This window comes from Nonomuraea deserti (assembly GCF_004348685.1).
GTDB lineage: Bacteria > Actinomycetota > Actinomycetes > Streptosporangiales > Streptosporangiaceae > Nonomuraea > Nonomuraea deserti.
Map to the genome: position 1 here is coordinate 1 of NZ_SMKO01000033.1, position 55,651 is coordinate 55,651.

57 protein-coding genes and 2 pseudogenes are annotated in these 55,651 nt (G+C 71.1%); 32 read left to right on the forward strand and 27 right to left on the reverse strand.

Annotated elements, in window-relative coordinates:
• Nucleotides 1–155 precede the first annotated feature (155 nt).
• The 5 genes from E1292_RS15265 to E1292_RS15285 all read left to right on the forward strand — a co-directional run bounded on the left by E1292_RS15265 (nt 156) and on the right by E1292_RS15285 (nt 3,971).
• Nucleotides 156–1,103: an NADP-dependent oxidoreductase gene (locus tag E1292_RS15265; RefSeq protein ID WP_132595809.1), complete on the forward strand. Its 948-nt coding sequence runs from the start codon at nt 156–158 to the stop codon at nt 1,101–1,103.
• A gap of 17 nt (nt 1,104–1,120) precedes the next feature.
• Nucleotides 1,121–1,597 carry an ester cyclase gene (locus tag E1292_RS15270; protein WP_132595810.1) on the forward strand — a complete coding sequence of 159 codons (477 nt, stop codon included), beginning with the start codon at nt 1,121–1,123 and terminating at the stop codon, nt 1,595–1,597.
• Complete coding sequence (locus tag E1292_RS15275; protein WP_132595811.1) at nt 1,594–2,286, forward strand: alpha/beta fold hydrolase; 693 nt, start codon at nt 1,594–1,596, stop codon at nt 2,284–2,286. The genes E1292_RS15270 and E1292_RS15275 overlap by 4 nt, the downstream gene beginning before the upstream one ends.
• Before the next feature lie 40 nt (nt 2,287–2,326).
• The gene (locus E1292_RS15280; RefSeq protein ID WP_132595812.1) at nt 2,327–3,259 is read left to right on the forward strand and encodes an LLM class flavin-dependent oxidoreductase; all 933 of its coding nucleotides are present in this window, start codon (nt 2,327–2,329) and stop codon (nt 3,257–3,259) included.
• Nucleotides 3,260–3,332: 73 nt separating this feature from the next.
• Nucleotides 3,333–3,971, forward strand: a complete 639-nt coding sequence (locus E1292_RS15285; protein ID WP_132595813.1) for a TetR/AcrR family transcriptional regulator — start codon at nt 3,333–3,335, stop codon at nt 3,969–3,971.
• Between the two features lie 141 nt (nt 3,972–4,112).
• On the opposite strand, the gene E1292_RS15290 is transcribed toward E1292_RS15285, so the two are convergent.
• Together E1292_RS15290 and E1292_RS15295 are read right to left on the reverse strand one after the other, a co-directional pair.
• Nucleotides 4,113–5,354 carry a multidrug effflux MFS transporter gene (locus tag E1292_RS15290; protein ID WP_132595814.1) on the reverse strand — a complete coding sequence of 414 codons (1,242 nt, stop codon included), beginning with the start codon at nt 5,352–5,354 and terminating at the stop codon, nt 4,113–4,115.
• Between the two features lie 49 nt (nt 5,355–5,403).
• Entirely contained in the window at nt 5,404–6,906 is a 1,503-nt protein-coding gene (locus E1292_RS15295) for an aldehyde dehydrogenase family protein (RefSeq protein ID WP_132595815.1), read from the reverse strand.
• Nucleotides 6,907–7,139: 233 nt separating this feature from the next.
• Between E1292_RS15295 and E1292_RS15300 the strand changes: the two genes are divergently transcribed.
• On the forward strand, nt 7,140–7,781 hold the full coding sequence (locus tag E1292_RS15300) for a TetR/AcrR family transcriptional regulator (protein WP_220446848.1): 642 nt from the start codon (nt 7,140–7,142) through the stop codon (nt 7,779–7,781).
• Nucleotides 7,782–7,965: 184 nt separating this feature from the next.
• Here E1292_RS15300 and E1292_RS15305 read toward each other — a convergent pair whose 3' ends face one another.
• Complete coding sequence (locus tag E1292_RS15305; RefSeq protein WP_132595816.1) at nt 7,966–8,571, reverse strand: TetR/AcrR family transcriptional regulator; 606 nt, start codon at nt 8,569–8,571, stop codon at nt 7,966–7,968.
• Between the two features lie 209 nt (nt 8,572–8,780).
• Nucleotides 8,781–9,608, reverse strand: a complete 828-nt coding sequence (locus tag E1292_RS15310; RefSeq protein ID WP_220446849.1) for an NAD(P)-dependent oxidoreductase — start codon at nt 9,606–9,608, stop codon at nt 8,781–8,783.
• A gap of 142 nt (nt 9,609–9,750) precedes the next feature.
• Between E1292_RS15310 and E1292_RS51085 the strand changes: the two genes are divergently transcribed.
• A complete protein-coding gene (locus E1292_RS51085; RefSeq protein WP_165974547.1) occupies nt 9,751–9,891 on the forward strand; it encodes an NIPSNAP family protein in 141 nt (46 codons plus the stop codon).
• Nucleotides 9,892–10,225: 334 nt separating this feature from the next.
• On the opposite strand, the gene E1292_RS15315 is transcribed toward E1292_RS51085, so the two are convergent.
• Complete coding sequence (locus E1292_RS15315) at nt 10,226–11,101, reverse strand: NAD(P)-dependent oxidoreductase (RefSeq protein WP_132595817.1); 876 nt, start codon at nt 11,099–11,101, stop codon at nt 10,226–10,228.
• Between the two features lie 104 nt (nt 11,102–11,205).
• Between E1292_RS15315 and E1292_RS15320 the strand changes: the two genes are divergently transcribed.
• Complete coding sequence (locus E1292_RS15320; RefSeq protein ID WP_132595818.1) at nt 11,206–11,814, forward strand: TetR/AcrR family transcriptional regulator; 609 nt, start codon at nt 11,206–11,208, stop codon at nt 11,812–11,814.
• Between the two features lie 210 nt (nt 11,815–12,024).
• Here E1292_RS15320 and E1292_RS15325 read toward each other — a convergent pair whose 3' ends face one another.
• The gene (locus E1292_RS15325; RefSeq protein ID WP_220446850.1) at nt 12,025–12,654 is read right to left on the reverse strand and encodes a TetR/AcrR family transcriptional regulator; all 630 of its coding nucleotides are present in this window, start codon (nt 12,652–12,654) and stop codon (nt 12,025–12,027) included.
• Between the two features lie 106 nt (nt 12,655–12,760).
• Between E1292_RS15325 and E1292_RS15330 the strand changes: the two genes are divergently transcribed.
• Nucleotides 12,761–13,501, forward strand: a complete 741-nt coding sequence (locus E1292_RS15330) for a CPBP family glutamic-type intramembrane protease (RefSeq protein ID WP_165974549.1) — start codon at nt 12,761–12,763, stop codon at nt 13,499–13,501.
• A 483-nt stretch (nt 13,502–13,984) separates the two neighbouring features.
• Complete coding sequence (locus tag E1292_RS15335; protein WP_132595820.1) at nt 13,985–14,632, forward strand: hypothetical protein; 648 nt, start codon at nt 13,985–13,987, stop codon at nt 14,630–14,632.
• Nucleotides 14,633–14,861: 229 nt separating this feature from the next.
• Here the strand turns inward: E1292_RS15335 and E1292_RS15345 are convergent, their stop codons facing one another.
• The 4 genes from E1292_RS15345 to E1292_RS15360 are packed head-to-tail and all read right to left on the reverse strand — an operon-like array spanning nt 14,862 to nt 20,500.
• Nucleotides 14,862–17,435 carry a glycoside hydrolase family 78 protein gene (locus tag E1292_RS15345; RefSeq protein WP_132595821.1) on the reverse strand — a complete coding sequence of 858 codons (2,574 nt, stop codon included), beginning with the start codon at nt 17,433–17,435 and terminating at the stop codon, nt 14,862–14,864.
• 1 nt (nt 17,436) lies between these two features.
• On the reverse strand, nt 17,437–18,264 hold the full coding sequence (locus tag E1292_RS15350) for a carbohydrate ABC transporter permease (RefSeq protein WP_132595822.1): 828 nt from the start codon (nt 18,262–18,264) through the stop codon (nt 17,437–17,439).
• Nucleotides 18,261–19,196: a carbohydrate ABC transporter permease gene (locus tag E1292_RS15355; RefSeq protein ID WP_220446851.1), complete on the reverse strand. Its 936-nt coding sequence runs from the start codon at nt 19,194–19,196 to the stop codon at nt 18,261–18,263. The genes E1292_RS15350 and E1292_RS15355 overlap by 4 nt, the downstream gene beginning before the upstream one ends.
• Nucleotides 19,193–20,500, reverse strand: coding sequence for an ABC transporter substrate-binding protein (locus E1292_RS15360; RefSeq protein ID WP_220446852.1), 1,308 nt, complete (start codon nt 20,498–20,500; stop codon nt 19,193–19,195). The genes E1292_RS15355 and E1292_RS15360 overlap by 4 nt, the downstream gene beginning before the upstream one ends.
• Before the next feature lie 211 nt (nt 20,501–20,711).
• On the opposite strand from E1292_RS15360, the gene E1292_RS15365 reads away from it, so the two are divergent.
• Nucleotides 20,712–21,761: a LacI family DNA-binding transcriptional regulator gene (locus E1292_RS15365; RefSeq protein WP_132595823.1), complete on the forward strand. Its 1,050-nt coding sequence runs from the start codon at nt 20,712–20,714 to the stop codon at nt 21,759–21,761.
• Nucleotides 21,762–21,802: 41 nt separating this feature from the next.
• Here the strand turns inward: E1292_RS15365 and E1292_RS15370 are convergent, their stop codons facing one another.
• The 8 genes from E1292_RS15370 to E1292_RS15410 form a co-directional block, all read right to left on the reverse strand.
• The gene (locus E1292_RS15370) at nt 21,803–22,063 is read right to left on the reverse strand and encodes a hypothetical protein (protein ID WP_132595824.1); all 261 of its coding nucleotides are present in this window, start codon (nt 22,061–22,063) and stop codon (nt 21,803–21,805) included.
• 100 nt (nt 22,064–22,163) lie between these two features.
• A complete protein-coding gene (locus E1292_RS15375) occupies nt 22,164–22,412 on the reverse strand; it encodes a hypothetical protein (protein ID WP_132595825.1) in 249 nt (82 codons plus the stop codon).
• Between the two features lie 264 nt (nt 22,413–22,676).
• On the reverse strand, nt 22,677–23,069 hold the full coding sequence (locus E1292_RS15380; RefSeq protein ID WP_132595826.1) for a hypothetical protein: 393 nt from the start codon (nt 23,067–23,069) through the stop codon (nt 22,677–22,679).
• 211 nt (nt 23,070–23,280) lie between these two features.
• Nucleotides 23,281–23,586, reverse strand: coding sequence for a hypothetical protein (locus E1292_RS15385; protein WP_132595827.1), 306 nt, complete (start codon nt 23,584–23,586; stop codon nt 23,281–23,283).
• A gap of 231 nt (nt 23,587–23,817) precedes the next feature.
• Nucleotides 23,818–25,059, reverse strand: coding sequence for an MFS transporter (locus tag E1292_RS15395; protein WP_439331890.1), 1,242 nt, complete (start codon nt 25,057–25,059; stop codon nt 23,818–23,820).
• A 74-nt stretch (nt 25,060–25,133) separates the two neighbouring features.
• Nucleotides 25,134–26,114 (reverse strand): ABC transporter substrate-binding protein, encoded by a 981-nt coding sequence (locus tag E1292_RS15400; protein WP_132595828.1) that lies wholly within the window; start codon nt 26,112–26,114, stop codon nt 25,134–25,136.
• On the reverse strand, nt 26,111–26,908 hold the full coding sequence (locus tag E1292_RS15405; protein ID WP_132595829.1) for an ABC transporter ATP-binding protein: 798 nt from the start codon (nt 26,906–26,908) through the stop codon (nt 26,111–26,113). Before E1292_RS15405 ends, E1292_RS15400 begins: the two co-directional genes overlap by 4 nt.
• Nucleotides 26,908–27,990, reverse strand: a complete 1,083-nt coding sequence (locus E1292_RS15410) for a FecCD family ABC transporter permease (protein WP_439331891.1) — start codon at nt 27,988–27,990, stop codon at nt 26,908–26,910. The genes E1292_RS15405 and E1292_RS15410 overlap by 1 nt, the downstream gene beginning before the upstream one ends.
• 172 nt (nt 27,991–28,162) lie before the next feature.
• Here E1292_RS15410 and E1292_RS15415 point away from each other — a divergent pair, with 172 nt between their 5' ends.
• The 7 genes and pseudogenes from E1292_RS15415 to E1292_RS15445 all read left to right on the forward strand — a co-directional run bounded on the left by E1292_RS15415 (nt 28,163) and on the right by E1292_RS15445 (nt 34,076).
• Nucleotides 28,163–29,188, forward strand: coding sequence for a permease (locus E1292_RS15415; RefSeq protein WP_132595830.1), 1,026 nt, complete (start codon nt 28,163–28,165; stop codon nt 29,186–29,188).
• Nucleotides 29,185–29,874, forward strand: a complete 690-nt coding sequence (locus E1292_RS15420; RefSeq protein ID WP_165974550.1) for a TIGR03943 family putative permease subunit — start codon at nt 29,185–29,187, stop codon at nt 29,872–29,874. Before E1292_RS15415 ends, E1292_RS15420 begins: the two co-directional genes overlap by 4 nt.
• A gap of 15 nt (nt 29,875–29,889) precedes the next feature.
• Nucleotides 29,890–30,702 (forward strand): TIGR03943 family putative permease subunit, encoded by an 813-nt coding sequence (locus E1292_RS15425; protein ID WP_132595832.1) that lies wholly within the window; start codon nt 29,890–29,892, stop codon nt 30,700–30,702.
• A 123-nt stretch (nt 30,703–30,825) separates the two neighbouring features.
• Nucleotides 30,826–31,476 (forward strand): annotated as a pseudogene (locus E1292_RS55760) (ABC transporter substrate-binding protein); the annotation flags it as partial.
• A gap of 115 nt (nt 31,477–31,591) precedes the next feature.
• Nucleotides 31,592–32,353: pseudogene (locus tag E1292_RS54905) on the forward strand (ABC transporter substrate-binding protein); the annotation flags it as partial.
• Nucleotides 32,350–33,279: an ABC transporter permease gene (locus tag E1292_RS15440; protein ID WP_165974548.1), complete on the forward strand. Its 930-nt coding sequence runs from the start codon at nt 32,350–32,352 to the stop codon at nt 33,277–33,279. The pseudogene E1292_RS54905 and the gene E1292_RS15440, both read left to right, overlap by 4 nt.
• Nucleotides 33,276–34,076 carry an ABC transporter permease gene (locus E1292_RS15445; protein WP_132595834.1) on the forward strand — a complete coding sequence of 267 codons (801 nt, stop codon included), beginning with the start codon at nt 33,276–33,278 and terminating at the stop codon, nt 34,074–34,076. The genes E1292_RS15440 and E1292_RS15445 overlap by 4 nt, the downstream gene beginning before the upstream one ends.
• Before the next feature lie 74 nt (nt 34,077–34,150).
• On the opposite strand, the gene E1292_RS54910 is transcribed toward E1292_RS15445, so the two are convergent.
• Nucleotides 34,151–34,279 carry a hypothetical protein gene (locus E1292_RS54910; RefSeq protein ID WP_281284035.1) on the reverse strand — a complete coding sequence of 43 codons (129 nt, stop codon included), beginning with the start codon at nt 34,277–34,279 and terminating at the stop codon, nt 34,151–34,153.
• On the opposite strand from E1292_RS54910, the gene E1292_RS15450 reads away from it, so the two are divergent.
• The 3 genes from E1292_RS15450 to rpsR all read left to right on the forward strand — a co-directional run bounded on the left by E1292_RS15450 (nt 34,268) and on the right by rpsR (nt 36,110).
• The gene (locus tag E1292_RS15450) at nt 34,268–34,795 is read left to right on the forward strand and encodes a class I SAM-dependent methyltransferase (RefSeq protein ID WP_132595835.1); all 528 of its coding nucleotides are present in this window, start codon (nt 34,268–34,270) and stop codon (nt 34,793–34,795) included. The genes E1292_RS54910 and E1292_RS15450 overlap by 12 nt on opposite strands.
• Before the next feature lie 774 nt (nt 34,796–35,569).
• A complete protein-coding gene (locus tag E1292_RS55400; RefSeq protein ID WP_342775658.1) occupies nt 35,570–35,872 on the forward strand; it encodes a CobW C-terminal domain-containing protein in 303 nt (100 codons plus the stop codon).
• A gap of 10 nt (nt 35,873–35,882) precedes the next feature.
• On the forward strand, nt 35,883–36,110 hold the full coding sequence (gene rpsR, locus E1292_RS15460) for a 30S ribosomal protein S18 (RefSeq protein WP_132595836.1): 228 nt from the start codon (nt 35,883–35,885) through the stop codon (nt 36,108–36,110).
• Between the two features lie 48 nt (nt 36,111–36,158).
• On the opposite strand, the gene E1292_RS15465 is transcribed toward rpsR, so the two are convergent.
• Genes E1292_RS15465 through E1292_RS15475 form a run of 3 tightly spaced genes read right to left on the reverse strand, consistent with a single transcriptional unit; the run spans nt 36,159 to nt 38,773 of the window.
• Nucleotides 36,159–36,650 carry a GerMN domain-containing protein gene (locus E1292_RS15465; RefSeq protein ID WP_132595837.1) on the reverse strand — a complete coding sequence of 164 codons (492 nt, stop codon included), beginning with the start codon at nt 36,648–36,650 and terminating at the stop codon, nt 36,159–36,161.
• Complete coding sequence (locus E1292_RS15470; protein WP_132595838.1) at nt 36,647–38,092, reverse strand: ATP-binding protein; 1,446 nt, start codon at nt 38,090–38,092, stop codon at nt 36,647–36,649. Before E1292_RS15470 ends, E1292_RS15465 begins: the two co-directional genes overlap by 4 nt.
• A gap of 6 nt (nt 38,093–38,098) precedes the next feature.
• Entirely contained in the window at nt 38,099–38,773 is a 675-nt protein-coding gene (locus E1292_RS15475) for a response regulator (protein WP_165974555.1), read from the reverse strand.
• 194 nt (nt 38,774–38,967) lie between these two features.
• On the opposite strand from E1292_RS15475, the gene vanY-N reads away from it, so the two are divergent.
• Both vanY-N and E1292_RS15485 read left to right on the forward strand, forming a co-directional pair.
• The gene (gene vanY-N / locus E1292_RS15480) at nt 38,968–39,540 is read left to right on the forward strand and encodes a D,D-peptidase/D,D-carboxypeptidase VanY-N (RefSeq protein WP_132595839.1); all 573 of its coding nucleotides are present in this window, start codon (nt 38,968–38,970) and stop codon (nt 39,538–39,540) included.
• 127 nt (nt 39,541–39,667) lie between these two features.
• Nucleotides 39,668–41,728 (forward strand): ATP-binding protein, encoded by a 2,061-nt coding sequence (locus E1292_RS15485; RefSeq protein ID WP_132595840.1) that lies wholly within the window; start codon nt 39,668–39,670, stop codon nt 41,726–41,728.
• Between the two features lie 22 nt (nt 41,729–41,750).
• Here the strand turns inward: E1292_RS15485 and E1292_RS15490 are convergent, their stop codons facing one another.
• The 4 genes from E1292_RS15490 to E1292_RS15505 form a co-directional block, all read right to left on the reverse strand.
• A complete protein-coding gene (locus tag E1292_RS15490) occupies nt 41,751–42,443 on the reverse strand; it encodes an aspartate/glutamate racemase family protein (RefSeq protein ID WP_132595841.1) in 693 nt (230 codons plus the stop codon).
• A gap of 110 nt (nt 42,444–42,553) precedes the next feature.
• Entirely contained in the window at nt 42,554–43,933 is a 1,380-nt protein-coding gene (locus E1292_RS15495) for a UDP-N-acetylmuramoyl-tripeptide--D-alanyl-D-alanine ligase (protein WP_132595842.1), read from the reverse strand.
• Nucleotides 43,930–44,886 carry a D-alanine--D-alanine ligase family protein gene (locus tag E1292_RS15500; RefSeq protein WP_132595843.1) on the reverse strand — a complete coding sequence of 319 codons (957 nt, stop codon included), beginning with the start codon at nt 44,884–44,886 and terminating at the stop codon, nt 43,930–43,932. The genes E1292_RS15495 and E1292_RS15500 overlap by 4 nt, the downstream gene beginning before the upstream one ends.
• A 246-nt stretch (nt 44,887–45,132) precedes the next feature.
• Nucleotides 45,133–46,302 (reverse strand): MFS transporter, encoded by a 1,170-nt coding sequence (locus E1292_RS15505; protein ID WP_165974552.1) that lies wholly within the window; start codon nt 46,300–46,302, stop codon nt 45,133–45,135.
• 99 nt (nt 46,303–46,401) lie between these two features.
• On the opposite strand from E1292_RS15505, the gene E1292_RS15510 reads away from it, so the two are divergent.
• The 3 genes from E1292_RS15510 to E1292_RS15520 all read left to right on the forward strand — a co-directional run bounded on the left by E1292_RS15510 (nt 46,402) and on the right by E1292_RS15520 (nt 48,477).
• Entirely contained in the window at nt 46,402–47,001 is a 600-nt protein-coding gene (locus E1292_RS15510; protein WP_132595845.1) for an NADPH-dependent FMN reductase, read from the forward strand.
• Nucleotides 47,001–47,645, forward strand: coding sequence for a TetR/AcrR family transcriptional regulator (locus E1292_RS15515; RefSeq protein ID WP_132595846.1), 645 nt, complete (start codon nt 47,001–47,003; stop codon nt 47,643–47,645). The genes E1292_RS15510 and E1292_RS15515 overlap by 1 nt, the downstream gene beginning before the upstream one ends.
• 238 nt (nt 47,646–47,883) lie before the next feature.
• Nucleotides 47,884–48,477 (forward strand): TetR/AcrR family transcriptional regulator, encoded by a 594-nt coding sequence (locus E1292_RS15520; protein WP_220446853.1) that lies wholly within the window; start codon nt 47,884–47,886, stop codon nt 48,475–48,477.
• A 288-nt stretch (nt 48,478–48,765) separates the two neighbouring features.
• Here the strand turns inward: E1292_RS15520 and sigJ are convergent, their stop codons facing one another.
• Nucleotides 48,766–49,701, reverse strand: a complete 936-nt coding sequence (sigJ, locus tag E1292_RS15525; RefSeq protein ID WP_132595847.1) for an RNA polymerase sigma factor SigJ — start codon at nt 49,699–49,701, stop codon at nt 48,766–48,768.
• Nucleotides 49,702–49,856: 155 nt separating this feature from the next.
• On the opposite strand from sigJ, the gene E1292_RS15530 reads away from it, so the two are divergent.
• The 6 genes from E1292_RS15530 to E1292_RS15560 all read left to right on the forward strand — a co-directional run bounded on the left by E1292_RS15530 (nt 49,857) and on the right by E1292_RS15560 (nt 55,638).
• Nucleotides 49,857–50,486 carry an LUD domain-containing protein gene (locus tag E1292_RS15530; protein ID WP_132595848.1) on the forward strand — a complete coding sequence of 210 codons (630 nt, stop codon included), beginning with the start codon at nt 49,857–49,859 and terminating at the stop codon, nt 50,484–50,486.
• A gap of 471 nt (nt 50,487–50,957) precedes the next feature.
• Nucleotides 50,958–52,499, forward strand: coding sequence for a rifampin monooxygenase (gene rox / locus E1292_RS15535; protein ID WP_132595849.1), 1,542 nt, complete (start codon nt 50,958–50,960; stop codon nt 52,497–52,499).
• A 286-nt stretch (nt 52,500–52,785) separates the two neighbouring features.
• Nucleotides 52,786–53,157, forward strand: coding sequence for a Rossmann-fold NAD(P)-binding domain-containing protein (locus E1292_RS15540; protein ID WP_220446854.1), 372 nt, complete (start codon nt 52,786–52,788; stop codon nt 53,155–53,157).
• A complete protein-coding gene (locus tag E1292_RS15545) occupies nt 53,157–53,588 on the forward strand; it encodes a TetR/AcrR family transcriptional regulator (RefSeq protein ID WP_246090131.1) in 432 nt (143 codons plus the stop codon). Before E1292_RS15540 ends, E1292_RS15545 begins: the two co-directional genes overlap by 1 nt.
• Nucleotides 53,589–53,667: 79 nt before the next feature.
• On the forward strand, nt 53,668–54,000 hold the full coding sequence (locus E1292_RS15550; RefSeq protein ID WP_220446857.1) for a hypothetical protein: 333 nt from the start codon (nt 53,668–53,670) through the stop codon (nt 53,998–54,000).
• 585 nt (nt 54,001–54,585) lie between these two features.
• Entirely contained in the window at nt 54,586–55,638 is a 1,053-nt protein-coding gene (locus tag E1292_RS15560; RefSeq protein ID WP_165974553.1) for a protein kinase family protein, read from the forward strand.
• The last annotated feature ends 13 nt before the right edge of the window (nt 55,639–55,651 follow it).

Here is a 55,651-nt window from a genome sequence, read left to right on the forward strand (position 1 = left end):
CCACCCCACCCTCTCAGAGCCCACCCATCGGCCCTCTCATCGTGTCCCCCGAACGGCGGTGTCGGTTCTGCTCAGCAGCGCGGGCCGCGTATGCCTATTTACATACATGCAGTATGTATGTAACCATCTGAGGGATATTTCCAGGAGGAACGCTCATGCAGGCGATACAACAATCGGCGTGGGGCGACAGCGAGACCATGGCGCTGGTCGAGGTGGCGAGACCGGCGCCGGTCTTCGGCGAGGTGCTCGTCAGGGTCGTGGCGGCCGGGGTCAATCCGGTGGACGTCTACACGCGCCGCGGGCAGGCGTACAACCGGGTGCTCGACCTGCCGTTCATCAACGGCTGGGACGTCGCAGGGGAGGTGGTGGGGACCGGCTACGGCACGCCCCGGTTCCAGCCGGGCGACAGGGTTTTCGGAATGCCGTGGTTCCCCCGCGCGGCGGGCGGCTACGCCGAGTACGTCACCGCCCCCGCCCGCCATTTCACCCGAATGCCGGAGGGCCTGGCCTTCACCGAGGCGGCGGCGCTGCCGCTGGCCGGCCTGACGGCGTGGCAGATGCTCGTCGAGGTCGCCGCCCTCGCCCCCGGACAACGGGTCCTGGTCGCGGGCGCGGCCGGAGGCGTGGGGCACCTGGCGGTCCAGATCGCCAAGGCCCGCGGCGCGCACGTGACCGGCACCGCGAGCGCCGCCAAACACGCCTTCGTCCGCGGACTGGGCGCGGACGAGGTGATCGACTACACCACGGCCGAGGTGTCCTCCGTGGTGCGGGACGTGGACGTCGTCATCCAGATGTTCGGCGGCCGGGCGGGGCTCGCGACGCTGGAATGCCTGCGGCCGGGCGGCGTCCTGGTCAGTGGCCAGGCGGCCTGGACTCCGGGGTTGCACGAGCGTGCCGGCGAACTCGGCGTGCGCGCCGTGGACTACCTCGTCGACCCCGACGGCGCCGGGCTCGGCGCACTGGCCGAGCTCGTCGCCGATGGTCGGCTCAAGGTGCATGTCGACGCGGTGTTCCCGCTGGCGCAGGCGGCCGCGGCCCACGACCGCATCGCCGACGGCCACACCACCGGCAAGATCGTGCTCGCCGTCGGCGAGCCCGAGTGAGACAAGGAGACACGGAGATGTCCGAGAAGCACGTCACGCCGACCGAGGTCGTACGGGCCTACGCACGCGCGAAGAGCCGTGCCGACATCCCGGCGGCGATGCGGTTCTGTCACCCGGACGTCGTCTTCGAGACGATCCCCTTCCGGGCCGTCGCGACCGGCTGGGACGAGGTCGCCCGGCAGAACACCGCGTTCCTGCGCACCTTCCCCGACTACGGCGTGGAGTTGGAGTACCTGGTCGAGGCCGGTGAGCTGGCCGTCGGCGCCGGGACGGTCCGGGCCACCATGACGGAGAGCCTGGTGGGGATCGAACCCACGGGCAGGTCCTTCGCACTGCCGTTCGCCTGCCACTGGACCGTGCGGGACGGGCTGATCGCACATGAACGGTTCTTTTTCGACTTCCACCAGATGTGCGAGCAGCTCGGACTGTCCACCGAGGCCGCGGCGGCGAAGTTCACCGCCTGGCGCGAGCGTGCGGAAGAGGCGGCGCGATGACGACCTACGTGCTGGTTCATGGTGCTTGGCACGGCGGCTGGTGCTGGCGCCGCGTGGCCGCGCGGTTGCGGGAGGCCGGGCACGAGGTCCACACCCCGACGCTGACCGGCCTCGGTGAGCGCGCCCACCTGGCGGGGCCCGAGATCGGCCTGCGGACGCACGCGGACGACCTGCTGGGCCTGCTGAGGTACGAGGATCTCCGGGAAGTCGTGCTCGTCGGGCACAGCTACGCCGGTCTCGTCGTGCGCGAGGCCGCCGACCGCATGCCGGGACGCGTCTCCCGCATCACCATGGTCGACGCCTGGGCGGGCCGCGACGGGGAGTCGCTGGACGACCTGGCCCCTGCCTTCTTCCGCGACTGGATCGCATCGGTCACCGTCGACGGCCTGATCCCGCCCGCCCCCGCGGCAACCGTCGGCGTGACCGAACCGGACCAGGTCGCATGGCTGGAACCCAAGCTGACCCCCCATCCGCGGCGAACGTTCTCCGAGCCGGCCCGGTTGTCCGGGGCCGTCGACACGATCCCGTGCCGCGCGGTGCTCTGCACGCCCGGTGGCCCCATGCCGTTCGCCCGGCTCGCCGACGAGCACGGCTGGGCGGCCACGGTCCTGGACGCCGGCCACGACGCCATGGTCACCGCACCGGGCGCCCTGGCGGACGTCCTCCTGCAGGACGCATGCGGCTCCTGACCCGATGCCGAGAACGAAATCCCGTGAAGAAAGGTGCGACGTGCCCGAGGTGAAGATCGGTTACCTGTTGCCGACCCGCGACCGCGCCGCGGGCGGTGACGACGATTTGGCCCGGCTGATCGAGCATGCCCGCCACGCCGACGTCCTCGGGTTCGATTCCGTCTGGACCGGAGACAGCCCTCTCACCCGGCCCCGCGCCGATCCCCTGCTCCTGCTGTCCGCCGTCGCCGTCGCCGCACCGCGGCTCACGCTCGGCACCGCGATGATGCTGCCCACGCTCCGGCATCCGATCCTGGTGGCGCACCAGCTCGCCACGCTGGACCGGCTCGCCGGCGGACGGCTGATCGTGGGGATGGGCGCCGGCTTCCCCACCGCCGGCACCGAGGCGCAGTTCGACGCGATCGGCGTCCCCTTCCGGACCCGCTTCAGCCGCCTCGAGGAGTCGATCGAGGCGATGCGGCGGTTGTGGAGCGGCAAGGACGTGTCGTTCGCCGGCCGGCACTTCGACTTCCGCGGCGTCACCCTCGCGCCCGCCCCGGCCCGTCCGGGAGGGCCGCCGATCTGGCTGGCGGGAAGCGGCGAACCCTCCCTGCGGCGGGTGGCCCGCCTGGGCGACGGCTGGTTGCCCTATCCGCCCGACGTCACTGACTACGCTCGCGAGCGGGCGGCCGTCCACCGGCTGGCGCCCCGTCCGGTCACCGCCGCCCTGTACGCGACGCTCTGCCTTGACGACGATCCCCGGCACGCGCGCACGCTCCTGCGCAAGAGCATCGAGCGCTACTACAACGCCCCGTTGGAGACGGTGGAGAAGATCCAGGCCATGTTCGCCGGCCCTCCGGCGGACGCCGCCGCCTGGCTGAACCGCTACATCGGGGCAGGGGCCCGGCACCTCGTCATCCGCCTGGCGGCCGGCGACCACCACGCGGCCCTGGAGCGGTTCGCCGCGCGTGTCATGCCCCTGCTCGACGTGTGAGGACGATCGGCCCGTCCGGGACGCCGGCGCCGCGTACGGTCTTCTATCCTCGGTTCAGGTCGGGAGGATAAGGGTGACAACGAACACAAGCGCGCGCCGGAGCCAGCAGGAACGCACCAGGGCGACCACGGGCGCTCTGGTCGCGGCGGCTCGCGAGCTCTTCATCGATGAAGGTTTCACCGCCACCTCCCTGGACGCCATCTGCGCCAGGGCCAAGGTGACGCGCGGCGCCTTCTATCACCACTTCAGCAACAAGGAACACATCTTCCGCGAGGTCTACGCCGCCGACCAGAAGGAGCTTGCCGCGACCGTCCGGCAGGCGTTCCAAGCCCGGACAGATCCGTGGGACGGAGTGTTCGCGGGCTGCCGCGCCCTGCTGGAAGCGTCCTTGGAACCCGCCGTCCGCCGGATCACCCTGCTGGAGGCGCCGGGCGCGCTCGGCTGGTCCGCCATGCGCGACATCCAGGCGGGATGCAAGGACCAGATGCGGCGGGGGCTGGCCATCGCGGTCGAGGCCGGGTGCATCTCCGAACGGCCGCTGGATCCCGCCACCTCGCTGCTGTACGGCGGGATCTGCGAAAGCGCCCTGGACATCGCCCGCGCCACGGACCAGCGTGCCGCGCTGGACGACTCGCTGGTGGAGCTCCGCCGGGTGCTCGCCGGCGTCTCCGGCCGTTCGACCGCGGGCTGCGCCCACAAAGAGCCTTCCTGAGCCCGCCGGGCCCACCTGCCGTCTCACCAGGCCCGCCGGCTCATTGGGCAGGTCGGGCGGCCACGCGCTCCGGCCCCGGCCGTACGCCTCCGGGCACCGCTGGCGTCGTCTCCGGGCGGCGGCGGGCGCCCGGGGACGTTGTCAGTCCGCGTCCTGCGGGGCGAGGGTACGGCGGCCTCGGAGGGCGAGGGCCGAGAAGGCGAGGAGGGCGATGGCGATGGAGCCGGTCATGGTGATGGCGGTGGCGGGCCCGTCGTTGCCGAGGACGCCGACGACGGGAGCGAGCAGGGAGCCGAGGCCGAATTGGAGGGCGCCCAGCACGGCGGCGGCGGTGCCGGCGGCTTCGCCGTGCCGGGAGAGGGCGAGTGCGGGGGTGTTGGGCAGGACGAGCGCGACCGCGGCGAGCATGCAGAAGAGCGGTACGACGAAGCCGGCGAGCCCGCCGATGTGGGCCGTCTGCAACACGGTGAGCACGAGGCCGGCGGTGGTCGCGGCGGCGAGTCCGCAGAACACGATGCCTCCGGGGCCGGACCGGCCGAGCAGCACCGGGTTGAGCTGGGTGCCACCGACGAGAGCCAGGGCGCCGAGCCCGAAGGCCAGCCCGAATTCCTGCTGGTCGAGCCCGTACTGCTGCTGAAGGACGAACGCGGAGCCGGAAATGTAGGCGAACACGGCGCCGAAGCCGAGCCCGGCCACCAGCGCCAGGATCACGAACTCGGCGTCGCCGAGGATGGACCTGTACGCGCCCAGAACCTGCCGGACCCCGCCCGAGCGGCGGCGCCGCGGCGGAAGGGTCTCCGGCAGCCCGTACGCCGCCACCACGATCAACACGACACCCAGCAGCGCCAGCGCGCCGAAGACCCACCGCCAGGAGCCGGCGATCAGCACCGCGCTGCCCAGCGAAGGTGCGAGGACCGGTGCGGCTCCCATCACCAGCATCAGCCGGGAGATCACCGTGGCGGCGGCGCGGCCTTCGAACAGGTCGCGAACGACGGCCATCGCGACCACCGTCGCCGCCGCGGCGCCGATGCCCTGCACCGTGCGCAGCACGCCGAGCACGGTGATATCCCAGGCGAACACCGACAACACGGACGTGATGACGTGCAGGCCCGTGCCGATGATCAGCGGGGGACGCCGGCCGACGGCGTCGGAGAACGGACCGATGACGAGCTGGCCGAGGCCGAGCCCGAGCAGCGTACCGGTCAGGGTGAGCTGGACCAGGGGCTCCGTGGTGTGCAGGTCGTCGACGATCGCCGGCAGGGCGGGGAGGTACATGTCGACCGTGAGCGGCCCGAGGGCGACGAGCGCGCCGAGGGCGAGGATCAGTCGTAAACGTTCGGAACGGGCCGGCCGGATGGAGAGTGCGGCGGTGTCCACTGACATGACGCCTTTCGCATAAGAAGGCCTGAACGGGGGTGGTAGGTCTCGTACTTCACAGGGCGATGAGGACCGCCTTGCTCTGCGTGTACGCGTCCAGCACCTCCAGCCCGCCCTCACGGCCGATCCCGGACTGCTTGAAGCCGCCGAAGGGAACCGAGCCGGTGGTCATCTCGCCATAGGTGTTGACCCAGACCGTGCCGGCGTCGATCTCAGCGGCGAGGCGGTGCGCCGTGGCCAGGTCGTTCGTCCACACGGAGGCGGCCAGCCCGTACTCGGTGTCGTTGGCCTTGGCGACGGCGTCGTCCAGGTCGGTGAAGCTCATCAGCGCGCCCACCGGTCCGAAGATCTCCTCCTCGACGACACGCATGCCCGGGGTGACGTCGTCGAGCAGGGTCGGCGCGACGAACCATCCGTGGTCCCCGTACCGGGTGCCGCCGGTGCGGACGGTCGCCCCCTCCTGGGCCGCGATGTCGAAGTACGACATCACCCGGTCGAAGTGCCGCCGGTGGGCGAGCGGCCCCATGAGGGTCGCCGGGTCGAGGGGGTCTCCCGGGGTGAACGCCGCCATGGCCTTCGTCAGGAGTTCGGTGAACTCCTCGCGCACTCCCTCCTGGACGAAGACGCGGGTCGTGGCGACGCAGGCCTGTCCGCTGCCGAGCAGGAAGCCGGCCGCGACCCCGTGCGCGGCCTGCTCGAGGTCGGCGTCGGCGCAGACGATGGCCGGCGACTTGCCGCCGAGTTCGAGGGTCAGGTGCTTGAGGTCCGCGCTGACGACCTCGTGCACGTGCTTGCCGGTGCGGGTCGAGCCGGTGAAGGCGATCTTGGCCACGCCAGGGTGCCGGACCAAGGCCTCGCCGGCCTCGGCGCCGGTGCCCGTGACGACGTTCACCACACCCGGAGGCAGGCCGGTGGACTCGAGCAGCTCGGCGAAGCGCAGGGTGGTGAGGGAGGCCCACTCCGGCGGCTTGAGCACCGCGGTGTTGCCGGTGGCCAGCGCGGGGGCGAGCTTGAGCGCCAGCTGCGGCATGGGGCCGTTCCAGCCCCAGATGGCGCCGACGACGCCGAGGGGCTGCCTGCGCGTGTAGACCATCCGGTTGCCGGGCGTCGGAGCGGTCTGCCCGTACAGCTTGGTCGGCCAGCCCGCGGCATGCCTGAAGATCTTGACGACGTCGGCCATCATGAACCGCGTCATCCTGATCGGCATGCCCATGTTCAGGGATTCGACGGTCGCCATCTCGTCGGCGTGCTGCTCGAAGACGTCGGCGATCTGGATCAGGATCCGGCCGCGCTCGTCGGGGTCGATGTCCGACCACGACGGATCGGCGAACGCCTGCTGCGCGGCGCGCACCGCCGCGTCGACGTCCGCGGGGCCGCCTCTCGGAATGCTCGCCAGCGGTGACTCCGTGGCCGGGTCCACGTTCTGCAGGGTCTGTCCCGACGCCGCGGGCACGCGCCGGCCGCCGATGGACATGAGCCGGTCGCCGGGGCGGGCGAACGCGGGGATGTCGCGCCGGGCCGTCTCCGCCACGGGCGGGGTGCTGCCGTGCTCGGTCATGCCGATTCCTTCCAGCCGGACGCATCTGCCGGCGCTTCGTGTCTGGGGTGGGTCGAAGGCGCACTCCCCGAAACGGAGAGGCTATCCGGTAATGTAACGGATAGCCTCTCCGTTTCCAACCCCCATCCCGCCCCCTTCTTCCGCGCTCATCGGTGCGCGGCAGGCTTGCGGGGGGTGAGCCACTCCTTGATACGGATACCCTCTCCGCATACAGTGTCGGATGACCTGTCCGCTTGGGGAATCCGGTGTCTCAGATGCAGTCCCGATCACCTGCGAAACGCGCCGACGCCGAGCGCAACCGCGGCAAGATCCTCGCGGTCGCCCGCGCCGCGTTCGCCGGCTCCGAGCCGCACATATCGATGGCCGAGATCTCGCGACGCGCAGGAGTCGGCATGGCGACGTTCTATCGCAACTTCGCCAGCCGGCGAGCGCTCCTCGAAACCCTCTGGACCGACGAGATCAACGCCGTCTGCGAGGCCGCCGAGACCGCATCCGGCGAGACGCCCGGGGCGGCGTTCACGGCCTGGCTGCGCCAGTTCTTCGCCTTTTCCACCAGCAAGCACCACATCGCCGCCGAGCTGCTCGCGGACGCGGCGGACGCGGCGGACACGGCAGGCACGGCAGGCACGGCGAACGGCGACCGCATCGATCCCGTGATCGGCCGGAACCGGGCCAGGGTGCGCGCCGCCGGCCAACCGCTGCTCGCCGCCGCGCGACGTACTCATGAAGTCCGCCACGACCTCACGCTCGAGCAGATCCTCGACATGATCGTCGCCATCGCCACGATCAACGGCGATCAGCCTTACCTCGAGCCGATCTTCCAGACCGCCCTCGACGGCCTACGTCCCCCGGCGGCCGATGCGAAGCCTTCGTAGGGCGCAGCACCACACCGCTGGGAGCAGCCTGACCCTTGCCGCGAGGGCCATCCGCTCGCATGCGCCGCTCCGCCGGCCTTCGGCGAGGTCCGCTTCCCGGGTCCACGTCGGAGAGCGAGCACGTCAACGGTCCGCCTGGCGAGTGTCTGCGCCGGCCTCATCTCGGCAGAGAGCCGCACACCCGCTATGCCTGCCAGCTGCGCAGTGCCATGTCGGCGATGTCCTGGAGTTCGTCGTGAGCGAGGCCGCCGGCGGCCTGGACGGCGATGCCGAACGCCACCGTCATAATGTATCGGGCCAGTCGCCCCGCGTCGGCGTCACGCGGGAGGTCTCCCTCGTCGACGGCGCGCTGGAGGCGCTCCTCAAGGCGGAGGGCCGCATCGTTCCGCCAGCCGACGAGCAGATCGTGCGCGGGCCGGCCTCCGTCGCTCGCCGCCAGCGCGCCCTGCACTGCCAGGCATCCAGGATGGCCCTCGGAAAGGGTCGTGGTGCGAACCGCTCCACGGAGGAGCGCCTCGGCCACCCCTCGTGCGGTCGGCTCCTCCAGGGCGCGCCTCGCGTAGGAGGCCGGCCCCTCGGTGTAGCGCTCCAGTGCCCTGCGGAACAGCTGCTCCTTGTTGCCGAAGGCCGCGTACATGCTCGTCTTGGTGATCCCCATGGCACCGGTCAGATCGGAGAGGGTCGCCCCCTCGTATCCCCGCTCCCAGAACACCTGCATGGCGCGCTCCAGCGCCTCGTCGATGTCGAATTCCCGAGGCCGGCCCATGACAGTATTCCGGGAACCACCCATGCCACAATTGTACTCCTCGGTACCGATCGCTACCGAGTTGCCGGTCATGCTGTGTGCGCTCTGCCGGACCGCCCGTGACATGGATGTGCTCCTGCCCTCGACGGCGTCCATCGCGGCGTCGAGGGCGCAGGAGCGGGTCGGGCTGCGTAGCCGCCTCATGGCAGCCAGGACGGCTCGCCCCGCACTGCTCGTGGATGTTCTGGTACGGCTCAGCGGGCGGCGAGGGCGCGCCGCATCCGCCACAGAGAGGCGCGCAGGTGTCCCGCCAGATCCGCGGGCACTCCCGCCTCCCCGGAGGCCGAGAGGATGTTCTCCAGACCGGTCGCCTGCATCGCGGGGTTGTACTCGTCCGGGACGGATTCGCTCACATCGGCACCCGCGACCATGATCGGGAGCATCTGCTCCATCCACGGCTGGAGCACCTCGCGCTTGAACGTGTCCACGTCGCCGCCTTCCGCGTGGACCAAGGCCACGGCGTGGTCCGTCCCGGCGCCCATGCCGTACATGCCGCTCAGCGCGGCCATGTCGTACAGTGCCGCGAACCCCGGGTCCTCGCCCACCCAATGAGGGCGGCCGATGGGAGCAAGCACGGGGGCGACACGGTCGAACAGGTCACGCGCACCGCTGTAGAGGATGAAGGCTCCCCCCGTCCCCACCGTCGGAGGTACGGCCATGATTCCCCCGGCGAGGAGGCTCACCCCGTACCGCTCGAGCCATCCGGCGAGTTCGCGTGCCTGCCGTACAGAGCCACTGGTGAGGTTGACGAGCGTCCTGCCGGCCAGCTTCGGCATGGCCGGCGCGAGCGTCTCGCGGACGCTGGCGTCGTCCAGCAGGCATGCGACCGTCAGGTCACCCGCCCCCACGGCGTCTTCCACGCTCGACGCCTCCCGGGCGCCGCGCGCAACGAGCCCACCCGCCTTCCCGGGAGTACGGTTCCAGAGCGTCACCTCTCGGCCGGCTTCGAGGAGGGCACTCGCGAGCGCGCGGCCCATGGCTCCCAGACCGAGGATGCTGATGCGTTCATGTGACATGTTCATGCAGAACACTGTTCATTCGGAACGGTACGTGCCACAAGAACGCACTTCGAAGTGCGTGGTTACCTGGAGGTTAGCCACCTGGCCCGCGCGCCGCGGCGACTCGCCCGCACGTGCGGCCATGGGAACAGGAGCGGCTTCGGGCGTGCTGAACGGGGAGCAGCGCGAGCGCTATCGCGCGGACTGCGTGGGCGTCATTGAGCTGGCCCGCCGGGCACCCGGCTGCCTCGACTTCGCCATCAGCGGGGACCTGGTGGATGCCGGTCGTATCAACGCGCTGACCTGAACCGAGGGCGGGCGCCGACTCGCCGGCGCCATCACGACCGATGGCCCTCATGTGGTCCCACGTGCTGAGCCCGAGGAGTTGAGGACCGTGGTCGGGCGGGATGGGCGCGGTAGTGGTGGGCGTGGGTGACCCGACCGGGTGGCGGGCTGGTGAGGACTACAGATCACTTCCGACGGGCAGGACAGACTGCAGCAGCCGCTCGTTGATCGTCGGGATCCCAGCCCGACTCCGGCAGGAAGAACCGCAGTCGCCGCGCCCGCGGACCGCGCGTGCCCGTCACCCGCCAGCCTCGGCCAGGCGGAACGGCCCGGCTTCTTTTAGGCTGCCGGTTCTCCTAGGCTGCCGGCTTCTTCATCAGTTCGACGAGGCTGGAGAAGCTGTCAGCCGCGTGTCCGGCCTTCATGCCGCGCCGGAACAGCTCGACCACGGCGGCTGGAAGGGCGGTGTCCACGCCCGCGTCGGCGTTGGTGTGCAGGACATGCTCGACGCTGGCCATGCCCATGGCCAGACGGTCCACGTCGCCGCCGTGCTCCCCGGCGTCGATGCGTTGCGCGTAGAAGGACAGGAAGTTCGGCATCGTCGCCATGGTCTCGGTGGCGTGCGGCAGGACGTCGGCCGCGGTGAGGCCGTTGGCGTCGGCCAGGGCGATGGCCTGCCAGTAGCTGAGCATCGAGGTCCAGAACATGACCATGCCGATCTGGTAGAACAGCGCGGCCAGTCCGGGGTCCTCGCCGCGGTAGTCGGTGCCGGTCAGTGCTTCGAGGGTGGGCCGGTGGGCTTCGAACGCGGACCGGGGGCCGCTGTAGAAGGTGTACGACTTGGGATTGCCGATGCCCGAGGGCGGCACGGTGACGCCACCGGAGAGTTGCACTCCGCCGTGCTCGGCGACCCACCGCGCTCCCGCGCGGGTCTTCTCCGGGGTGTCGGAGCTGAGGTTGACCAGTACGCGGCCGGTCAGGGCGCGGGCCGCGGGTTCCAGCAGGGAATGCACGGCGTCGTAATCGGTGAGGCTCAAGACCACGAGTTCGCTGGCGGCCAGCGCCTCCTCCACGCTGCCTGCTCGTACGGCCCCCTGTTCGACCAGCGCGTCCGCGCGGGACGCGGTGCGGTTCCAGACGGTGACCCGGTAACCCTTGTCAAGGAATGCGCGGGCCATGGCCTGCCCCATCGGCCCCAACCCGATGACGGTCACAGGCTGCTTGCTGCTCACGATGACTACCTCCGGAAGCAGGATTAAAAAGAACGCTCTACTCAGAGCATGTCAGGGACGATAGCACACTCTAAAACGAACGTTCTAACTAGTAAGCTGCGGTCATGGCCCAGACCAGCACCCGCGACCGAATCGTCATCACCGCAGCGCGCCTCCTGCAGCGCCAGGGCTACGTCGGCACCGGTATCAAGCAGATAGCCAGGGAGGCGCAGGCCACGCTCGGCTCCGTCTACCACTTCTTCCCCGAGGGCAAGGAAGCCGTCGCCGTGGCCGCCATCAAGCATGGCGACCAGGAGTTCTCGGCCCTCCTGCGGGCGGCGCTGGACAGCGAGGAGAGCCCGAGCGCCGCGGTGAACGCCTGCGCCCGCCGACTCGCCGAGGCACTACGCGAGTCAGGCTGGGTCGACGGCTGCCCGATCACTGCGGCGGCCCTGGAGACGCTTGGCAGCGATTCCGAGATCCAGCGCGTCTGCGCGGCCGCGCTGCGCGCCTGGGAGCAGCTGGTGTACGACAAACTGCTGCGCTCGGGCCTTGACGCCGAGGACGCGAAGGATCTGGCGAGCACGATCATCAGCACGCTGGAAGGTGCCGAAGTGACGGCCCAGGTCAACCGGAGCGAAGAGCCTTTGCGGGCGGCGGGCCGGCAACTGGCCCGCCTGGTCGGCTCTTACGACAAGGCTTCCAACCTCAGAGATCGTCCCTCATGTACGTGACAGGATCGCCGGCGTCGGTCTGGCTCACCCGAAGGGCTTGGCCGGCGACAGGCCCATCAGGGACTGGCCGGCGGCGAAGTCGGTCGGCAGCGAGACGTGGTCGCGGATCGGCGGCCACTGCCCGTCGATGAGGCGGAAGCCGTCCTTTCCTCCTGACCCGGGATCCGATCCAAGTCGAACGCGTGTCAGGACGAACCGTCCGGCCGGTCGTCAGCGAACGTCCTGAAGCCGGCAGGGCTCGGACAGGGCCAGCTGCCAGAGGCGGATCACTGCGCGCACGTGGCCGGGGGCGTCGCCGTCGGGCGGGAGGTCGAGCAGAACGCCGTGCAGTTGTGCCTCGATGCCCTGCACGGCCAGCAGGGCGTTCAGGTCGGGATTGGGGCCGCCGGCTCGCAGGCGCCGCAGTTCACCCGCCAGCGCGTGGGCGATCCGCCGTTCGGCTTGGCGGAGGCGGGTGACCAGGTCGGGGGTGCGGGGGGCTTGGTCGAACAGCAGCCGGTGCAGGCCGGGCCGGTCGGTGTGCAGGGTGGCCACGCACTCCACCAGGTCCGTGAGCAGGTCGGGCAGGGGCGGGCGATCCTCCGCGGCGCGGGCGAAGACCTGGGCGATCTGTTCAGTGCTCTGGATGAGGTAGTGCTCGGCCAGCGCGACCAGCAGCGCGTCCTTGTTCGGAAAGTACTGATACAGCGATCCGATGGACACCCCGGCGCGTTCGGCGATCTTGTTGGTGGTGGTGTCGGCGTAGCCGTGGCGCTGGAAAAGCTGAGCGGCTGCCTCCAGGATCGCCGCGACCGTCTCGCGGGAGCGCTGCTGGCGGGGCTGTTTACGGGGCGTGAGCACGATCCTCCAATGCGAGTACCGAAAACTGAGAATAGCTCGCAGTATTGAACGGCGGGCTCGTCGCCCCGTTCTCTCCCTGCTTCCCCTCCCGAACGGAGACGTCTTCGTGCTGCCCGACCTTCTGGCCTACGGGGTCCGGATCCTGCCCGGCCTGCTGCTGATCGGCGCCTGCTTCGCGCTGGCGCGTGGCGAGCGTGACCCGCTGCTGCGCATCATGACGCTCGTCTTCGGCTTCGTCCTGATCAGGGATGCGATGACGCCGCTGGGATTCTGGCGGCTCGGCGTCGCGGGAGCGGTTCCGTGGCTGCGCTTCACCGACCAGGTGGGCATCCTGCTGCTGTTCGGCCTCGGCACGCTGGCACTGACGTTGGGGGTGCTGCGCCTGGACGGTGAGCTCAGCTCCTTGGTGCGCTGGGGCCGGTTCATTCCGGTCACCGTCGGATGGGGCATCGGCGGCGGCGTGCTGGCCGCCGGCCCGGTCTTGCTGCTGTCGCCATTGACGCCGATCGCGCAGCGGGGCGGGAACGTCGCCGTCACGTTGCTGCCGGTACTGCTGGCGTTCAGCCTGGTCGGCAACCTCGCCGAGGAGGTCCTGTTCCGCGGATTCCTGCAGGGACGGCTCGAACAGCACACCGGCGCCACCCGCGCGGCGCTGCTGTCGGCGCTGCTGTTCGCCGCCTGCCACGCCTTCCTGGCCTCGACGGTCACCGACGCCGGCTGGCCGCTACTGGCCTTCACCCTGTACGAGGGGCTGATCTGCGCCTTCCTGCGATTGCGCAGCGGCGTCATCGCCGCGGCCCTCGCTCACGGAACCGCGATCTTCCTGCTGGCCAGTGCGCTGGTCTGAGCCACCGAAGACGCCGGGCGTCCCAAGGCAGGCGGGACGTCGCAGTGGATCGCGAGAAGGGGAAGTCGTGGAGTGCGCCGCGCCGGCTGTGTACGCCTTGGGCGGGAGCCCAGCGCCAAAGAGCCGACCGGATGCCGGATGGGGTCGTAGTCGGCGCGCGATGCGCCCTCGATGAGGAAGGGTCCGCCGGCCACACCGCAAAGGAGGAGAGGAGGACTTGCTTTCAGGCTCATCGGTCCTTCTTGTGACGGGTGGAGCCTCATGGCCGGGTGCGGGTGGCGGCCAGTGGCCGGTGAAAGCGCTCGAGCCGCCGTACCGGGCCGAGGAGACGATGCCGCCCCTCGACGGCTGGCCGATGCCGGCTCGGCCTCCGGCAGGATCGCGATCCTCGTGCAGAGTGCGCTGGCCGGAGCCGGACACCGGCAGCCCTTGATTCCCTCTCCCCCGGTGAGAATGTGGAATCCCCGATGAAAGAGGACGACGATGTCCCACACCCACGCTCAAAGCTCTGACGCGCGAACCCAGGCGATCGTACGGGAGCTGGGCACGATCCACGAGCGCGCCGCGAAGGACCATCAGGTGGGGGAACCCGGCCTGTACTCCCGCATCATGGTGATCGTCGACGATGAGATCCCTGCCGAGGGCGACGCGGAACGCTGCTACTTGACCCCGGTCGCGGCACCCCGGTCCGGTCAGGGCTACTACACCCTCACGGCGGCAGACGGCGCCCCATGTCCCGAGGACGTCAGCCCGGACGAGGCCAGGCTCTCACAGCAGGACAGCGAGGTCGCCACTCTGCTCGAAGCCTACGACTGGATCAGCGATCAAGGACTCAGCGTCGCCACCGAAAGCATCCAGGTCATCCTGATCAGCAACATCGGGCCATGCACGGGCTGCAAGGCCCGCCTCCAGATCTTCTACGCCGACCTCGTCGCCAAGGCCTCTGAGATCGGGAAGAAGGTTTCCATCACCGTCGCGAGCGTCTACAACACCGCCGAAGCCTCCCGGGACAGGACACGGGGCGACAAGATCGGCACGACGTACGGTTATCCGGATGCGGTGAAGACGCCATACAGCTTCTCGGGCCAGCAGGGAGCGTACTGGCTCTTCAGGCTGCCTGGGCTCAAGTGACGGTGCCGCCCCCGCCGGCCGCTTCGCCTCCACGACCGCGGTCGCATCGCGCCTGGACTGCGCGCCGGCCTCCTGCTGGTCGACGGCGATCCAACGGCGGACATCGACGCCACACTCGATATCGCCGGCGTGTGGCTGCGGGGCCGCCGGCTGGCCGGAAGGTGACCACCGACTGAGGCATCCCGTGCCCACGTGCCGCTCCGGGAACATGACCGGCCTGTTCGGCATCTCAAAGGGGGTCCGGCAAGGTGCAGTGGAACTCGTGCCGTCCGGGGCCGGCCTCGAAAGCGGGCTCTCCGGGCAGGTCGACGATGGCGGTCGTGTTCTGCGGGACGCGGACGGCGACGGTCAGCCGCTCCCCGTCGCGCCGCCAGTGCACCTCCGCCTCGCCGTAGGGGGTGTGGTGGGCGGCGCGGGCGTGGGTGAGGCCGCCACCGGGACGCGGGCGGACGGAGATGCGGCGGTAGCCGGGTCCGGCCGGGGCGAGACCGGCCACGGTGCGGTGCATCCAGTCCGCGACCGCGCCGAGCGCGTAGTGATTGAAAGAGGTCATCTCCCCCGGGTTGACCGAGCCGTCGGGCAGCATGCTGTCCCAGCGCTCCCAGATCGTGGTGGCGCCCATCGTCACCGGATACAGCCAGGACGGGCGGTTGCGCTGGGTCAGCAGCCGGTAGGCGGTGTCGTAGGCGCCGACCGAGCACAGGGCGTCGCAGATGAGCGGCGTGCCGACGAAGCCGGTGCCGATGCGGTGGTCGTCGCCGGCGACGAGCTCGACGAGGCGGCGTCCGGCGCGTTCGCGCTGTTCGGGGCCATCGAACAGGTCCACGGTCAAGGCGAGGGCGTAGGCGGTCTGGGTGTCGCAGGCCAGCCGGCCGGACGGGGTGACGAACTCGCGGCGGAAGGCCGTCCGCACGTGCCCGGCCAGCTCGGCGTAGCGGGCGGCGTCGGCGTCATGGCCGAGCAGCGCCGCCGCGTCCGCCACGACCTGAGCCGACCAGGCGTGGTAGGCGGTGGCGACGAGCGCCCGGTCGGTACGCGCCTTGCCGGGGTTGTCCGCGGGCGCGGCCGGGTCGAGCCAGTCGCCGAACTGGAAGCCCTCGTCCCACAGGTGGTCCCTGGTGAGGGAGGCGACCTGGTCCACCCACGCGGTCATGCTCGGGTACTGGCGCCGCAGCAGGCCGAGGTCGCCGGTGCGTTCATAGAGCGTCCACGGGACGAGCACGGCGGCGTCACCCCAGGCGGCTGTCGGGGAGACGCCGAACACCAGCGGCACCCACGGCACGTAGTGCGGCACGGTGCCCACCTGGGCCTGCTCGGCGGCCAGGTCGGCCAGCCACGACGACAGCGGCCCCGCGCAGTCGTACAGGAAGGCGGCGGCGGGGGCGAAGACCTGGATGTCGCCGGTCCAGCCGAGCCGCTCGTCGCGCTGCGGGCAGTCGGTGGGCAGGTCGACGTAGTTGCCTCGCATGCTCCAGACCACGTTGTCGTGCAGCCGGTTCAGCAGCGGGTCGGAACACTCGAACGCGCCGACGGGCCGCATATCGGTGTGACAGACCACGGCCACCACGTCAGCCGGGTCGAACGCCCCGGGCCAGCCGTCGATCTGCGCGTAGCGGAAGCCGTGCGTGGTGAAGCGGGGCTCGAAGGTCTCCGGCTCGGCGTCGCCGCGCAGCGTGTAGCGGTCCTCGGCGGCGGCCGCGCGCAGCGGGCGTACGGCGAGGGCGCCGTTCTCCAGGACCTCGGCGTGGCGCAGGGTGACGGTGTGCCCGGCCGGGCCCTGCACGCGGATGCGCAGGCGGCCGACGAGATTCTGGCCGAAGTCCACCAGGGTCTCGCCGTTCGGGCCGGTCAGCACCTCGGTGGGGGACAGCGTCTGGATACGGCGCACGGGCGGGCCCGTGGGCGCGACCAGCAGCGCCGGATCGTGGGAGAGGGCGTCGGCGGGCAGCCAGGAGGAGTCGTCGAAGCCGGGCTCGGACCAGCCCGCGGGATGCCGGCGCGCGTCGTGTTTCTCCCCGTCGTACAGGCCGGCCTCGGTGACCGGGCCGGAGGCGCAGCGCCACTCGTCATCGGTGACGATCACGTCGGTGGTGCCGTCGATGTAGGCGATCTCGAGCCGCGCGATGAGGGCGGTGCGCTCGCCGTAGATGTCGCTCTTGCCGCCGCCGAAGCCGACGCGGCCCCGGTACCAGCCGTCGGCGAGGGTGGCGCCGATGGCGTTGGCGCCCTCGCGAAGCAGGCCGGTGACGTCGTGGGTGCGGTAGCGCAGGCGGTGGTGGTAGCTGGTCCAGCCGGGGGCGAGCACGTCGTCGCCGACCACTCGACCGTTGATCTCGGCCTCGTAGACGCCGTGGGCCGTGATGTAGAGGCGGGCGCGCTCGATCGGGGCGCGCAGGGTGAAGCCGCGGCGCAGCAGGAGCGCGGGGCCGTCGGGCGCGCTGAGCAGTTCCGGCGGTGGCGCGGCGGCCGTGGCATGCCAGTCGGCGGGGTCCAGCAGGCCGGTTTCCACGTGCGACCACGCGCTCCAGTCGCTGGCGGAGCCGTCGGCGCCGTGCACCCGTACCCGTGCGGCGCGCCGTTCCCGCGAACCCAGCGGCGCGCCGGGCCACGGCACGAGCGCGGACTCGTTCGACTCGACCCGGCCGGTGGACAGGCCGTCGCCGAGTTCGATCTCGTATGCCTGCTGGGCCCAGTCCGGGATGTCCGTCGTGACGGTCCAGGACAGGCGCGGTTCGGGTTCGCCGATGCCGAGGGGGTCACGGTGGTGTTCGAAGGCAGGGGCGGAAACGTGCAGAGAGGTCATGTCATCCCTTGATGGCACCGGCGGTCATGCCGGCGACGATCTTGCGGTTGAAGAAGACGAACAGCACCAGCGGGGGGATCGTGATCAGGACGATGTCCATGAACAGCAGGTTCCACTGGGTGTTGTACTGGCTCTGGAAGTTGTAGAGGGTGACCTGCACGGTGGCGTTCTCGTCGCCGGGTAGCAGGTAGAGCGGGTTGACGAAGTCGTTGAAGATGTTGACCGAGCTGACCAGGATGACCGTGATGGTCACCGGCCGCAGCAGCGGGAAGATCACCCGGAAGAACAGCCGCATGCCGCTGCAGCCGTCGATCTGGGCGGCCTCGTCCAGCTCGCGCGGGATGGCCGCGACGAACGCGCGGAACAGCAGCATCGCGAACGACAGATTGAAGGCCACTTCCGCGAGGATCATCCCGGGCAGCGTCTTGAACAGGCCGAGCGCCTGCAGCAGCCAGATCGTCGGCACCACCGCGGGCGGGATGATCAGCCCCGACAGGACGAGGAAGTCGGCCAGCTTCGCGACCTTGCCCGGGCGGCGCTGCAGGACGAACGAGGCCATGGCGGCGAAAACGACGAGCAGGGCGACCGAGGCGACGGTGATGATGGTGCTGTTGACGTAGGCGCGCAGCAGCACGTAGTCGCGCGCCTCGATCACGGCCATGAAGTTCTCGACGACCGGCCAGCTGGTGGGCCAGGCGAAGTCCAGGTCGATGGCCTGTTCCGGGTCCTTGACGGCGGTCAGCAGCATGAGCCCGAACGGGACCAGGAAGATCGCGGTGGCCAGGACCAGCGCGACGACCTCGCCGCTGAGCCTTCTCAGTGCTGTCATGCGGTGACCTGCCTCTTGCCGAGGAAGTAGTTGAGCGGCACGGCGATGGCCGTGACGACGATGAAGAGGATCACGTTGCCGGCGGTCGACAGGCCGAAGAAGCCGGCCTGGTACTGCTTGTAGATGATCGAGGCGATGGTGTCGCTGGTGAAGCCGGGGCCGCCGCGGGTCATCGTCCAGATGAGGTCGAACGAGCGCAGCCCGCCGACGAACGACAGGATGATCACCGAGTAGGTGGCCGGCCAGGACAGCGGCAGCGTGACGTGCCGGAAGCGGTGCCAGGCGCCGCCGCCATCCACCGCGACGGCCTGGTAGTACTCGCGCGGGATGGTCATGATGCCGGCGATGTAGATGACGGTGGCCAGGCCGACGCCCTTCCACACGTCCACCAGCGCGACCGACAGCAGCGCGGTGGCGGCGTCGCCGAGCCAGTCGCGGCCGTCGACGCCGACCAGCGCGAGGGCCTGGTTGACCAGGCCGGTCTGCGGTTTGAGCAGCATGGCGAAGGTGATGCCGACCGCGACCGTGGAGACCAGCGTCGGGAAGAACACCACCGAGCGCAGGAATCCGCGCAGCCGCAGCCTGCCGGTGAGCAGTACGCCGAGCAGCAGCCCGAGCACGACCTTGAGGCCGCTGGTGACGACGGCGTAGATGATCGTGTTCTGGAAGCCGATGCGCAGGTTCTGCTCGGCCAGGAAGTCGCGGAAGTTCTGCAGACCGACGAACTCGCTGTCGAACAACGTCCAACGGGTGAGCGCGAAGTAAAAGGCCATCGCCGTCGGCACCAGGAAGATGACCAGGAACACGACCGCGGCGGGCAGGTAGAGCGCGTACGGGTAGGCCGCGTCGCGCCGGCGGCGGGAGGCGCGGGCGTGCGCCCGCCCGGGTGCCGGGCCGGGCCCCATGCGGGGCCCGGTGTCCTGCGTGGTCACCACCCTGCCAACCCCAGCTGCTTGGCCTGCTTCTCGACGTCCTTGTCGTACTGGGCGGCCCCCTCGGCGGCCGGGGTCAGGCCGGAGCCGACGGCGACCGTGATCTGCTCCAGCGACGGGCCCTTCACCGGCGAGACGAACTCCAGCGCCGGCGCCGTGGTGCCCTCGTCCACGTAGGCCTGCAGGTCCTTGGCCGCCTGGATGGCGTCGTCGGGCAGCTCGGCCCCGGTGATCCGGTACGGCCCGGCAGGCGGCACGGCCTTGGTGACGGCGTCGGCGGCGGCCGGCGAGGCGACGAAGGCCAGGAACTTCTTGGCCGCCTCCAGGTTCTCGGTGGTCTTGGCGATGTAGACGCCGGCCGGCTCCCAGATCGTGGCGCCGTTCTTGGCGGCGTCAGTGCCGGGGATGCCGAAGAAGCCGATGTCGGTGGCCGCCTGGGGCATGGTGGCGACGAACGGCGGGAGCTGGGCGCTCAGCATCGGGTAGTGCGCGCCCTTGCCCTCGGCCAGCAGCTTCATGCCCTGGTCGGCGGTGGCCGAGCCGAAGCCCTCCTGCAGGTAGCCCTTGGCGTGCACCTCGGCCAGGTGGTCGAAGCCGGCCTGGGCGGCGGGGGTGGTGGCGAACTTGGCCTTGTTGGCCGTGTAGTCCTGAGCGAAGGTCGGCACCGCCGCCTGCACGTTGTAGTAGTCGCCCAGCACGAACAGCTGCGAGGTCCAGGTGTCCTTGAACGTGCCGATCACCGGCGCGATACCGGCTGCCTTGATCTTGTCGCTGTTGGCCACGAAGTCGGCCCAGGTCTTGGGCACCTCCAGCTTGAGCTGCTCGTAGACCTTGCGGTTGTAGAGAATGCCGCCGCCCATGGCGGTGCCGCCGGGCACGCCGTAGACCTTGCCCTCCTGGCTGACCACGGGCAGGAAGTCCTTGGCCACGTTGGCCAGCACCGGGTCGCCGGTGAGGTCGACCATGGTCTGCGCGGGGTTGAGCGCCTGCAGCAGCGACCCGGAGTTGTACCAGAACACATCCGACATGTCGCCCGTCGACAGCCGGGTCTTGACGATGTTGTCGCCCTCGCTGCCTCCGGGCCGAGTCTCGGTCTCGATCTTGATAGTGGGATTGGCCTGCATGAACGTGTCCGCGAGCGCCTTGGCGGTGTCCACGGTGGCCGGGCTGTTGTCGATGAGGAACTTCAAGGTGACCGAGCCGGCGGCGGCGGTTCCCGAATCGGAGCCCGAGCCGCACGAGGTCAGGGCCGCCATCGCGAGAACGGCAAGGGCCGCTCCCGTCATGCGGTGCGAGGTCTTCACAACGCCCCTCCGGGTTCGTTGAAACGATTTAAGCGCCCCCCGATGCGAGTTAACGTAGGCGGTACCTGGCAGGCCGTCAAGAGTTTCCTTGGGGAACGGTCCCCTATCGTGACTGTTGTGAACAGGGGCTCAGCCATCCTTCAGATCGAAAAGATGGGTAACGTTACCCACCACGTCGGACCCATAGAATCGACTGGACGGAAGGTGGCACATGGTCACACGAGACCGGCGGCGCAGGGTGACCATCACCGACGTGGCCGAGCACGCCCAGGTCTCCACCACAGCGGTGTCGAAAGTGCTGCGCAACGCCTACGGCGTCAGCGAGGCCATGCGGCTCAAGGTGCAGGCCGCCATCGACGAACTCGGCTACCGCCCCCACAACGCGGCCCGGGCCATGCGCGGGCGCACCTTCACCATCGGCGTGCTCCTGCCGCACATCCGCAACCCCTTCTTCGCCGACATCCTCGACGGCCTGACAGATGAGATCTCCGCCAGCGGCTACCAAGCGATCATGGTCCAGAGCGGCGGCAACGACCCCGCGGCAGAGCGTCGGGCCAGTGACGCGCTGGTCGACCGGCAGGTGGACGGCGTCCTCTGGGTCGCCCCGGTCTGCCCGAGAGGACAACTGGAGAAACTCGCGAAGGACATCCCCCTCGTCGTGCTCGGCCGCCACGACCGCTCGGCGCTGTACGACTGCGTGCTCGACGACGACGAGGTCGGCGCCGAGCTCGTGGTCGAGCACCTCATCGCGCTCGGCCATCGCCGCATCGCGCACATCACGCAGAAGGACACCGTCGGGGGCCGCACTGCCCTGCTGCACACGATCAGGGCCGCGACCTACGAGCGGATGATGACCGAGCACGGCCTGGCCGACCACATCGCCATCGCCGCCACCTCCTACACGGAGGAAGGCGGCTACGACGGCGCGCGCGAGCTGCTGGTTCGCGACCCCCGCCCCACGGCCATCTTCGCCGGCGCCGACCAGGCCGCCTTCGGCGCCCTCGCGGCCGTTCACGAGGCGGGCCTGAGCGTGCCCGGCGACATCTCGGTGGCGGGCTACGACAACGCACGCCTGACCGGCCTCGCGCACGTGGCGCTGACCAGCGTCGACCAGGACGGCGCCATCATGGGCCAGACCGCCGGCCGGCTGCTGCTCGAACGCATCGCCGGCCGTACCGCCGCGGTCCGCTTCTCCGTCACCCCGACCCTTGTGGCCCGCCGTTCCACGGCATCCCCGGGCCCGTCCCTGCTCGGCGAGTAACGCGTTGGCCTGGGCGAACACCGTCTTCACGGCGTAGCGCCTTACCGGCCGCAGTCTTTGAAGCCCTGCCGGTAACCCTTCTGCCATCCGGTGGTGTACTCCTCGGAGCCGAAGGCGGTGGCGGCGCCGGGGCAGCCGTTGCGGCAGTCTTGAACGCCTCGGCGGTAACCCTCCGTGATACCCGCCTGGCACTCCTGATCGCACGGATCGGGGCTGCGCGACAGCGCGACGGCGTTCGCGGGGCCGAGGGCGATGGCGACGAAGACGGCGCAGGGCAGCAGGCGGTGCCGGGTACGCGACAACGTCGGCTCCTCTCGATCGTGGCGATGTTCCGGCAGGGCCGGCTGCTCGCGTGCCGCGACCCCGCGGGGCACCGTGCGGGCCCCGGCCTTTTCCGGCCGGTCACGAGTACAGGCGCACCTCTTCCTCCGGCTCGTCGCCGGTGTTGGCGCAGAGCCCGTGCGGGTCCGGGTCGTCGTCGCCCTGCCGGTCCTGGCACACCCAGGTCTGCCCGTCGACCTGCACCGTCAGGCCGGCGAATCCGCTGGTCCCCGGCGCGCTGCCGTCCATGGCCGCCTTGGCCACCTTCCTGGCGGTCTCGCACGCCCCTTTTCGGTCGTGGACGCTCTTGGCCACCACCGACAGCCCCACCGTGCCGCACTGGAACTCCTTGGCCGCGTCCTCTCCGGGCGCGGGGTCCCGTACGAACGGTGGGGAGGCGGCCGACCGGCTCTAGGGAACGGCTGACGCGGCGGGCAGGGCGGCGGCGACGGTGGCGGAGATCCCCGCAGCCAGCAAGGCGACGGAGACGCGAATCGAGATCTTGCCCATCTGGAACACTTCCCCCTGCGACGGTCCGGAGCGGGACAGGACGGTCTCAAGCCGGCGCGACGGCCAGATCCTGGAGCGGCTTCCTCAGCCCAGCGGCTGGAACTCCGACAACGACAGCGTCTCCCCTTCGTGGGAGCATTCGACGTAAGCCTGGTCGACCTCCCTTTTCTGTACGCAGGCCCAGCCGGCGCCGTCGACCTGCACCGAGACGGCCCGCTCCGCGCCGGCCGGCTGCGGAGCAGCGGCGTAGGCGCCGGCCACCGCCCCGGCCTCGGCGCACGCCTGGGCCATCTCCTGGTCGCTCTGCATCGTCATCTTCAGCCCGCCGGGCCCCTGCCCGCAGGCGAAGAGGTCACAAGCCGCGGGCCGGCCGGACGAGGCCGACACCGCCGGGGACAGGCCACCGGTGACGACGAGCGCCCCCGCAGCCAGGAGGGCGGAGGAGACGCGGATGAGGATTGTTCGCGTAGCCGGCATGTGGAACACCCCCGAAACGCTCGGAGTCGTTTCCGACCTCTCCAGCATGACCTGCCAGGCCGCTGCGCACGTCATGGGCGAGCGAGGAAAAGCCCTCGTCCACGAGGCGCGGACACTGGCGATCCAAACCCAACCGGCGCATCCGGTACGGGATGGCGGGCGTCCTGATCGCATGGCGGCAGGGCAGCGTGCGGGAGGGCTGTCACCCGGTTCAGCCGGGCGGCTCCGCCAGCCGCTCCGGCCGGGTCCAACCGGCCCAGCCGCGCTCGCGCATCAGCTCCCGCATCCGCTCCGACCGCGGGTTGGACTCGACGGCGAGAGCGTCGACAAGGTCGAGCGCCAGATCGTCGTGCGCCATCTCGCCGGCGGTGTGCGCCCGCTCGGCCCGGCCGGCCAGGATGTCGGCGACCTCCTCCAGACGCTGGTCGTCGCCTGCGTCGCTGTCCAACATCTCCGACAGGATCCGATAGAGCCGAACGAGTTGGGGGTCGTCGAGCTGCGCGAGTTTCCACGACATGACCTCGCGGATGCGGTCGGTCCAGCGAGCCGCGACCAGGATCCAAGTCCTTCAGGTGCCACAACCTGGCGACCAGGACGAGGTTCTCCCGCCCGCTGAGGACCCCGTCGACCGCCGCGAACTGCCCGGTGAGACTGATGGACCCGCGTACGTCGGCGGCCTGGGTCGCGACGTCGAAGCCGTTGACACGGGCGGTCCCTGTGTCGGCCCTGAGCAGCGTGGACAGGATCCTCAGGCCCTCTCGTGGCGGGAGAAGCCGCGGCTGCCGGGGACCAGGGCCGCCGCGGCGGGCGCGAGGAAGCAGACCAGCGCGCAGACGGCCAGGACCGGCCGCGGGCCGAAGGCGTCGATGGCCGGGGCGAGGAAGGCCAGTCCGACGGGGGCCAGGCCGTAGGAGACGAGGAAGTCGAGCGAGGAGACGCGGGCGAGCAGGCGCGGCTCCACCTCGCGCTGGGTGGCGGTGAACCAGGGCACGTTGAACAGCTCGATGCCCAGCCCGGCCAGCGCGTAGCCGGTGAACACGACGACCGGGTGCACCGGCAGCAGGAGGCCGAGCGGCGCGAATCCGTACAGGGCGAGGCCGGCCAGCGCGGTCCAGCCCTGGGCGCGCGGTTTCCACCGGGCCACGAGCAGGGCCCCGGCGAGCGCGCCGAGGGTGTAGGCGGTGAGCGCCGCCGCGAGGACCGCCTCGGTGCCGTACCGGTCGCGGCTGACCAGCGGCAGGGCCACGCCGGTGGCCGAGTAACCGGTGAAGATGACGGCGGCCAGTGCGCCCAGGCCGGCGAGGAACCACGGGTGCCGCCGCGCCTCGCGTACGCCCTCACCGAACTCCTCCAGCAGCCGGGGCCGCCGCACGTCGGCTGCCGGAGCGGGAAGTCCTCGCGGCGGCAGCAGCGCGGCGGCCAGCCACAGCGTCCCGGTGCCGACCAGCAGCCACCAGGTGTCCACGACGGCCGCCAGCAGCGCGGTGCCGGCCGGCGCGACCAGGGTGGTGACGCGCACGGCCAGCGTGATGGCGGCGTTGCCCTGCTGCCGCCGGCCGGGGTCCACCACCTCGGCGGTGAGCGCCTGGAACGCGGGCCGGCACGCGCCCTGGCCGGCGCCGACGACGGCCGCCGCCACGGCCATGAGCGGGACGGAACGGCCCAGCCCGAGCGCGATGAACGGGGTTGCGAGCGCGGCCGCCAGCCCGGCCCAGAACACGACGGCCCGGCGTGGGTACCGGTCGGCCAGGACCCCGCTGATCGGGACCGCGAGCAGGAAGCCTGCGGTGCGGGTGGCCAGGACGATCCCGAGGCCGGCGGCGGTGAGCGTGCGGTCGAGAACGGCGAGCCCCAGCACGAACGGCAGCGCCCAGGTCGCCAGGCCCGAGGCGGTGGTGCCGCACCACAGCAGGACGAATCGCCCCTCGCGCAGGATGGAGCGCGCTCGAGGCCGGGGCGGGTCCGCGTCGGTACGCGGTGATGCGGTCACGGGAGATGCTCCTCCAGAGGCTTCCTGCGTGCTCGACCGGTCACTTCCGGAGTTCGTGCAGGTATCTCGACCGGTCACTTCCGGAGTTCGCGCAGGTATGCGGCGAATCCTTCCAGGCCGTCGATGTTGCGCGGGCCGCTGATGCCCTCGTTGTAGTCGAGGACGTGGAAGCGGTCATTGACCACGGCGGGCAGCTTGCTGGTGGCCGGGAACTCCTTCAGGAACTCGATCTTCTCCTGGGCGGGCTTGTCCCCGTAGTCGAGGATGATGATGACCTCCGGCCTGGCCTGGACGACGGCCTCCCAGGTGACCTCGCTCCAGCGGGCGTCCAGGTCGCCGAAGATGTTCCGGCCGCCGGCGAAGCGGATGATGTCGTTGGGAGGCACCTGGCTGCCGGCGGTGAACGGCTTGTCGGTGCCCGAGTCGTACAGGAAGACAGGGATCGGATCGCCCTTGGGCGCCTGCGCGCGTACCGCCTCGACGCGCTCGCGGTAGCCGGCGATCAGCATTCGGGCTCTGTCCTCGACGCCGAAGATCCGGCCGAGGCGTTCGAGGTCGGTGTAGAGGGCCTCGAACGGGGTGACCCGCTCCGGGTGGCCGGGGTAGTTGAAGCACGACTCGGTATGCATGAAGCTCTGGATCTTCAGGCCGTCGAGGATCTCGGGGGTGATGCCGCGCTGGTCGCTGAAGCCGGAGCGCCATCCGGCGACCACGAAGTCGGACCTGGCGTCAACGACGAGTTCGCCGTTGAGCAGGTCGTCGCCGAGGAACTCGACCTCGGCGTACTCGCTCGCCCACGGCGATTCCGTGACCGGCGGGTTGGCCGGCGGCATCACGTAGCCGTGCACGTGGTCGGTGAGACCGAGGGCGAACATCTTGTCCGCGCTGCCGCCCTCGTAGACGACCGCGCGCTGCGGAGTGGTGTAGTCGACGGCCTGCCCGCACCTGTTGACCGTCACCTTGCGCGCGGCGGCGGGGGCGTCCTGCACCTGCGCGCCGCATCCCGTGAGCAGGAGCGTGCCCGCCAGGAGCGCGACGAAAGTACGTGTGTTCACGCGACGTTTCCTTCCATGGTCGTGGCCGAGCCCAGGTCGTAGAGCACCTGGGGGACTCCGGTCAGCGGATGCGTGACGACGCTCGCCTCGACGCCGAACACCTCGCGGAGGAGCTCTTCGGTGACGACATCGGCGGGCGGGCCGTACGCGACGAGGCGACCGTGGGACAACACCGCCAGCCGGTCGCACGCGGAGGCGGCGAGATTGAGGTCGTGCAACGTGACCAGCACGGTCAGCCCTGAGCCCTTGAGCATCGACAGCAGCCGGATCTGGTGGTGCAGGTCGAGGTGATTGGTCGGCTCGTCGAGGACCAGCACCTGCGGCTCCTGCACGAGCGCTCGGGCCACCAGGACACGCTGGCGTTCGCCGCCGGACAGCGACAGCACGCCACGGCTCGCCAGGTGCAGCACCTCCATCCGGGCCATGGCCCGCCGGCACAGCTCACGTTCCCGGGCGCTGAGCGCCTGGTTGCCGCGCACGTGAGGAGCGCGGCCGAGGGCGACGACCTCCTCGACGGTGAAGTCGAGGTCCGCCCGCCCTTCCTGGGTGAGCGCGGCGATCACGCGCGCGCTGTCCCGCAGCGGCATGTGTGACAGGTCCTTGCCGTCGATCCGGACCGCGCCGCCTGTCGGCCGCAACGCCCGGTACACGCACCGCAGCGCCGTCGTCTTGCCCGACCCGTTGGGCCCGATCAGGCCCACGACCTGCCTCGCCTCCACGGCGAGTGCCAGGTCCTCGACGACGGCGGCGCCGTCGATGGTCACCGAGAGCCCGTCCAGCAGCAGGCTCGTCATCAGCGCCCTCCGAACAGGTAACCGCGGCGGCGTAGCAGGACGACGAACACCGGTACGCCCACCAGTGCGGTGATCACGCCCAGCGGCAGCTCGCGCGGGGCCACCAGGGTCCTGGCCACCAGATCGGCCCACACCATGAAGACCGCCCCGACCAGCGGCGCGATCGCGAGCACGCGCCCGTGCGCCGCGCCCACCCACAGGCGCACCAGGTGCGGGATCACCAGCCCGACGAACCCGATCGCGCCGCTGACCGCGACCATCGCCCCCGTCGCCAGCGACGTCAGCACGAACAGGCCGCGGCGCAACCTGAGCGTGTCGACACCCAGGCTCACCGACGTCTCATCGCCCAGGGCGAGAACGTCCAGGCTCCGCGCGAAGCGGCGCAGCACCACGACGGTGACCGCGGTGACGACCGTCACGACCGGCAGCGCTCCCCACGTCGCCGCGCCGAAGCCGCCCATCGACCAGAACAGCACCGTGCTCGTCGACTCCCCGTCAGGGACGAAGTACACGATCAGGCTCATCACCGCCTGGAAGCCGAACGCCATCGCCACCCCGGTGAGCACCAGCCGCAGCGGCATCAGGCCCCCGGCTCCGCGCGAGGCCAGGTAGACCAGGGCGGAGACGAGCAGCGCGCCGAGGAAGGCGCCCGCCGAGACCGCGTAGATCCCCAGAGCGGTGAGCGCGCCCGTGACGCCGACCAGCACCGCCCCGGCGGACGCCCCCGACGACACGCCGAGGACGAACGGGTCGGCCAGCGCGTTGCGCACCATCGCCTGGATCGCGACCCCGACCACGCTCAGGCCTGCCCCCACGAGCACCGCCAGGAGCACGCGCGGCGTGCGCACCTGCCAGATGATCTGGTACGCCGTGACATCGTCGGCGGAGATCGAACCGCCGGTCACGGCCGCCCAAAGGTAGCGCAGCGTCTCCCCCGGCGGCACGGTCGCGGCGCCCAGGCCGATCGCCAGCAACACCGACACCGCGAGGACACCGGCCAGCGAAGCGACGATCAGGGGTGTCGCCGACGCCGTGGCGGACGGAGGGGCTTCAGCTCCGGGAACGGCCGGCAGGGATGCCACATCGGAGTCCAAGGAGCCCGGCTCGGGCAACGATCTCACAGCTGCTCCAGAAAATGAGAATCATTTCCAGGAGACCGTACCATCACAAATGCCCCATGCGCGTTCGGGGCGAGGGCGCTGGACAACCGGGCTAGTCTGCTGCCGCTGACCCGGATGCGGATGGGAGAGGGCGATGTCGCTGCCGAGCACCACCGACCGGCCGGGCCCGGAAGGCGGCCCTCCGCCGGAGTCCGGAGCGCGCCGGCACTCCGGCGGGTTCCGGCTGCCTTGGGCGTTCATCGTCCTGGTGGCCCTGCTGGCGGCGGGACGGTTCCTGCTCGCTCCCTACCTGACGGATCCGGCGTTGCAGACGTGGGCGACCGTGTTCGTGGCGGTGTGCGTCCAGGCGCTGCCGTTCCTGGTGCTGGGGGTGGCGCTGTCGGCGGCCATCACCGCGTTCGTGCCGCCGTCGTTCTGGACGCGGGCCTTGCCGCGGCACACGTATGCGGCGGTGCCGGTCGCGGGGGTGGCAGGGGCGGTGCTGCCCGGGTGCGAGTGCGCGTCGGTCCCGGTGGCCTCGGGGCTGATGGCCAGAGGTGTGGCGCCGCCGGCGGCGCTGGCGTTCCTGCTGTCCTCCCCGGCGATCAACCCGGTGGTGCTGGTGTCCACCGCGGTGGCCTTCCCCGACGACCCGTCCATGGTGGTCGCCAGGTTCGCCGCCTCGCTGGTGGTGGCCGTGCTGGCGGGCTGGATCTGGGCGCGGTTCGGGCGCGCCGCCTGGTTGCCTGCGCCTCGCCGGACGGTCGGGACCGGCGAGGGCAAGGTGAGCGCCTTCCTGGACGCGATGCGTCATGACCTGCTGCACGCGGGCGGGTTCCTGGTCGTCGGCGCGCTGGCCGCGGCGACACTCAATGTGGCGATCCCCCGAGAGTGGCTGACCGCGGTGGCCGGGGTGCCGGTGGTGTCCGTGCTGGTGCTGGCCTTGCTGGCGGTGCTGCTGTCGATCTGCTCGGAGGCCGACGCCTTCGTGGCGGCTTCCCTCACGGCGTTCTCCCCCACGGCCAAGCTGGCCTTCCTCGTGGTCGGCCCGATGGCGGACCTGAAGCTCATCGCCCTGCAGGCGGGCACCTTCGGCCGCGCCTTCGTCCGGCGATTCGCGCCACTCACGCTGGTCCTCGCGATCGGAGTCAGCTTCGTCGCGGGGTGGACACTGCTGTGAGCCGCCAGACGCAGGGCGCCGTCCTGCTGGTCCTCGGGGCGACGCTGCTGAGCATCTCCGCGTTCTCCACGACCTACCTCAACTACGTCAGACCCGGTTTCCGGCCGCTGATCGTGGGCGCCGGCGCGGTGCTGGCGGCCCTCGGCCTGCTGTCCGTCGTCGCCGACATGCTGGGCCGGCCCCGTGCCCACGACCACGGCTCGCGAGTGGCGTGGCTCCTGGCCGCGCCCGTCTTCGCCCTCGTGCTCGTCGCTCCGCCCGCGCTCGGCGCCTTCGCGGCCAGGCGCGATGACGGCTCGCCGGCACGCTCCAGGACCGCGGCCCATGACGCCCTCGCCCGGAGCGGGGTGACGGAGCTGACCCTGGGCGAGTTCATCGGACGCGCCTACGCGCCGTCGAGCCCGACGCTCGCGGGCAGGAAGGTCAGGCTGATCGGCTTCGCCGTCCCGGGCGAGGGCGGCAGGGGCTGGTACCTCACCCGGATGCAGGTTCGCTGCTGCGCCGCCGACGCCCTCGCACTGGAGGTCGCCGTCCACGGTGCGCCCGCACCAGCGGAGGACTCCTGGGTGGCGGTCACCGGAACCTGGGTGCCGTGGCCGGACGGCGTGCCCGATGAGTACGCGGTCCCGGACCTGACCGCGACCGAGGTAAGCGGCATCGAGCAGCCGACAGAGCCGTACGAGTAGGACGGAGATCATTTTGTGAACCGGGTCACGCAGCACCTGATCCTCCTCCTGCTCGGCGGAGCGCTCCTGAAGATCTCCGCCTTCTCCGCGGACTTCGCCAACTACGTCAAGCCGGGGTTCCGGCCCCTGCTGATCGCCGCGGGCACGGTGCTGATCTTCCTGCCGGTGGCCTCGGCGGCCTTCGACCACCGCAGGAGCAGGGGCGTCGCACGCCAAACGGAGCTCCGCCGCGCTCGCGCGATCGAGGAGGCGCACCTGGCGCGCCTGGTCGGCCGCGAACCGGTCATCCCCTCGCCGGCCCCGTCGCACCAGCATGGCCGTGCGGGCGGGCACCGGGTGGCGTCGCTGCTGATGATCCCCACAGCGGTGATCTTCCTGGCCGCTCCCCCGGCACTCGGCTCGTTCGCCGTCCAGCAGGCCGAGCAGGCCTCCCATACGCCTCCGCCCACCCTCGTCGAGGCTCGTCCCACCACCCTGAAGCCCGGCCGGGTGAACGTGCTGAGCATGATCGAGTTCGCCGATCTGGCCTGGGACGACCCCAGCGGCTCCCTGCGGGGCAAGACCGTCCGGCTGACGGGCTTCGTCGTGCCGTCCGGCCACGGTGGCGCGTGGTACCTCACGCGCATGCGGATCGCCTGCTGCGCCGCCGACGCCCTCACGATGCAGGTCGTGGTGAAAGGCGTTCCCGCACCCGAGACGGACTCCTGGGTGCGCGTCACCGGCACCTGGATCCCGCGGAAGGCGGGGGGAACGGGCACGTACAGCCCGCCGGAGATGACCGCTTCCCGCGTCGAGCGGATAACCCCGCCGGACGAGCCGTACGAGTGAGTCAGCGCAGGCGCCCGCGGACGGATCCGGAGACGATCTCCCGGATCGCCGTGAACACAGTTATCGTTTGCATGCTGGATCCGGACTTCGGCGGGAGATCAGGTGCGAGGACGAGCCGCGATCATGGTGACGGCGCTTCTGGGAGCGGTCCTTGGAGGGTGCGGCGCCCAAGGGCCCGGCGGGCAGGACCGGAGCCGGCTCACCCTGGCCGCCCCGCGCGACCTCGTCGCCGGGCCCGAGGACCCGTACTACACCCACCAGACGTTACGGGTGTGGGAGCCGCTGGTGACGGTGGACGACAAACTACGGCCCGCCCCCGCTCTGGCCACGTCCTGGGCCGTCGCGGACGAGGGGCGGCGCTGGACGTTCACGCTGCGCGAGGGCGTCGAGTTCAGCGACGGGACCCCGCTGACCGCCGAGGCGGTGGTGGCCAACGTCCAGCGGTTCCTGCGGATCGCGCCCCGGCAGTCGGCCTTCTTCAGCCTCGACGCCGGGATGGAGGCGGCCTACGGCAAGCTCGGCGACGTCCGCGCCGAGAACGGCCGGGTGGTGTTCGTCCTGAAGGAAGGGGTGGCCGACCTGCCGGGCAGGCTGGCGGGGTTCTACAGCATGGTCCAGTCGCCGAAGGCGTTCACCGCCTCGGGCGGCTTCGCCGGCAAGCCGGTGGGCACGGGGCCGTACACGCTGGCGGGCTGGACCAAGGGGCAGCAGGCCGTGCTCGCCGCCAACCCGCGCTACCACGGCGCCGCCCCCGCCTACGACAAGATCGTGGTCAGGGTGATCCCCGACGCCAACGCCCGGATCGCCGCCCTACGGGCCGGCGAGGTGGATGGGCTGATCGACAAGGGCGCGCTGCTGCCGGGCCAGGTCGCCCACGGTCGGCGGGGACAACTCCTTCCGCGTCGTCCGCAGCCCTTCGGTGCTGACGCACTACCTGACCTTCAACGCCTCCCGCGAACCGTTCTCCGACCCCCGCCTGCGCGAGGCCGCCGACCTGACCATCGACCGGCGGGCCATCGCCGACAAACTGCTCGCCGGCACGGCCACGCCGGGCGCGGCCTTCCTGTCGCCGGTCTTCGCCGACCTCGCCGATCGCGGCGTCACCGCCCCGTACGACCCCGCCAGGGCACGCGCGCTCGTGACCGGGGCGCGAGCGCCGGCCGAGCCCGTCACCATCCTGATCTCCTCCGCCGAGACCGGGCAGTTCCCCTACACCGACATCGCCGAGGTGCTGCGCGCCTCCTTCGAGCAGGCGGGCCTGCCGGCGAAGGTGACCGTGGCCGAGGCCACCAAGTCCGTGATGGAGGCCGGGGACTACGACGTCTTCCTCAGCGCGTACAGCGTGCCCAACGGCGACGTGGACTACCTGTTCCGCCGGTTCCTGCGCTCCGACGCGTCCTGGAACGTCGAACGCAGGCTCGGCTACCGCAACGTGCGATTCGACGAGCTGGTCGACCGGGCCGCGGCCGAGACGGATGCGGTCGCCCGCCGCGAGCTGTACCACCGCATCCAGCGACTGCTGGCCACCGACCGTCCGATGATCGCGCTGGCCTATCAGGACAATCCCATCGTGACGACCACCGATGTCAGCGGGATGACACAGAACGTTGCCTACGTAGCCGACCTGGGCAAGCTGGCGCCCCGCAGGTGACGGCCATCGTCCTGCGGCGCGCCGGAGAGCTCCTGCTCGTGCTCCTGGCGCTGTCGCTGCTGGTCTTCCTGCTGACCTCGCTCGCGCCGGGGGACCCGGCCGAGGAGATCCTGCGCCGCGGCGGCATCCAGCCCACAGCGGCAAGCGTCGCGTCACTGCGCGCCGAGCTCGGGCTCGACCGGCCGCTGTTCGATCAGTACCTGCGGTGGCTGGGCGCCGTGCTGCGCGGCGACCTCGGCCGCTCCTACACCGACCGCTCCCCGGTGGCGGCCGAGATCCTCGCGCGGGCGCCGGCCACGCTCCGGCTGGCGGGCGCGGCGGCTGCCGTCGCGGCAGGGCTCGCGCTGCTCGCCGCACTCAGACTCGCGTTCAGGCCACGGGCTCTCGACAGTCGCCTCCTCGCGCTCGTGACGGTGGCGATCGGCGGCATCCCTCCCTATATCGTGGGGATCCTGCTGATCAGCGGGGTGGCGGTCGGCTTGCGCGCGCTCCCCACCGGCGGCGACGGCAGCGCCGGCGCGGTGGTGCTGCCCGCACTCACCCTCGGCCTGGCCGGCGCCGCGACTCTGCTGCGGCTGCTCCGGGCCGACCTGTCGCGGGCCCTGCGACTGCCCTTCGTCAAATTCGCCGCGGTCAAAGGGCTGCGGCGGCGGCGGACGATCGCCGTCCATGCCCTCCGGGTGGCCGCGCCGAACGCGATCACCGCCGCGAGCCTGGTGCTCGCGGAGCTGCTGGCCGGCGCGGTGGTGGTGGAGACGCTGTTCGCCTGGCCCGGCGTGGGGCAGCTCGCCGTGGCGGCGATCAGGCAGCGGGACCTGCCCGTCGTGCAGGCGTACGTGCTGATCACCGGGGTCGCGACCGTGCTGCTCCTGGCGCTGACCGAGCTCTGCTTGTCGGCCTTCGACCCACGGCTGCGGCGCCGGTGAAGGGCCGCGCCGGGATCGCCATGATGGCGCTGGTCGTGCTGTTCTGCCTGCTCACACCGATGCTGACCGGGGACGACCCACACCTGCCCGATCTGGGGAGTGCCCTGCTGCCTCCCGGTCCCGAACACTGGCTCGGCACGGACCAGCTCGGCCGGGACCTCCTCACCCGGACGGCCGTGGCCGGCCGCACCTCCCTCCTGGTCGCGTTCGCCATCGTCGCCGTCACGACGGCGCTCGGCACGATCGCCGGCGCCGTGGCGGGACTGGTCGGCGGCGTACTTGACCGGCTGCTGCGCTTCGCCGCCACTGTGGCTCTTGCCCTGCCCGGACTCACGCTGGCGCTCGCGCTGGCGGGCGTCCTGCGGCCGGGGTTCCTCACCGTGCTGATCGCCCTCGTGCCGCTCGGCTGGGTGAACTGCGGCCTCGTCGCCCGCACGGCGACCCGGCAGGTGGTCTCCGCCGACCACGTCCTGGCCGTACGGGCCATCGGGGCGTCCCCGTACTACCTGCTCCGGCGCACCATCGGCCCGCACATCGCCGGCCCCGTGCTGACCGTCGCCACCGCCGACCTCGCCAGGACGCTCGTCGCCGTCACCTCGCTCAGCTTCCTCGGCATCGGGCTGCCCCCGCCCGACACCGACTGGGGCGGCATGGTCAGCGAGGCCATCCCGCTGCTCGTGGCCGCACCGCGGCTCGCGATCGTGCCTGCCCTCGCCCTCACCGTCACAGCGCTGGGCGTCGCGTTCATGGCGGACGCCCGCCATGAGGTGTCCGGCAGCGACCTTCATCACGGGTGATCGCCTGCCGCACCACCAGCGCCGATCGATCTCCCTAGCGGTTGACGGTTTACGCGATCGAATGACAATGATTATCATTTGACAAGCCCCGTCACCGACCGTTCGTAACGGAGAATGCCCATGTCACCCACCGGCATCGGCGCCGTCTTCGGCAGCGCCGCCACCCAGTACGCCGAGATCTCACCGCTGCTGTGGGATCGCATCGGCGAGGCGACGGTCCTGGCGGCCGGAGTCCGGGCAGCGAACGTGTTTTGGACGTCTGCTGCGGCGCGGGCGCCTCAGCCATACCGGCCGCTAAGGCGGCCGGGCCGGAGGGGCACGTGGACGCCGTCGACCTCGCCGGAGAGCTCCTCGCCCACGGCCGGCGCCGCGCCGCCGCCGAAGGGCTGCGGGGCGTGCGCTTCGTCCAGGCCGACGCCACCACCTGGGAGGATCACCCCTACGACGTGGTGCAATGCGTGCACGGCGTCTTCTTCCTGCCGGACATGGACGCCTCCGCCTCCCGCCTGACCGGGCTGCTCGCGCCCGGAGGGCGGCTGGTCGTCACCGCGTGGGCGCAAGGCGCGATGGAGGGCTTCGGCCGGCTGTTCGCCGAGGCTGTCGCGCGCGTGCGCGAGACCCCGACGGCTGCTCCCGCCGGCAAGCAGGCGGCGTCCCGGATCGACACCGAGGACGAGCTGGCCGCCACTTCCCTCATCGGGGCCGGTACGCGCTCGTGATCGGCGGCCCAGGTTCCCTGTCCCGTCCCGGTCACGACCGTCATGCGAACGCGTGGAACGGTACCCCCGTCGCCCTGGTCACGGGCTTGCACCGGAGCGCCCGCACCGCCGTGGTGGACCGGCTGCTGCGCCGCCATCCGGACGCCGTCGCGATCCACCACGACATGCGCCCCGCGGGTGAGGTGCTGGCCGAGCGGGTGGTGCGCGACGTCTTCGGCGTCCTGAGCCGGACCGAGGTGCGCCCGTCGCACGACCGCGTGACCTGTGCCGTCCGCGACGACCTCGTGCCCGAGCTGCTGCGCCGCGCTTCCACGGCGTCCCTTCTGGTGGTCGACCTGTGGGACGCGGTCGAGCCGCGCCCGGTGGCCGAGGCCCTCGCCACCCGGGAGGCGGCCGAGCGGCTGCGCCTGGCGTGCGTGCACACCGCGCTGGACGCCCGGCACGTGCCCGTGGCCCTCTGCCGGGGCGACCGCCTGGGCGAGACCGGCCGGGCGGCCCCCGGCGACGGCGTTTCCTGGCCGAGGTGCTGGCCCGGCAGATCGAGTACGCCACCAGCCTGTCCCTGCACGGCGGCGACGCCGAGGACGCCGAACTGTCGGCCGCCGTGCTCGCGCCCGTCCCGGCCTCACCGATGGCGCCCTGTGCGTGCGGGAGCTGGCCGAACGCGTCGATCCGGCCACCGCGCAACTTCCCGCCGACGCGCGGACCGGGGAGATCACCACGATGGTGTGGCACCGCCTGCGCCCCCTGCATCCGGTCCGGCTGTTCGACGCCATGGACGAGCTGGCGACCTCGACGGTCCGCTCCCGCGGCCGGTTCTGGCTGGCCAACCGCCCCCACCGCATGCTGGCCTGGGACGCGGTGGCCGGCGCGGTCTCCGTCGAGGACGTCGGGCCCTGGCCTGGAATCCGATCGTCGGTGACCGTGACCAGCACCTCGTCTTCACCGGCACCGACCTCGATCCGGCCCGCTTCCACGCCCTGCTCGACTCCTGCCTGCTCACCCAGGAGGAACAGGCGGCAGGCCCGGACGCCTGGGCCCACTACGACGACCCGTTCGCCCCCATCCTCACCATGAAGGAGACCGCGTGAAGACCCGCCGCGCCCCGCGCAGGAAGCCCAACCCCCTGCTGGACGTCGACTCCATCGACTACAAGGACACCAACCTGCTGCGCAAGTTCGTCTCCGACCGCGGCAAGATCCGCAGCCGCCGCGTCACCGGCGTCACCGTCCAGCAGCAGCGCAAGATCGCCAGAGCCATCAAGAACGCGCGCGAAATGGCGCTGCTCCCCTACGCCTCCCGGCCCAGCGCCTGACCCCTCGTCGAGTCGCTCCAGCGGCCCACCCCGGTGGTCGGGTAGCGCCTACACCGGGCAGTTCCGGGGGCCGACGCTCTGCCCGGCCCCGAGCACGGTGACCTGGACGGAATTCTCCGGCGTCGTGGCGGCCACCGTGCACACGATCTGCTCGACGGCCAGTGTGGACAGTTCGCCGGCCGAAGACGACAGGGTCACCACCAGGTGGCCGCCCGGCTTGACGGTCACCGAGAACGGGCCGGCTTCCGGCGGGACGTCGGTGGTGAGCCCGCGCGCCTGTTCCCTCCGGGTGGGTCCGGCTGCCAGCAGCGCGAGCGTGTCCTCACTGAACAGCGGACGGCGCTCGGGCCAGGGCCGCGTCACCGCGTTGGGCCGGCCGTCCTTGACCAGGTAGAGAGTAATTGTCGTGGTGAGTGCGACCGCTCCGCTCGGCGGCTCGCCGGCGGAGATGACGTCGCTGGGTCGCACGCCGCAGCCGGCCACGGCGACGAGCGATACGAGGCCCGCGGCGAGCACGCGGCGGGCGAGCCCGGTCCTCATTCGGGGCCTCCCCTGTCGATCTGCCCGTCCGGATCGTGTGCCCGGCGTGGCAGGCGGAGCGTGAAGACGGCGCCGCCGTCCGGGGCGTTGGTGACGGTGAGGTCGCCTCGGTGCAGGCGCGCGTTCTCCCGCGCGATGGCGAGGCCGAGGCCGCTGCCCTCGGACCTGGTCCTGGCCGCGCTGGCCTTGTAGAACCGGTCGAACACGTGCGGCAGCACCGTTGCGTCCAGCCCCGGTCCGTGGTCGCGGACCTCGACAACCATCCAGTGCGGGTCGGCGGAGAGCCGTACCGACACCGGTGGCTCGCCGTGCCGCAGAGCGTTGCCGACGAGGTTCGCGAGGATGACGTCCACCCGGCGCGGATCCAGCCGGGCCGTCACCGCGGGTGAAAGCTCGGTGTGCACCCGCTCCGGCCAGCCCCGGACGCGCAGGGTCGCGCGCACCAGCTCGGCCACGTCCACCTCGTTCAGCGCGAGGGCCGCGACGCCGGAGTCGAACCTGCTGATCTCGATGAGGTCGTTCACCAGCCCGGTGAGGTTGAGCGTCTCCTGGCTGACCAGCTTGGCGGCCCTGCCGGCGGGCTCGGGCAGCCGGGCCGCCTCCTCGTCGAGGACGTCGGCGACCGCGGCCAGCGCGGCCAGCGGGGTGCGCAGCTCGTGGGACACGTCGGCCACGAACCGGCGGGCGTCGGCCTCCATCTCGCGGAGCTGCTTGACGTGCCGTTCCAGCTCCGAGGCGGTGTTGTTGAACGTGTGTGCCACGTCGGCCAGCTCGTCGGAACCGCGGACCGCGATCCTGGTCCGCAGCTCGCCCTCGCCCAGCAGGCGTGCCGCCCGGCCGAGCTGGCGCACGGGGCGCAGCACGCCACGGGTGGCCAGCAGCGCGAGGGCGACCGCGAACGCCAGGGCCGCCCCGCCGGTGAGCCAGGCGGATGCGGCGAGCCCGTCGATGCTGCGCTGTTCGGGATGCAGGCTGCGCACGACGTAGACCTCGATGCCGGACGCCCGCGTCGGCCGGTCCCCCTCCACGATCAGCAACGGCGCGCCGATGATCAGGAAAGGGCTGCCCTGCCACACCACGCGTTGCCACACGATGTCGCCGTCGGCCACCGCCCGCCGCAACTGTGGTGGAAGCACCCTGGGATCCAGGCGACCCGGCGAGTGCGCCTCCTGGTAGACGGCGACCGCGGCGATGTTCCCGTCGGCCACGGTGGCGGCGATCTCGCCGAGCTCGGCCGGGCCCGGCGCCGCATTCCGCAGCGGGAAGAGCGTCTCCAGGCGGCTTCTCATCGTCAGCACCGCGGCGTCCTGGGTCCGCTGCAGGATGTCGTTGCGGGCCTGGACGTACATCCCGCCGGCCACCGCCGCCGCGGTGACCACGCACAGCAGCGCGAACGCGAACAACAGCCGGGCACGCAGCCCCAGGCTCAGCCGAGGTGCCACCGGCGGCTACACCGGCCCGAACCGGTACCCGAATCCACGCACCGTCTGCACGTAGACAGGCGCCGCCGAGTCGTCCTCGATCTTCGCGCGCAACCGCTGCACGCACGCGTCCACGAGACGCGAGTCGCCGAAGTACCCGTGCTCCCACACCGACTCCAGCAGCTGCTGGCGGCTGTGCACCCGGCCCGGCGTGCCGGAGAGCTCGAGCAGCAGGCGCAGCTCGGTCGGGGCGAGGCTGACCGGCACGCCGCGGTTGGTGACCACCAGCCCGGCCCGATCGATGGTCAGGTCGCCGTGCCGCTCCAGCTCCGCCTGGTCCCGGCCGATCCGCCGGAGCACCGCGCGGATGCGCGCCTCGAGCACTCTGGGCTGCACCGGCTTGACCACGTAGTCGTCGGCGCCCGCCTCCAGCCCGGCCACCACGTCCATGTCGTCGCCGCGCGCGGTCACCATGATGATCGGCACCTCTCCGACGGCCCGGATGCGGCGGCAGACCTCGAACCCGTCCATGCCTGGCAACATCAGATCGAGCACGACGACGTCGGGAAGGTCCGTACGCAGCCGGTCCAGCCCCTGCTCGCCGGACTCCACCGCGCGCACCCGGTGCCCGTGCCGGGTCAGGGCCAGGTCAAGGCCCTCCCGCACAGCCGGGTCATCTTCGATCAACAACACCCGCGACACGCCGCCGAGTTTCACAGCACGCTCCGTAGCTCGCCCACCGGTCAACCACTATCGGCCGGTCGTGTCCCCGCCTCGTGCGCGCCGTGTCATGGTCGTGTCACGGTCGCGCCGACGTGGCGCCGACGGTGGCGCCGTCGAGAAACGATGACATGCGGCGCACAACGCACGCATATTCGGCGCCAATCGTAGTCGCCATGTACGAACCACGCACCATCCCACCTCGGCCCCGCGACCGGCTGTTCGCCGCGGTCACGCTGGTGCTCGCCGTTCTTCTGCTGCCCGCGGCGTTCGTCCGCCACCCCGGCCGCGCCCGCGAACTGGCCTGCAACTGGGCGTTACGGATGCGCTTCCCCGCCGAGGACCTCACCGGGCTCACCGACGGCGCCATGGCGGCGTTCACCGCGGCGCGCACCAAGGCGCTCTGGCGGCACGGCCAGCTCATCGGCCTCACCTCGGGATACCGCGATCCCCTTGTCCAGCAGCGCATGTTCGACGAGGAGGTGCGCCGTTCCGGCTCCCCGGCCTCGGCACGGATGCTCGTGCTGCCACCGGCGGAGTCCAGCCATGTCAAGGGCATCGCGCTGGACGTACGCCCGCACGAGGGCGCGCGCTGGCTCGAGGAACACGGTGCCCGCTACGACCTCTACCGCATCTACGACAACGAGTGGTGGCACTTCGAGTACCGCCCGGACAGCGGCGGCACACCCCCGCCACGACGCCCCCACCCGGGCCTGGGCTACGTGGCCGGGAACGGGGACCAGCTGTAGCCCCGCTCCGGGGGCACCCACGTGTGCGACGTGGGGACATCGACGGGCTCGCGCCCGAGAACCGAACCGAGAATCCGACCAGCGCGCCCGAGGGGTTCGACCGGGCGTCCGAAGAGGAGTCAGCCGTATGTCGTCGGGGAGTGACAACACGTCCGGATCGCTGGGATGGCGCCTGCAAGCCACGCGCGAGACGGCGTTCGTGGGGCGGGAGGAAGAGCTCGCGGTCTTCACCGCGGCGTTGTACGGCGGCGGCTGCAGCGTTCTGTACGTGCACGGTCCCGGCGGCGTCGGGAAGTCGGCCTTGTTGCGGCGGTTCGCCGGCGAGGCCGCGGCGGCCGGGCGGCCGGTGTCCATGGTGGACGGGCGCACGTTGGAGCCGCCGGGGACGTCCGAGGCCGACCCGGTGCCTCGTGACGCGGACGCGGTGCTGCTGGTCGACAACGTCGACCGCGTTCACGGCTTGGAGGGATGGCTGCGCGAGCGGTTCCTGCCGCGGGTGCCCATGGGGGCGCTGGTGGTGATCGCGGGACGCTGTCCGCCCGATATGCGGTGGCAGGCGGATCCGGGATGGGCGGGGGCGCTGGAGGTGCTGCCGCTGCGCGACCTGCGGCCCGGAGACGCGCGGGCCCTGATGGACGCCCGCGGGGTGCCGGCCGAGCTGCGCGAGCCGCTGCAGGCGTTCGCCGGTGGTCATCCGCTGGCGCTGCTGCTGGGGGCGGCCGTGGCGGTGAAGGACGGCGGGGCCGGCCGGCGGTGGACGCCGGACCAGGACGTGGTGGGCACGTTGCTGGATCAGCTGGTGGGCGAGCTGCCTTCGGCGGCGCATCGGCGGGCTCTGGAGGTCTGCGCGCACGCGCACACGACGACGGAGGACCTGCTGCGGGCCGCCTTGCCGCAGGACGCCGGGACGTTGTTCGGCTGGTTGCGGCGGTTGCCGTTCGTGGAGTCGTGCAGTCTCGGGCTGTTCCCGCATGACGTGGTGCGTGAGGTGCTGGAGGCCGACCTGCGCTGGCGCGATCCCGAGGGGTACGCGGTGATGCACGACCGGCTTCGTGCGCATCTCGCGGAGAAGGTGCGCACGGCGAGCGATGTGGACGCGCCCGGCGCGGTGGCGGCACTGCTCTACCTGCATCGCGGCAACGGGCCGCCGGACGATTTCCGCGACGGGGGCGAGTTCGGGGAAGAGCTGTTGCGGCAGGAGGACGTCGGCACGCTGGTACGGGTGGCGACGGCGGCGGAGGGTACGGCGTCCGCGGACTGCGCCGCCTTCTGGGCCGAACGCCGGCCGGAGGCGTTCCGGCTGTACCGGCGGACCGGAACCGGCGAGCCCGTGGCCTGCTCCGCCTGGCTGCGCTTGGCGGAACTCGACGAGCAGGAGCTGGCGGCCGATCCGGTCGTGGCCGCGGCGTGGGCGCACGCGCGTGCCACCACGCCGTTGCGCGCCGGTGAGCACTTGGCGGTCGGCCGGCTGTGGGTGCTGCCGCCGTATCGCGGCCACGCGCCGGTGATGGAGGTGATCCGGTGGCGCATGATCGCCGATTGTCTGCGGGCCGAGCGCATGGCATGGTCCTGTGTCGCGCTACGGCATCCGAACCAGGCGTGGGCGGAGCGTTTACGGCGCTACGGGATGCGTGTTCTCTCCGAGCAGCCGCGGCTGGGCGATGACGCCCACACCCTGTTCGTTCATGACTGGCGCGCGGTGCCGGCGCGGGCATGGCTGGAGCGGATGAACCAACCGCTCGTCGCGGGCCCTGCCGGTGGCCCGGCCGCCGCCACGGCGGAGCTGGCGGTGCTGTCGCGGGCGCAGTTCGCCGAGGCGGTGCGCAAGGCGTTGCGCCAGTTGCCGCGGCTGGACGCCCTGGCCGCCTCCCCGCTGACGCGCACCCGGCTGATCGCCGAGCGGGCCGGGCAGGACCCCGCCACGGCACTGGGCGAGGTGCTCCGCCAGGCGATCGACGACCTGCGTGAGGATCCGCGTTCGGTCAAGTTCCACCGGGCGCTGTCCGCCACGTACCTGCGCGGCGCCCCCACCCAGGAGCTGGCCGCGGAACGGCTCGGCCTGCCTTTCACCACCTACCGCCGCCATCTGACGGCCGGCGTCGAACGCGTCTGCGCCGATCTGTGGCACCGGGAGCTGTACGGCACCAGCGCACCGGCGTACCGATCCGCCTGTGCCGCACCGCCGTGAAACGAACGCGGCCGAGGGCGTGTCAGCCGGCGAGCGCGAAGCCGGCCGCCGCCTCCGCGTGCAGTCGAGCGCTCGGCAGCACCGGGATGGCGCTGTCCTTCTCGCTGATCAGCAACTCGATCTCCGTGCAGCCGAGGATGACGCCTTCGGCGCCGTCGTCCGCGAGATCGTCGATGATCCGGGCGTACGCGTCCTTGGACGGCTCCCGGAGCACCCCGCGCACCAGTTCGTCGAAGATCACGCGATGGACCAGTTCCCGCTGCGCACGCCGCGGGACGACCACGTCGAAGCCGTGGGCGGCCAGCCGATCCCGGTAGAAGGGCTGCTCCATGGTGAAGTGCGTGCCCAGCAGACCGACCTTGCGCATGCCCCGGGCGCGGATCTCGGCGCCCAGGGCGTCGGCGATGTGCAGCACGGGCACGCTCACGGCCCGCTCCACGTCGTCGCTCACCCGGCTGAAGGTGTTGCTGCAGACGAGCAGGAGGTCGGCGCCGAGCTCCTCCAGTTTTCCGCCCGCGACGGTCAGCAGCGTACTCACCTCGTCCCAGCGGTCGGCGAAGATGAGGTCTTCTACGGTCGTGTAGTCGACCGACCAGATGAGGCTGTTGGCGGAATGGCTGCCACCGAGCCGCTCGCGTACCCGCTGGTTGATGATCTGGTAGTAGATCACCGTCGATTCCCAGCTCAACCCGCCGATGAGACCTATAGTGCGCATGGAACTCCGTTTCGCCAGCTTGTGCCGGCAGGCTAGACGGAACGCCTGCTCATCCAGAAGGCCAGAAACTGTCCAGCCGTCCGCTCGATCAGGCCCTCCATCGTGCCGTGTCAGGCGCCGGCCAGCGCACGGGCGCAGGCACCGAGCCCGATCTCGCTGGAGGCCTTGACGAGCACCACGTCTCCCGGTTCGAGCAGCGCGGTGGCCAGCCTGACAGCCCCGGCCACGTCGTCGACGGTGTGGACGGCCACTCCCTGGTTCGAGGACTCCGCCGCCTCCGCCATCGCGAGCGGATCCCCCGCTCCGACCGCGATCAGCACGTCGAAGCGGAGGTCGGCGACGAGCCGGCCCGTCTCCGCGTGCCGGGCGCGCGAGGCGTCCGCCTGCTGCCCCATCGCGCCGAGCACGGCGACGGTACGACGGGCGCCGGCCAGGGCCTTCACCGCCCGCAGCCCGGCCCGCATGGATTCGGGGTTGGCGTTGTAGGCGTCGTTGACGATGGTGACGCCGTCAGGTCGCTCGACGATCTCCAGCCGGCCCGCGGAGCGCCGCCGTGCGGCGTTCAGCCCGTCGGCGATCTCGGCGACACCCATACCCAGCACGGTGGCGACGGCGGCCGCGCCCAGGGCGTTGCTCACCTGGTGCTCGCCTATGAGGTCGAGCTCGACCGGGGCGCGGCCGGAGGGCGTCACCAGCTCGAACGCGGTCCGCGCCCGGTCGGTCATCCGCACGTCTTCGGCCCGCACCTGCGCCCGCGCCGACCTGCCGTGCAACAGGATCCGGGCCCGGGTGCGGCCGGCCATGCCCATGACGTACGGGTCGTCGGCGTTGAGCAGCGCGAACCCGTCCGCCGGAAGTGCCTCGACCAGCTCGCCCTTGGCCTCCGCCACGTCGGCCGGCCCGGTCCCCATGCGCTCCACGTGTGCGGTGCCGACATTGAGCACCAGCCCGACCTGCGGCGGTGCGAGCCCTGTCAGATACGTCAGGTCGCCCTTCCGGCCCGCGCCCATCTCCAGCACCAGGTACCGGGTGCCGGCATCGGCACGCAGCACGGTGAGCGGCAGCCCCAGCTCGTTGTTGAACGACCTGTCGGTGGCGACCGTCGCGGCGTGCCGTTCGAGCACCTGGGCCAGCAGGTCCTTGGTCGTGGTCTTGCCCACGGAGCCGGTCAGGCCGATCACGGCCGGGCTGATACGTTCGAGCAGGTGCTTGGCCAGCAGGCCGAGCGCGAGCTGGACGTCCCCGACCACGAGGGCGGGCACGCCGACCGGCCTCGAGGCCAGCACGGCGACGGCGCCGCCCGCGACGGCGCCGGCCGCGTGGTCGTGACCGTCGGCGCGGGCGCCGACCGTCGCGGCGAACAGGCCGCCGGGCGCCACCTCACGGGAGTCGACCGCCGAGGGCGCCGTCACCAGCGCCGCCGGGTCGCGCACGTCGTGGAGGCTCGCGCCGACGACCCGGGCGATCTCGTCCAGCGTCATGGGGATCACGAGCCGCTCCTGGCGAACGCCAGGTCGATGAGGCGGCGCAGCAGGTCCGGGTACGGGACCCCGCTGGCGGCCCAGGCCCTGGCGTAGACGGAACGGGCGGTGAAACCGGGCATGGTGTTGATCTCCAGCACGTACAGGCGTCCCGTGTCCTCCTCGTAGAGGAAGTCGACACGGGACAGGCCGTAACCACCGATCGCCCGGAACGCGCGCAGGGCCAGCTCGCGCACGTCCTCGGCCACGCGTTCCGGCAGCGCGGCAGGGATGGCGGCGATCTCGGCCCGGCTGAGGTACTTCGCCTCATAGTCGAGCCAGTCGCCGGGCACGATGAGCTCGCCGGGCACCGAGACGTCCGGCGCGTCATGGCCGCCGAGCACGCCGCAGATGACCTCGCGCGCCGTCACGCCCTGCTCGACGACGACCACCCGGTCGTAGGCCAGCGCCAGATCCACGCCCGCGCGCAGCTCCTCCATGGAGGTGACACGTGAGATGCCGATGGAGGAGCCCATGCCGGCCGGTTTGACGTACATCGGCCAGTCGAGCGACTTCACCAGACCCCCGCAGTCGGTGGTGGTGCGCCATTCGTGCTCGGTGAACCACACATGCGGGGTGACCGGGATGTCCTCGGCCAGGAACGTGCGCCGCATCGCGACCTTGTTCATGCCCACGGCCGAGGCCATGACGCCGCAGCCCACGTACGGGATGCCCAGCGTCTCCAGGTGCCCCTGGACGACGCCGTCCTCGCCGAACGGCCCGTGCAGCACGGGGAAGACCACGTCCGCCAGATCGCGCCGCAGCTCCACCGGCCACCTGCCCTGCCGGTCGATGATGACGGCGACGGGCTCGTACAGATCCCGCGGCAGAGCGTCGAGCACGGCCTGCGCCGACTGCAGCGACACCTCATGCTCGGCGGAGGGTCCGCCCGCCAGCACGGCCACGCGCACGCGTTCAGTCACGATCGATCAGCCTTCCTCAGTGGCGCGGAGACAACGCCGGCAGCGGTACGGTGTTCGCCGTCGCAGGGCCGGCCTGCAGAGTGTCGGCTCTCCGCCTGACCGGTTACCAGGCCATTCGCTGTCCGCTTCCTGACCGAAGCACACCCGCGGTGTGCCGCGTCCGGGTCGATTCAGGACGCTCCGGCGCGGCTGGTGCTGGTCCAGCCCGGCGCGCGGGGAGGCGCGGGCCTTGGAGGGTTCGGCCCTTCACACGAGCAGGAGGGTGGCCAGGGCCGGGCCGAAGGCGCCGCCCAGCTGGTAGCACAGGGTGAACAGGCTCACCGCGGTGGCCCGGTGCTCGTGCGGCACGGCCCCGCCGACGCGGGCGGCGTACCAGGCCATCGCCGCTGTGGCGGCGAACACCGCGAACGCGGTGGACGCCGCGATGAGCACCGGCTGCGGGGCGACCAGCGGCAGGGCGACGGCCACGGCCCCCGTGGCCGGCAGGACAGCCCGGGTGATGGCCGCGCCGAGCCGGGAGGTCCACCGGGTGAACAGCAGCGAGGCGGTCGAGCCGGCGGCCAACATGATGAGCGTCATCAGCCCGATCCGCTCGCTCGTCCAGTGGTGTTCCAGCAGCCGGGGCACGGTGTAGAGCAGCGCGAAGTAGGAGGTGGACAGCGTGCCGGCCGCCGCTGCCGCGGTGACGAACGCCCGGGAGCGTATGACCGGCTGGGGGACGAACCCGGCGGGCTTCATGCGGACGTGCAGGGTCAGCAGCAGGCCGGCCACGGCTGCGGCGGCGGCCGCCGCCAGTTCCAGACGCGGGATCAGGACGAAGGCGCTGACCAGCGTCATCACCAGGAGGATCCCGATGGCGTCGGTACGGGTGGCGGTGGCTTCGCGGCTGTCGTGACGGGGGGCGTGGCGGAGGACGGCGGGGACGGCCAGCAGCGCGGGCAGGGACAGCAGCAGCGGCACCCGCCAGGAGAACGCCGACAGTGTGGAGCCGGCCAGCGGGCCGAATGCGCCGACCAGGCCGACCCCGGCGGTGATGGCGCCTGCTCGCGAGGTGGTCCCGGCCAGGGTGATGGCGATGGTGACCAGGCCTCCTCCGCCGGCGGCCTGGGCGGCCCGCCCGGCCAGCAACGTCGGCAGCGTGGGTGCGCCGGCTACCAGGAGCGTGCCGAGGAGCACGAGCGCGGCGTTGACGAGCGCGGCGGCGCGGCTGCCGCGGGTGCGCAGCAGCGCGGCGGTGAGCGGGGCGCCGAGGACGCCGCCCCAGCCGAAGGCGGTGGCGGCCCAGGTGGCTTCGGCGGCCGAGACGCCCAGGGCACGGGCCAGCTCGGGGATGACGGTGATGGTGCTGTTGGCGCTGAGCGAGGTCGGCGTGGCCAGGAGAACGAGGTGAAGGACGGAGATTCGTCTCTTTTGCACGGTTGTCGCGATCACCGCCTCAAAGTATACCAATCAGTTTCCATTTGACACTGACTAGTGTACTTTGACGGTCGTCGACGAAAACGCATGAGGAGAGACATGACCGAGCTCGACGTCCTGGCCTTGTCCGGCAGCCTGCGCGCGGACTCCCACAACACGGCCCTCCTGCACGCGGCCCGCGCGCTCGATCCCGGCGGGTTCGCCATCGACATCGATCACGACCTGGGCCGGCTGCCCCTCTACAACCAGGACCTGGACACCGGCACCCCACCCGCGCCGGTCACCACGCTGCGCGCCCGCATCGCCGAGGCCGACGCCCTGCTGATCGCCACGCCGGAGCACAACGCCTCCGTTCCCGCCGCGCTGAAGAATGCCATCGACTGGGCCAGCACGGCTCCCGAAGGGCTGCTGCGCGGCAAACCCGTGGCCATCGCCGGCGCCTCACCAGGGCCGTTCGGCTCAGTACGCGCCCAGCTCGCCCTCCGCCAGATCCTGGCCTCGGTGGGAGCGGAAGTCGTCGTCAAACCGGAGGTGACGGTCTTCCACTGCGACACCCGCTTCACGCCCGACCGCCGGCTGACCGACCCCTACACCACCGACCTGCTGCACGAACTGCTCGACGCCCTGGCCCGCAAGGCCCGCCAGCGCGCCGGGCGCCCCTACACTGCACCGAGGAGTTTCCAGCGGGAAGGACGTTGATGACCCTGCGCCAGGCCGAGCCGTACGGCCGACCGGAGAAGCGCCAGGCGATCACCCGGGCCGCCCGCCGCGTCTTCGGCCGCGACGGCTACACCCGGGCCGGCGTGGACGCGATCGCGGCCGAGGCGGGGGTGTCCAAACGGACCATCTACCGGCACTTCACCGACAAGGAGCAGCTGTTCCTGACCGTCGCGCTGGAAGGCGCCGACGAGGTCACCGCGGCGATCGCGCAGATCATGGACCGGCACCTGCACAAGATCGTGGACCTGGAGCAGGACCTGATCGACTTCTCCCTCGACCGGGTCGCCGCGGTCACCGCCTTCCCCGACCACTTCGCCCTGGTGCGGGCCATCGAGGCTGAGGCGGCCCACATCCCGCCTCCGATCCTCCAGGCGTGGGTCGCCGCCGGCCCGCAGACCGGGCACCTGCGGCTGGCGCCGTACCTGCGCCGGATCGCCGAGCGCGGCCTGCTGCGGATCGACGACGCCGACGATGCCGCCGCCCACCTCACCCTGCTGACCGTCACCGACGTGAACCAGCAGACCTTCTACGGCGCCATCCCGCTCCCCCAGGAGGAGGTCACCCGGCTCGTCACCGCAGGCGTGCGGGCCTTCCTCCGCAGCTATGCGGCCTCCGCCGGGTAGCACGCCGGCACCGTGGTTCGCGCGGGCGGTGTCCGCTCGGGAGCCGGCGGACGTGTTCACCCCGTCGCCGGCTGAGGTGGCAGGCATACCAGCGGCTGGAAGCACGTAGACGTCCCTACGGTGGTGGCCGGGCAAATCCGCCCTGATCGGAGCCGGCAACACCGGCCAGGCGCTCTTTCCGCGCCCCGGAGGTCGTCGACGACGAGGACCGACCGTCGGCCCGCCAGGCCCGTGGTGCGTGCGTCGCGACCATGCCGGTTTCGCTCGGCACAAGGTCAGGCCGATCGCAGGCGGAAGGGATGTCCGGCCGCTCCTGGCCGCGGCACGGGAGGCGTTCCTCGCCGACGACGACGCCCATGTGGAGGAGATCGCCCGCCGGGCCGGCGTGGCTGTCGGCACCTTCTACCGCCACTTCGAAACGCGCGAAGCGCTCGTCGCGGAGGTGTACCGCCAGGAAGTCGCCGAGCTCTGCGCGACCCCCGCTCGGCTGCTCGCGCAACACGCCCCCGACGAAGCACTGCGCACCTTCCTGCTGCTGCTCGTGGAGCACGCGGCAGTAGGCAGAGGGATGGGCGAGGCGCTGGACGGCATCATGGCAACCGACTCGCCGGTCTTCGACGACGCGCGCGACGAGATGGCCCGCGCCCTCGACGAACTCCTCGCCGCAGGCGTCGCAGCCGGCCTCGTCCGCAACGGCGTCGAGGGACGCATCGTCCTGCGCGCCCTCGGCGGCATCTGCGGGATGCGCGCCAAGGGCTGGAAGGACGATGCGCTGCACATCGCCACGATCCTGTATGACGGGTTGCGCCACGACGCAGCGAAGCCCGGCTAGATCGACCGGACACACCCGAACCCAGCTGCGCCGGCGGAGCCGAGATCGTCCACCGCCTCCCCGGAGGTGGAGACGATGATCGGGAGCGGCCGCGATGGACGTGACCGGGACCGCCGCCGCGGCCATCCGGGGATGAGCCGCCGCGCGGACCTCGCTGGAGTTCGCGCAGGCCGTGTCGAAACTCCCGCGTACGCGGGGCCTGAGCAGCAACCGGCCGGCCAGCGGCGTCAGCGAGCCGTTGAGGCTCGGATCACCGCCACTGGCCGTTCCTGCGCGGGCGGGGGCGTCTCACGGAGCCCAGGGAGACGCGCCCCAGCCCGTCGTCCAGCGACGGAGTTTGTCGGGGTTGCGTACTACCCAGATGTGCTTGATCCGGTCACCCGCGACCTCGAACGCGAACACCGTCACGATGACCCCGTCCTGCTGGGCCACCAGACCGGGCTGACCGTTGACCGTACGTTCCAGGATTGTCATGTTGTCGGCCCTGTGGCGGGCGATCTCCACCCAGGCGCGCGCGATCTGCTCACTGCCTTCGATGGGGCGCAGGAACGTGATGGCGAGGCCGCCGCCGTCGGCGATCGCCGTGGCGTCGGGGTCGAGCAGGCCGATCAGGGCGTCGATGTCCTGGGCCTCCCAAGCCTGCTTGAAGTCCCTGACGACGCCGGCGGGCTGGGCCGCCGGCGTCGTCGCGGAAGGCTGCGAGGTCCGGATGCGGCGGCGGGCCGAGGAGGCCAGCTTGCGGCACGCCGCCGGGGTACGGCCGACGATCTCGGCCACTTCGGCGAAGGAGTGGCAGAAGACGTCGTGCAGGATGAACGCGACACGTTCGGCCGGGGTCATCGATTCCAGAACGACCAGGAAGGCCAGGTTGACCGACTCGTCCAGGGTGACCCGGTCGGCAGGGTCGGCGACGGTGCCGTCGGGGAGCGGCTCGGGGATCCATTCGCCCACGTAGGTCTCTCGCCGGGCCCGTGCCGAGCCGAGCAGGTTGAGGCAGATGCGGCTGGCGACCGTCGTCAGCCAGGCGCCGGGAGACTCGATGGCGTCCTGCTGTTGCCGGGACATGGCGTACCAGCGGGTGTAGGTCTCCTGCACGGCGTCCTCGGCCTCGGCCAGCGAGCCCAGCAACCGGTACGCGAGATTGATCAGGTGACGCCGCTCGCTCATGATCGCGTCCAGGCCCGGGTCGGGCCGGCCCTGCTCTGGCTCGGATCGGGTGGTCATGGCGCCGTCGGCTCCCTCTGTCGCGTCGGTCCTCACCAGTTCGACAAGACGGCGCACCGGAATGTGAGGCGGCGCACCGGCCTCACATTTCTGGGGGCTGCGTTGTCGAACTGCTGAGACCGCACTCATTCAGCTAACAGGAGCTCACAGACATCATGACCACCTCGATTCCGGCGACTCCGTTCGCCGACGCGGCACCCGTGCGGCGCCTGGAGCGGGCGGCCGCCGCGCTGACCGCGCACGGTTTCACCGTCGAGATCCTCGATGACGCCGCCGCCGCGCGTACCCGTGTCAGGGAGCTGATACCCGACGGAGCCAGCGTGTTGACCGGGGCCAGCGAGACCCTCCGCCTGTCCGGCATCGATGAGGACATCAACACCGGTGGGCGATATGAGGCCGTCAAGCCGCGCACCCTGACCATGGACCGCACCACCCAGATGGACGAGATCCGGCGGCTGCGCGCCAGCCCCGACGTCGTCGTGGGCAGCGTCCACGCGGTCACCGAGACCGGTTCCCTCGTGGTCGCCTCGGGCAGCGGAAGCCAGCTGCCCAGCTACTCCGGCGGCGCCGCCCGCGCGATCTGGATCGTCGGGGCGCAGAAGGTGGTGCCCGATCTGGGCGTCGCGCTGCGTCGCGTCGAAGAGCACTGCCTGCCGCTGGAGAACGCCCGCACCCAGGAGGCCTACGGGTGGCCCAGCGCCGTCAACCGCCTTCTCATCCTCAACGCGGAATACCAGCCTGGCCGCGGCACCGTCCTGCTGCTCCGCGAAACCATAGGATTCTGAACCGCGGCTCGGTGAACGATTCCGCGCTGCCTGAACGGCATCGGCCCGCGTGGTGTCCGGCTTTGATCCAGAAGTCGATGCACTCGGGTCGTCTCGCTGTGCCGTCGCGCTGGTCGTCAAGCCGGCCTACGACCAGTCCGCTGACGAGCGTTCCTCATCAGGCAGCGCCTACCGGGATCCGGTCCGTCGCGGGGACCGCCAGGATCAGACCGCCGACCGTGACCAGCCGGGCTGCCACACCGGTATCGCCCCGCACGGGCCCGTCTGGAGTCGTGATCAGGTGGCTGGAAAAGGATTGGACGGGTGCTGTTCGGGCTTGTAGCTTGCAGTTGACCGTGACACCGCCCGAGGGGGTGAGACCCATGAACGCTGTATCGATGTGGGTGCTCCCCCTACCCGTCACGGCCGGCGATTGACGTAGGTGTCGCCGGGAGCGCCTCGCCAACAAGGCACTCCCGGAAGGCAACACCTATGCACTCTTCGCAGATCCCCGCCGAGCCGCCGTCGAACGATACGGCCGAGCGCGACTTCACCGTGGGCGACGTCCCCGGGCTCCGGTCGCCGGCCTCCGACGCCGATCGTGCGCCCGCGTTCGACGTGATCATTGCCGGGTGCGGGCCGACTGGCGCGATGCTGGCCGCCGAACTGCGGCTGCACGACGTGCGGGTACTCGTTCTGGAGAAGGAAACCGAGCCCAAGTCGTTCGTCCGCATAGTCGGTCTGCATATTCGCAGTCTCGAGCTGATGGCAATGCGCGGACTGCTGGATCGCATCCTCGAACACGGAAGGCAGCGTCCGGCCGGCGGATTCTTCGCCGCCATCGCCAAACCCGCGCCCGAGGGCCTGGATTCCGCGCACGCCTATCTGCTGGGCATCCCGCAGCCGGTCATCGAACGGCTGCTCGAAGAACATGCGATCGAACTGGGCGCGCGGGTCCGGCGCGGTTGTGCGGTGGCCGGTTTCGCGCAGGACGGCGAGGGCGTGACCGTCGAGCTGGCCGACGGGGAACAGCTGCGTGCGCGCTATCTCATCGGCTGCGACGGCGGGCGCAGTACGGTGCGCAAACTGCTCGGCGTCGGCTTCCCCGGCGAGCCCTCACGGACCGAGACGCTGATGGGCGAGATGGAAGTGGGCGTGCCGCAGGAGGAGATCACCGCCAAGGTGACCGAAATCCACGAAACCCACAAGCACTTCTGGCTCAGGCCCTTCGGCGAAAGAATCTACAGCGTCGTCGTCCCCGCCGCGGGAGTCAGCGATCGCGCGGAACCACCCACCCTCGAGGATTTCAGACGACAGCTGCGCGCCATCGCCGGAACCGACTTCGGCGTGCACTCCCCGCGCTGGTTGTCCCGCTTCGGGGATGCCACCCGGCTGGCCGAACGTTATCGGGTCGGGCGGGTGCTGCTGGCCGGCGATGCGGCACACATCCATCCACCCATCGGCGGACAGGGCCTCAACCTGGGCGTCCAGGACGCATTCAACCTCGGCTGGAAACTGGCCGCACAGATCCGCGGCTGGGCGCCGGACGCGCTGCTGGACACCTACCAGGACGAACGTCATCTGGTCGCCGAGGACGTGCTGGACAACACCCGCGCCCAGATGGAACTGCTGTCCCCCGAACCGGGCCCGCAGGCCGTGCGCAGGCTGCTCACCGAACTGATGGACTTCGACGAGGTGAACCGCCACCTGATCGAGAAGATCACCGCGATCGGCGTCCGCTACGACTTCGGCGCAGGCCCCGACCTGCTCGGCCGCCGCCTGCGCGACATCGACGTGAAACAGGGCCACCTCTACGACCTGCTGCATCGCGGCCGCGGCCTGCTGCTGGACCGCACCGGACGCCTGACCGTCGGCGGCTGGTGGGACCGGGTCGATCACCTCGCGGATCCCACTGCCGTACTGGATGTTCCGTGCGTCCTGCTACGCCCCGACGGCCACGTCGCCTGGATCGGCGACGATCAGCAGGACCTGGACGACCACCTCTCCCGCTGGTTCGGCGAGCCCGCCACCTGATCCCGCCTGGGCAACCGAAAGGCCCCTGAGGAGGATCGGAACGGGCCAGTACCGACTGACCAGTAAGGCTGGAGGCAGCATCAGCCGCGGTGCTCTGACGCCGGGGCCGGCCTGCGAGGAGGGTCGGCCTCCGGGTGACGACCGGAAGGCGGCGGAAGGGCACCGCGGCATGGATCGGCGCAGGCGGCACATTGAGAGGATCTTCCAGAAACTCCCGAGCCAACGAACGGTTAGCCAATGCCGGTTACGGCCTGGAGGGCACCTTCGAGGAAATATCCTGGCCGAGGTGCGGCGGCAGTTCGAGGTCAACGTCTTCGGGACAGTGGCCACCCTGCAGGCGGCTCTGCCCCACATGCGCCGGCGCCGCCGCGGACGGTCCATGACACGCGCCGCGCGGTCCATCGACGACTACGACGCGTTGTTCACCCCCATTCGCGAAGCACGGCAGAAGGCGAGCGGGAACCAAGTGGGCAATCCAGCCAAGGCCGGGGAAGCCGTCGTGCACATCACCTCGGTCGACCAGCCGCCGGCCCATCTCGTCCTGGGTTCGGACGCGCTGCGGCTGGTCACCGCCGCGCGCATGGCCGTGGACGAGGACATCCGCGCATGGGAGACCCTCCCCCGTACGACCGACTTCGCCGAGGGCGCTCAGCTCTGATGCCCGGCCACCACCCCGCCCGGAGCCGACGTCCCACCGAACGCAAGGGCGATGTCCGAGAGCGGGCCATTCTGGACACCTGCGAAGCTCTGCTGGCGCAAAAAGGCTACGACGCCATGACCGTCGGCGACATCGCCCAGGGCGCCGGCATCACCCGCGGCGCCCTGTACTTCTACTTCGGCTCCAAGCAAGAAGTGGTCACGGCACTTGTGGCCCGGACCGTCGCGCACCTGTGGGAGCGGTCCCGGGCCGCCGCAGAGAGCGACGAGCCGCGCCAGGCTATCGCAGCAGCCATGCAGCGCACGGTCGAGCTGTGGAACGATCACGGCCTGGTCATGCGCACGGCCATCGACCTGTCGTTGACCGTGCCGGAGATCGGCGAGTTGTGGAACCATACCGCTGACTTGTTCAGCCGACTGCACCGTTGCTGACGACCAGGCCGAGGCGGAGGTCAACGCGTCCTGTATCACCGCGGCTCCTGAGGAACTCCTGACCGCGACAGCCCGGCTGGTGCTCGGAGAGGAGCAGGCACGGGCCCAGTTCGAAGCCGAGCCGACAGCCTTCCGCTGGATCTTCTATCGAGGCGGCAACGACGTCTGGGTGCGGCTGCTTCAGTTGCCCGATGGCCGCCGTCATGACAACGCCGGCACCGAGATCTGGTCGAGCCGGCAAACGATCGACACCCTGGCCAGAGCCGTCATCCGCTGTTTCGACAACGTCGCGCGACGTTATGACGAAGGCGGATACCACGGAAAGTGGGGAGCACCATTCCCTCGACTCGAACTCGAAGCCCTCAGGACTGCATGGCGCAACCACACCGCAGTCCCGTCCCAGCCCGAATAGCTGCTCCCACCTGTGAAGTTGCAGCCGAACCACGCATATGTGGCTCGAACATGTGCGCTTTGCCGAAGCTGTCGTTGGAAGCGATGGCCGGACTGTTCCTTTCCTCGCGTTCGGTCAGAACCTGGAAAAGCAACCCGGTGCCGGTTTCGTCAAGAACCGAACCGGCGGGGCGGGGCGCGGAGGCAGTTTCCGCCTATGGCCCGGCCGGCCCCTGACGAGACGGAGCCTCCCGCCGGACAACGGAAGGCCCCGGCGTCGCGCCTACAGCTCCCCGCGCTCGCCGAGCGGCGGCTCCGCTATCCGGTTTCCGGGCCGGTGGGGTTGTGTGATGGCCAAGGGTCGTGGCGCTTCACCTGGCGATCGGTTGGCTGGTGAGCAGGGGCCGGACTTTTTGAGCAGCAGGTCGAGGAAGCGCGGCGGCACAAGAAGGGCTGGAAGGCGCACAACTTGCTGGGCACCAGTCGCTGGAACGGCACAGCTTGGGACCGCCAAGAGGTCAACCACCGGTTCGCCGTGCTCGGCCAGCAGTGCGGCAGGGTGGCCACCAGGCAAAGGCGGCCGTCATCGGCCAGTAGAGTGATCACGATGATGGACGCGCGGTTGACCAGCCACTGTGACGTTTCCACGGCCCTGGCCCGCTACGGCGACCGGGAGCTGGCCGAGCTGCTGGAGCGCGAGGCCGTGCCCCTCGGCACCGGCATCGGCGGGGCGTCCGCGCGGCTCGAGGTCGGCGGCACCTCCGTCTTCGTCAAACGCGTGCCCCTCACCGAGCCCGAATTGCGCCACCCGCACTCGACGGCCGACCTGTTCGGGCTGCCGCCTTTCTGCCAGTACGGCATCGGCTCGCCCGGCTTCGGCGCCTGGCGCGAGCTGGCCGCGCACACGATGACCACCGAGTGGGTGCTGACCGGCCGGTTCCCCGGCTTCCCCCTGCTGTATCACTGGCGGGTGCTGCCCAACGCCGAGCCCGCCCCGCTATACGGGGAGCTGGCCGACATCGATCGGGCCGTCACCTTCTGGGAGGGCGCGCCCGGCGTGCGCCGCCGACTCCAGGCGCTTGCAGAGGCTCCGGCGAGCCTGACGCTCTTCCTGGAGTACTTTCCCCACACCCTGCACCAGTGGCTGGACGAGCGGGTGCGCGCGGGCGACGCCGACCGCGCCTGCGCCCTTGCGGACCAGAGGCTGCGTGAGGCCGTGTCCTTCATGAACGCGAGCGGCCTCCTGCATTTCGACGCGCACTTCGAGAACATCCTCACCGACGGGCGCCGCTTCTACCTGACCGACTTCGGGCAGGCCGTGTCGACCCGGTTCGACCTGTCAGAGGAGGAACAGGCCTTCTATCGCCGGCACCTCACCTTTGACCGCACCTACACGCTGACGTACCTGGTGAACTGGCTGGCCCGCGCCTTCCACGGCGCTGACTGGCCGGGGCGTCGCGAACTGGTGCGGGAATGGGCGGCGGGAGAGCGGCCGGCCGACGTGCCCGGCGGGGTCGCGGCCCTGCTGTCGCGGCACAGCCCGCTGGCCACCGTGCTGAACGACTTTTACCACGAGCTGCAGAGTGAGAGCAGGAAGACGCCGTACCCGCTGGAGGAGATCCGCCAGATTGCCGAACGGCACGCCCTGCCGCTCGAGTAAAGGTCACCCACCG

What these genes read in the sequence shown, in the direction of transcription:
- E1292_RS15270 (WP_132595810.1), top strand. Translation starts at nt 1,121, where the DNA reads ATGTCCGAGAAGCACGTCACGCCGACCGAGGTCGTACGGGCCTACGCA.
- E1292_RS15275 (WP_132595811.1), top strand. Translation starts at nt 1,594, where the DNA reads ATGACGACCTACGTGCTGGTTCATGGTGCTTGGCACGGCGGCTGGTGC.
- E1292_RS15465 (WP_132595837.1), bottom strand. Translation starts at nt 36,650, where the DNA reads ATGAGGACCGGGCTCGCCCGCCGCGTGCTCGCCGCGGGCCTCGTATCG.
- E1292_RS15295 (WP_132595815.1), bottom strand. Translation starts at nt 6,906, where the DNA reads ATGACCGAGCACGGCAGCACCCCGCCCGTGGCGGAGACGGCCCGGCGC.
- E1292_RS15335 (WP_132595820.1), top strand. Translation starts at nt 13,985, where the DNA reads ATGTCCCACACCCACGCTCAAAGCTCTGACGCGCGAACCCAGGCGATC.
- E1292_RS15515 (WP_132595846.1), top strand. Translation starts at nt 47,001, where the DNA reads ATGACCCTGCGCCAGGCCGAGCCGTACGGCCGACCGGAGAAGCGCCAG.
- E1292_RS15485 (WP_132595840.1), top strand. Translation starts at nt 39,668, where the DNA reads ATGTCGTCGGGGAGTGACAACACGTCCGGATCGCTGGGATGGCGCCTG.
- E1292_RS15385 (WP_132595827.1), bottom strand. Translation starts at nt 23,586, where the DNA reads ATGTCGTGGAAACTCGCGCAGCTCGACGACCCCCAACTCGTTCGGCTC.
- E1292_RS15405 (WP_132595829.1), bottom strand. Translation starts at nt 26,908, where the DNA reads ATGACGAGCCTGCTGCTGGACGGGCTCTCGGTGACCATCGACGGCGCC.
- E1292_RS55400 (WP_342775658.1), top strand. Translation starts at nt 35,570, where the DNA reads ATGGACGAGCTGGCGACCTCGACGGTCCGCTCCCGCGGCCGGTTCTGG.
- E1292_RS15305 (WP_132595816.1), bottom strand. Translation starts at nt 8,571, where the DNA reads ATGGGTGGTTCCCGGAATACTGTCATGGGCCGGCCTCGGGAATTCGAC.
- E1292_RS15345 (WP_132595821.1), bottom strand. Translation starts at nt 17,435, where the DNA reads ATGACCTCTCTGCACGTTTCCGCCCCTGCCTTCGAACACCACCGTGAC.
- sigJ (WP_132595847.1), bottom strand. Translation starts at nt 49,701, where the DNA reads ATGACCACCCGATCCGAGCCAGAGCAGGGCCGGCCCGACCCGGGCCTG.
- vanY-N (WP_132595839.1), top strand. Translation starts at nt 38,968, where the DNA reads ATGTACGAACCACGCACCATCCCACCTCGGCCCCGCGACCGGCTGTTC.
- E1292_RS15320 (WP_132595818.1), top strand. Translation starts at nt 11,206, where the DNA reads ATGGCCCAGACCAGCACCCGCGACCGAATCGTCATCACCGCAGCGCGC.
- rox (WP_132595849.1), top strand. Translation starts at nt 50,958, where the DNA reads ATGCACTCTTCGCAGATCCCCGCCGAGCCGCCGTCGAACGATACGGCC.
- E1292_RS15560 (WP_165974553.1), top strand. Translation starts at nt 54,586, where the DNA reads ATGATGGACGCGCGGTTGACCAGCCACTGTGACGTTTCCACGGCCCTG.
- E1292_RS15545 (WP_246090131.1), top strand. Translation starts at nt 53,157, where the DNA reads ATGCCCGGCCACCACCCCGCCCGGAGCCGACGTCCCACCGAACGCAAG.
- E1292_RS15510 (WP_132595845.1), top strand. Translation starts at nt 46,402, where the DNA reads ATGACCGAGCTCGACGTCCTGGCCTTGTCCGGCAGCCTGCGCGCGGAC.
- E1292_RS15530 (WP_132595848.1), top strand. Translation starts at nt 49,857, where the DNA reads ATGACCACCTCGATTCCGGCGACTCCGTTCGCCGACGCGGCACCCGTG.
- E1292_RS15290 (WP_132595814.1), bottom strand. Translation starts at nt 5,354, where the DNA reads ATGTCAGTGGACACCGCCGCACTCTCCATCCGGCCGGCCCGTTCCGAA.
- E1292_RS15310 (WP_220446849.1), bottom strand. Translation starts at nt 9,608, where the DNA reads ATGAACATGTCACATGAACGCATCAGCATCCTCGGTCTGGGAGCCATG.
- E1292_RS15365 (WP_132595823.1), top strand. Translation starts at nt 20,712, where the DNA reads ATGGTCACACGAGACCGGCGGCGCAGGGTGACCATCACCGACGTGGCC.
- E1292_RS15415 (WP_132595830.1), top strand. Translation starts at nt 28,163, where the DNA reads ATGTCGCTGCCGAGCACCACCGACCGGCCGGGCCCGGAAGGCGGCCCT.
- E1292_RS15490 (WP_132595841.1), bottom strand. Translation starts at nt 42,443, where the DNA reads ATGCGCACTATAGGTCTCATCGGCGGGTTGAGCTGGGAATCGACGGTG.
- E1292_RS15265 (WP_132595809.1), top strand. Translation starts at nt 156, where the DNA reads ATGCAGGCGATACAACAATCGGCGTGGGGCGACAGCGAGACCATGGCG.
- E1292_RS15380 (WP_132595826.1), bottom strand. Translation starts at nt 23,069, where the DNA reads ATGCCGGCTACGCGAACAATCCTCATCCGCGTCTCCTCCGCCCTCCTG.
- E1292_RS15350 (WP_132595822.1), bottom strand. Translation starts at nt 18,264, where the DNA reads ATGACAGCACTGAGAAGGCTCAGCGGCGAGGTCGTCGCGCTGGTCCTG.
- E1292_RS54910 (WP_281284035.1), bottom strand. Translation starts at nt 34,279, where the DNA reads ATGCGATCCCACAGCAGCGGTGAGATCTCGGCGTACTGGGTGGCGGCG.